The 57,671-nt window shown below is 69.5% G+C and carries 52 protein-coding genes (2 of these 52 running past the window's edge); 48 read left to right on the plus strand and 4 right to left on the minus strand.

Translation table 11 applies throughout. From position 1 onward, the window contains the following. From ruvB to ACFC3F_RS01925, 5 genes are all read left to right on the plus strand, one after another. Positions 1–737, plus strand: partial view of a Holliday junction branch migration DNA helicase RuvB gene (gene ruvB / locus ACFC3F_RS01905; protein ID WP_376125876.1) — the 3' portion only. Its footprint begins 292 nt before the window's first position; the window shows 737 of its 1,029 coding nt (coding positions 293–1,029); its start codon lies beyond the left edge, outside the window; it ends in the stop codon at positions 735–737. Between the two features lie 82 nt (positions 738–819). Continuing rightward, entirely contained in the window at positions 820–1,275 is a 456-nt protein-coding gene (yajC, locus tag ACFC3F_RS01910) for a preprotein translocase subunit YajC (RefSeq protein WP_376125879.1), read from the plus strand. Between the two features lie 41 nt (positions 1,276–1,316). After that, positions 1,317–3,068 (plus strand): protein translocase subunit SecD, encoded by a 1,752-nt coding sequence (secD, locus tag ACFC3F_RS01915; protein ID WP_376125882.1) that lies wholly within the window; start codon positions 1,317–1,319, stop codon positions 3,066–3,068. Beyond that, positions 3,068–4,057: a protein translocase subunit SecF gene (gene secF / locus ACFC3F_RS01920; RefSeq protein ID WP_376125885.1), complete on the plus strand. Its 990-nt coding sequence runs from the start codon at positions 3,068–3,070 to the stop codon at positions 4,055–4,057. The genes secD and secF overlap by 1 nt, the downstream gene beginning before the upstream one ends. A gap of 58 nt (positions 4,058–4,115) precedes the next feature. Continuing rightward, positions 4,116–6,365 (plus strand): RelA/SpoT family protein, encoded by a 2,250-nt coding sequence (locus tag ACFC3F_RS01925; RefSeq protein ID WP_376125888.1) that lies wholly within the window; start codon positions 4,116–4,118, stop codon positions 6,363–6,365. Here the strand turns inward: ACFC3F_RS01925 and ACFC3F_RS01930 are convergent. The 3 genes from ACFC3F_RS01930 to ACFC3F_RS01940 all read right to left on the minus strand — a co-directional run bounded on the left by ACFC3F_RS01930 (position 6,344) and on the right by ACFC3F_RS01940 (position 9,060). Next, positions 6,344–6,895, minus strand: a complete 552-nt coding sequence (locus ACFC3F_RS01930) for a hypothetical protein (RefSeq protein ID WP_376125891.1) — start codon at positions 6,893–6,895, stop codon at positions 6,344–6,346. The genes ACFC3F_RS01925 and ACFC3F_RS01930 overlap by 22 nt on opposite strands. Before the next feature lie 87 nt (positions 6,896–6,982). Then, positions 6,983–8,164 (minus strand): DUF349 domain-containing protein, encoded by a 1,182-nt coding sequence (locus ACFC3F_RS01935; RefSeq protein WP_376126122.1) that lies wholly within the window; start codon positions 8,162–8,164, stop codon positions 6,983–6,985. 554 nt (positions 8,165–8,718) lie between these two features. Further along, positions 8,719–9,060: a dioxygenase gene (locus ACFC3F_RS01940; RefSeq protein ID WP_376125893.1), complete on the minus strand. Its 342-nt coding sequence runs from the start codon at positions 9,058–9,060 to the stop codon at positions 8,719–8,721. A gap of 176 nt (positions 9,061–9,236) precedes the next feature. Here ACFC3F_RS01940 and ACFC3F_RS01945 point away from each other — a divergent pair, with 176 nt between their 5' ends. The 20 genes from ACFC3F_RS01945 to ACFC3F_RS02040 all read left to right on the plus strand — a co-directional run bounded on the left by ACFC3F_RS01945 (position 9,237) and on the right by ACFC3F_RS02040 (position 32,480). Then, positions 9,237–10,517, plus strand: a complete 1,281-nt coding sequence (locus tag ACFC3F_RS01945) for a replication-associated recombination protein A (protein ID WP_376126125.1) — start codon at positions 9,237–9,239, stop codon at positions 10,515–10,517. Positions 10,518–10,821: 304 nt separating this feature from the next. Then, positions 10,822–11,451 (plus strand): 30S ribosomal protein S4, encoded by a 630-nt coding sequence (gene rpsD, locus ACFC3F_RS01950; protein ID WP_376125895.1) that lies wholly within the window; start codon positions 10,822–10,824, stop codon positions 11,449–11,451. A 128-nt stretch (positions 11,452–11,579) separates the two neighbouring features. Then, positions 11,580–11,810 (plus strand): ATPase, encoded by a 231-nt coding sequence (locus ACFC3F_RS01955; RefSeq protein ID WP_376125898.1) that lies wholly within the window; start codon positions 11,580–11,582, stop codon positions 11,808–11,810. Positions 11,811–11,871: 61 nt separating this feature from the next. Continuing rightward, complete coding sequence (gene alaS / locus ACFC3F_RS01960) at positions 11,872–14,529, plus strand: alanine--tRNA ligase (protein WP_376125900.1); 2,658 nt, start codon at positions 11,872–11,874, stop codon at positions 14,527–14,529. Further along, complete coding sequence (gene ruvX / locus ACFC3F_RS01965) at positions 14,526–14,993, plus strand: Holliday junction resolvase RuvX (protein ID WP_376126128.1); 468 nt, start codon at positions 14,526–14,528, stop codon at positions 14,991–14,993. The genes alaS and ruvX overlap by 4 nt, the downstream gene beginning before the upstream one ends. Further along, on the plus strand, positions 14,994–16,760 hold the full coding sequence (gene mltG / locus ACFC3F_RS01970; protein WP_376125903.1) for an endolytic transglycosylase MltG: 1,767 nt from the start codon (positions 14,994–14,996) through the stop codon (positions 16,758–16,760). Next, positions 16,754–17,593, plus strand: a complete 840-nt coding sequence (locus ACFC3F_RS01975) for a shikimate dehydrogenase (RefSeq protein ID WP_376125905.1) — start codon at positions 16,754–16,756, stop codon at positions 17,591–17,593. Before mltG ends, ACFC3F_RS01975 begins: the two co-directional genes overlap by 7 nt. A 4-nt stretch (positions 17,594–17,597) precedes the next feature. Beyond that, the gene (gene aroC / locus ACFC3F_RS01980; protein ID WP_376125907.1) at positions 17,598–18,827 is read left to right on the plus strand and encodes a chorismate synthase; all 1,230 of its coding nucleotides are present in this window, start codon (positions 17,598–17,600) and stop codon (positions 18,825–18,827) included. Continuing rightward, a complete protein-coding gene (locus tag ACFC3F_RS01985) occupies positions 18,811–19,335 on the plus strand; it encodes a shikimate kinase (RefSeq protein ID WP_376125910.1) in 525 nt (174 codons plus the stop codon). The genes aroC and ACFC3F_RS01985 overlap by 17 nt, the downstream gene beginning before the upstream one ends. Continuing rightward, positions 19,332–20,408, plus strand: coding sequence for a 3-dehydroquinate synthase (gene aroB, locus ACFC3F_RS01990; protein ID WP_376125913.1), 1,077 nt, complete (start codon positions 19,332–19,334; stop codon positions 20,406–20,408). Before ACFC3F_RS01985 ends, aroB begins: the two co-directional genes overlap by 4 nt. Before the next feature lie 39 nt (positions 20,409–20,447). Then, on the plus strand, positions 20,448–21,347 hold the full coding sequence (locus ACFC3F_RS01995; protein ID WP_376125916.1) for a VOC family protein: 900 nt from the start codon (positions 20,448–20,450) through the stop codon (positions 21,345–21,347). Positions 21,348–21,379: 32 nt separating this feature from the next. Beyond that, a complete protein-coding gene (locus tag ACFC3F_RS02000) occupies positions 21,380–21,754 on the plus strand; it encodes a VOC family protein (RefSeq protein WP_376125919.1) in 375 nt (124 codons plus the stop codon). 64 nt (positions 21,755–21,818) lie between these two features. Continuing rightward, positions 21,819–22,457 carry an AFG1/ZapE family ATPase gene (zapE, locus tag ACFC3F_RS02005; protein WP_376125922.1) on the plus strand — a complete coding sequence of 213 codons (639 nt, stop codon included), beginning with the start codon at positions 21,819–21,821 and terminating at the stop codon, positions 22,455–22,457. Next, positions 22,454–23,971 carry a DUF222 domain-containing protein gene (locus tag ACFC3F_RS02010; protein ID WP_376125925.1) on the plus strand — a complete coding sequence of 506 codons (1,518 nt, stop codon included), beginning with the start codon at positions 22,454–22,456 and terminating at the stop codon, positions 23,969–23,971. The genes zapE and ACFC3F_RS02010 overlap by 4 nt, the downstream gene beginning before the upstream one ends. A gap of 252 nt (positions 23,972–24,223) precedes the next feature. After that, positions 24,224–24,679, plus strand: a complete 456-nt coding sequence (gene aroQ / locus ACFC3F_RS02015) for a type II 3-dehydroquinate dehydratase (protein ID WP_376125928.1) — start codon at positions 24,224–24,226, stop codon at positions 24,677–24,679. A gap of 92 nt (positions 24,680–24,771) precedes the next feature. Next, positions 24,772–26,580: an oleate hydratase gene (locus tag ACFC3F_RS02020; protein WP_376125931.1), complete on the plus strand. Its 1,809-nt coding sequence runs from the start codon at positions 24,772–24,774 to the stop codon at positions 26,578–26,580. A 71-nt stretch (positions 26,581–26,651) separates the two neighbouring features. Then, a complete protein-coding gene (efp, locus tag ACFC3F_RS02025) occupies positions 26,652–27,212 on the plus strand; it encodes an elongation factor P (protein WP_376125933.1) in 561 nt (186 codons plus the stop codon). Positions 27,213–27,215: 3 nt separating this feature from the next. Next, on the plus strand, positions 27,216–27,626 hold the full coding sequence (gene nusB, locus ACFC3F_RS02030) for a transcription antitermination factor NusB (protein ID WP_376125935.1): 411 nt from the start codon (positions 27,216–27,218) through the stop codon (positions 27,624–27,626). A gap of 6 nt (positions 27,627–27,632) precedes the next feature. After that, positions 27,633–30,875, plus strand: a complete 3,243-nt coding sequence (locus ACFC3F_RS02035) for an SNF2-related protein (protein WP_376125938.1) — start codon at positions 27,633–27,635, stop codon at positions 30,873–30,875. Between the two features lie 48 nt (positions 30,876–30,923). After that, positions 30,924–32,480, plus strand: a complete 1,557-nt coding sequence (locus ACFC3F_RS02040; RefSeq protein ID WP_376125941.1) for a Rieske 2Fe-2S domain-containing protein — start codon at positions 30,924–30,926, stop codon at positions 32,478–32,480. Here the strand turns inward: ACFC3F_RS02040 and ACFC3F_RS02045 are convergent. Further along, positions 32,447–33,130, minus strand: coding sequence for a TMEM175 family protein (locus tag ACFC3F_RS02045; RefSeq protein WP_376125944.1), 684 nt, complete (start codon positions 33,128–33,130; stop codon positions 32,447–32,449). The two genes, ACFC3F_RS02040 and ACFC3F_RS02045, sit on opposite strands and share 34 nt — an antisense overlap. Positions 33,131–33,226: 96 nt before the next feature. Here ACFC3F_RS02045 and pyrR point away from each other — a divergent pair, with 96 nt between their 5' ends. From pyrR to hisF, 23 genes are all read left to right on the plus strand, one after another. Further along, entirely contained in the window at positions 33,227–33,772 is a 546-nt protein-coding gene (gene pyrR, locus ACFC3F_RS02050) for a bifunctional pyr operon transcriptional regulator/uracil phosphoribosyltransferase PyrR (protein ID WP_376125947.1), read from the plus strand. Next, positions 33,769–34,734: an aspartate carbamoyltransferase catalytic subunit gene (locus ACFC3F_RS02055; protein ID WP_376125950.1), complete on the plus strand. Its 966-nt coding sequence runs from the start codon at positions 33,769–33,771 to the stop codon at positions 34,732–34,734. The genes pyrR and ACFC3F_RS02055 overlap by 4 nt, the downstream gene beginning before the upstream one ends. Further along, positions 34,731–36,041: a dihydroorotase gene (locus ACFC3F_RS02060; RefSeq protein WP_376125953.1), complete on the plus strand. Its 1,311-nt coding sequence runs from the start codon at positions 34,731–34,733 to the stop codon at positions 36,039–36,041. Before ACFC3F_RS02055 ends, ACFC3F_RS02060 begins: the two co-directional genes overlap by 4 nt. Then, positions 36,038–36,547, plus strand: coding sequence for a hypothetical protein (locus ACFC3F_RS02065; RefSeq protein WP_376125956.1), 510 nt, complete (start codon positions 36,038–36,040; stop codon positions 36,545–36,547). Before ACFC3F_RS02060 ends, ACFC3F_RS02065 begins: the two co-directional genes overlap by 4 nt. After that, a complete protein-coding gene (gene carA, locus ACFC3F_RS02070) occupies positions 36,544–37,782 on the plus strand; it encodes a glutamine-hydrolyzing carbamoyl-phosphate synthase small subunit (RefSeq protein ID WP_376125958.1) in 1,239 nt (412 codons plus the stop codon). The genes ACFC3F_RS02065 and carA overlap by 4 nt, the downstream gene beginning before the upstream one ends. Then, positions 37,775–41,062 carry a carbamoyl-phosphate synthase large subunit gene (gene carB / locus ACFC3F_RS02075; protein ID WP_376125961.1) on the plus strand — a complete coding sequence of 1,096 codons (3,288 nt, stop codon included), beginning with the start codon at positions 37,775–37,777 and terminating at the stop codon, positions 41,060–41,062. The genes carA and carB overlap by 8 nt, the downstream gene beginning before the upstream one ends. Continuing rightward, positions 41,059–41,919 carry an orotidine-5'-phosphate decarboxylase gene (pyrF, locus tag ACFC3F_RS02080; RefSeq protein ID WP_376125964.1) on the plus strand — a complete coding sequence of 287 codons (861 nt, stop codon included), beginning with the start codon at positions 41,059–41,061 and terminating at the stop codon, positions 41,917–41,919. Before carB ends, pyrF begins: the two co-directional genes overlap by 4 nt. Beyond that, on the plus strand, positions 41,912–42,811 hold the full coding sequence (gmk, locus tag ACFC3F_RS02085; RefSeq protein WP_376125967.1) for a guanylate kinase: 900 nt from the start codon (positions 41,912–41,914) through the stop codon (positions 42,809–42,811). Before pyrF ends, gmk begins: the two co-directional genes overlap by 8 nt. 111 nt (positions 42,812–42,922) lie before the next feature. Beyond that, on the plus strand, positions 42,923–43,747 hold the full coding sequence (locus ACFC3F_RS02090; RefSeq protein ID WP_376125969.1) for an ABC transporter ATP-binding protein: 825 nt from the start codon (positions 42,923–42,925) through the stop codon (positions 43,745–43,747). Continuing rightward, the gene (locus ACFC3F_RS02095) at positions 43,744–44,778 is read left to right on the plus strand and encodes an aliphatic sulfonate ABC transporter substrate-binding protein (RefSeq protein ID WP_376125972.1); all 1,035 of its coding nucleotides are present in this window, start codon (positions 43,744–43,746) and stop codon (positions 44,776–44,778) included. Before ACFC3F_RS02090 ends, ACFC3F_RS02095 begins: the two co-directional genes overlap by 4 nt. Further along, positions 44,775–45,587: an ABC transporter permease gene (locus tag ACFC3F_RS02100; protein WP_376125974.1), complete on the plus strand. Its 813-nt coding sequence runs from the start codon at positions 44,775–44,777 to the stop codon at positions 45,585–45,587. Before ACFC3F_RS02095 ends, ACFC3F_RS02100 begins: the two co-directional genes overlap by 4 nt. A 1-nt stretch (position 45,588) precedes the next feature. Further along, positions 45,589–47,592, plus strand: coding sequence for an acetate--CoA ligase (gene acs, locus ACFC3F_RS02105; RefSeq protein WP_376125977.1), 2,004 nt, complete (start codon positions 45,589–45,591; stop codon positions 47,590–47,592). Positions 47,593–47,623: 31 nt separating this feature from the next. Further along, positions 47,624–48,961 (plus strand): O-acetylhomoserine aminocarboxypropyltransferase/cysteine synthase family protein, encoded by a 1,338-nt coding sequence (locus ACFC3F_RS02110; protein WP_376125980.1) that lies wholly within the window; start codon positions 47,624–47,626, stop codon positions 48,959–48,961. Beyond that, positions 48,958–49,539 carry a CoA-binding protein gene (locus ACFC3F_RS02115; RefSeq protein WP_376125983.1) on the plus strand — a complete coding sequence of 194 codons (582 nt, stop codon included), beginning with the start codon at positions 48,958–48,960 and terminating at the stop codon, positions 49,537–49,539. Before ACFC3F_RS02110 ends, ACFC3F_RS02115 begins: the two co-directional genes overlap by 4 nt. Before the next feature lie 96 nt (positions 49,540–49,635). Beyond that, positions 49,636–49,893, plus strand: coding sequence for a DNA-directed RNA polymerase subunit omega (gene rpoZ, locus ACFC3F_RS02120; protein ID WP_376125986.1), 258 nt, complete (start codon positions 49,636–49,638; stop codon positions 49,891–49,893). 102 nt (positions 49,894–49,995) lie between these two features. Then, positions 49,996–51,189 carry a methionine adenosyltransferase gene (gene metK, locus ACFC3F_RS02125; protein ID WP_376125989.1) on the plus strand — a complete coding sequence of 398 codons (1,194 nt, stop codon included), beginning with the start codon at positions 49,996–49,998 and terminating at the stop codon, positions 51,187–51,189. 1 nt (position 51,190) lies between these two features. After that, positions 51,191–53,152: a primosomal protein N' gene (locus ACFC3F_RS02130; protein ID WP_376125992.1), complete on the plus strand. Its 1,962-nt coding sequence runs from the start codon at positions 51,191–51,193 to the stop codon at positions 53,150–53,152. Positions 53,153–53,159: 7 nt separating this feature from the next. Further along, positions 53,160–54,083 carry a methionyl-tRNA formyltransferase gene (gene fmt / locus ACFC3F_RS02135; RefSeq protein ID WP_376125995.1) on the plus strand — a complete coding sequence of 308 codons (924 nt, stop codon included), beginning with the start codon at positions 53,160–53,162 and terminating at the stop codon, positions 54,081–54,083. Next, positions 54,080–55,450, plus strand: a complete 1,371-nt coding sequence (locus ACFC3F_RS02140; protein WP_376125998.1) for an RsmB/NOP family class I SAM-dependent RNA methyltransferase — start codon at positions 54,080–54,082, stop codon at positions 55,448–55,450. Before fmt ends, ACFC3F_RS02140 begins: the two co-directional genes overlap by 4 nt. A 13-nt stretch (positions 55,451–55,463) precedes the next feature. Next, the gene (gene rpe, locus ACFC3F_RS02145) at positions 55,464–56,135 is read left to right on the plus strand and encodes a ribulose-phosphate 3-epimerase (protein WP_376126000.1); all 672 of its coding nucleotides are present in this window, start codon (positions 55,464–55,466) and stop codon (positions 56,133–56,135) included. Between the two features lie 16 nt (positions 56,136–56,151). Further along, the gene (locus ACFC3F_RS02150; protein ID WP_376126003.1) at positions 56,152–56,415 is read left to right on the plus strand and encodes a phosphoribosyl-ATP diphosphatase; all 264 of its coding nucleotides are present in this window, start codon (positions 56,152–56,154) and stop codon (positions 56,413–56,415) included. A 45-nt stretch (positions 56,416–56,460) separates the two neighbouring features. Continuing rightward, positions 56,461–57,303 (plus strand): ATP phosphoribosyltransferase, encoded by an 843-nt coding sequence (gene hisG / locus ACFC3F_RS02155; protein ID WP_376126006.1) that lies wholly within the window; start codon positions 56,461–56,463, stop codon positions 57,301–57,303. Next, positions 57,303–57,671: the start of an imidazole glycerol phosphate synthase subunit HisF gene (hisF, locus tag ACFC3F_RS02160; RefSeq protein WP_376126009.1), read on the plus strand. 453 nt of this gene lie beyond the right edge of the window; 369 of the gene's 822 nt are visible here — the first part of the coding sequence; the start codon lies at positions 57,303–57,305; the stop codon falls past the right edge of the window. Before hisG ends, hisF begins: the two co-directional genes overlap by 1 nt.

Raw genomic sequence — 57,671 nt, forward strand, 5'->3', positions numbered from 1 at the left:
CGCTGCTGTCGAGCCTCACGCCCGGCGAAGTCCTCTTCATCGATGAGATCCACCGCATGGCGCGCTCGGCCGAAGAGATGCTGTACCTCGCGATGGAGGACTTCCGCATCGACATCATGGTCGGCAAAGGCGCCGGTGCCACGAGCATCCCCCTCGATCTCGCCCCCTTCACGCTCGTCGGCGCGACGACCCGGTCGGGCCTCCTGCCCAATCCGCTGCGCGACCGGTTCGGCTTCACGGCCCACCTCGAGTTCTACGAGCCCCACGAACTCGAGCGTGTGCTCGAGAGGTCCGCTCCGATGCTCGGCATCGTCCTGCCCACCGGGCCACGCGCCGAGATCGCGCGCCGTTCGCGAGGCACCCCGCGCATCGCCAACCGCCTGCTGCGACGGGTGCGCGACTACACGATCGTGCACGGCGACGGCGCCGCAGCCGACGCTGCGACCGTAGACGCGGCGCTCGAGCTCTACGACGTCGACGCCTTGGGACTGGACCGGCTCGATCGCGCGGTCCTCGACGCCGTCGTGCACCGGTTCGGAGGGGGTCCCGTCGGGCTGAGCACACTGGCGGTCGCCGTCGGCGAAGAACCCGACACGATCGAGTCCGTCGTCGAGCCGTATCTGGTGCGCATCGGCTTCATGGGGCGCACTCCGCGCGGGCGCATCGCGACTCCTGCCGCCTATCAACACCTCGGCGCACCGCGTGACTCCGCGGTCCTGGGATTCGATGGCCTATAATCACTGAAGGCCTCTCGCCTATACCCTCCCTGCAAGGCATCGCCGCCGTGGCGCACGCCTGACCCGAAAGGCACCCCGCCCCATGGAATTCGGTCTCTTCTTCCAGCAGTACGGTCTCATCGTCCTGCTCATCCTGCTGCTCGTCTTCATGTTCTGGAGCTCGCGCCGCCGCATGCAGAAGCAGAAGACGGAGCAGGCAGAGAAGGCCCGCCAGACCGTCCCCGGCGCCGAGGTGCTGCTGCAAGGCGGCCTGTACGGCACCGTCGTCGAGTACGACGGTGAGAACCTCGACCAGCCCGCGATCGTGTCGATCGCCCCCGGCGTCGAGATCAAGGTGCACAGCCAGGCGATCCTGCGCGTCGTGAACCCCACCGAAGGCTTCGTCACCGAAGACGACTTCATCGAAGCTGAGGAGTCCGAGGCCGAGTACGACGCGGCCGTCACCGACGGAGACATCTCCTCGATCAGCGACGACCGCGCCCGTTGGGCCGGCGACGAGTCGCAGCCGGGCAGCGACGACAAAAAGCCCGAGGCCTGACCGGTCCTTCGCGGCCATCCCCCCGAGAGAAGCGAATCACCGTGGCGACATCCACCCCTGTCCGGCACGCCTGGCGCGCCCTCATCGCGCTTGTCGTGACGACGGCCGTCCTGTTCGGCATCAACGCGCTGGGCGTATACGTCTTCACCGACGAAGACGGCAACGGTCAGAGCTCCTGGAGCCCTGACCTGGCGCTCGACCTTCAAGGTGGCACGCAGATCGTCCTGCAGGCGCAGACGCCTGACGGCTCTGCGCCCAACGAAGAGCAGATGAACCAGGCGGTCACGATCATCCGCCAGCGCGTCGACGCGTCCGGCGTCGGCGAGGCCGAGGTCGGCACGCAGGCCGGCAACCAGATCGTCGTGCAGATCCCGGGCGAGGCCGACGACGAGACGCGTGCACGCATCGAGGCATCCGCCCAGCTTCAGCTGCGCGCCGTCCTCGTCGCCGGCGCACCCGTCAACACGTTCGTCGGCGAAGACGGCCAATCGACGCCGTACCCGACCCCGGATCCGACGCTCGGTGCGACGCCGACGGTGGAGCCGACCAACGGCAGCGACCTGAACTGGATCACGCCCAAGCTCGAGGCCGAGTTCATGGCGTACGACTGCGCGAATCCGACCAACGACCCGGCCAACGCGCCCAAGGACGAGCCGCTCATCACGTGCGACCCGTCAGGCTCGGCGAAGTACCTGCTCGGCCCCGTCGAGCTCGACGGCTCGTCGATCTCGGATGCGACGTTCGGCCTGCAGCAGACCGACGGCCGCTGGGCCGTCAACCTCGTCTTCAACGGCGAGGGCACCAAGACCTTCGGTCAGATCAGCCAGCGCCTTTACGGTGCGCAGCCGCCTCTGGACCAGTTCGCGTTCGTGCTCGACGGCTACATCCTCTCGGCGCCGTCGATGAACGGCGTCATCATGGACGGCAAGCCCAGCATCACGGGCAGCTTCACGCAGGAGACGTCCAAGACGCTCGCCGACCAACTCAAGTACGGTGCACTGCCGCTGAGCTTCGAGGTCGTCAGCTCGAACACGATCTCGGCGACGCTCGGTACGCAGCAGCTCGAGATCGGTCTCATCACGGGTCTCATCGGCCTCATCCTCGTGGCGCTGTACTCGCTCATCGTCTACCGGACGCTCGGCACCGTGATCATCGCATCCCTGCTGGTCATGGGTGTCCTGACGTACGTCATGCTCTGCATCCTGGCGTGGCGCATGGGCTTCCGTCTGTCGCTGGCCGGTGTCGCGGGTGTGATCGTCTCGATCGGCTTCACGGCGGACTCGTTCATCATCTACTTCGAACGAATACGAGATGAGCTGCGAGACGGCAAGTCGATCACGAGCGCCGTCGAGGACGGCTGGGCGCGCGCGAAGCGCACGATCTACATCTCGAAGTCGATCAACATCCTGGCCGCCGTCGTGCTGTACATCCTGGCGGACGCGACCGTGAAGGGCTTCGCGTTCACGCTGGGGCTCACGACGATCATCGACGTCTTCATCTTCATCCTCTTCACGCACCCCGTCATGCAGCTGCTGGCGCGCACGAAGTTCTTCGGTCAAGGGCACCCTCTCTCGGGCATGGATCCGAATGCACTCGGCGCGGTCTACCGCGGACGCGCGCAGTTCCGCGCGCCTGTTGCGGCAACGAGCACGACCCCCGCGGGAAGACGAGCCGTCAAGTCGCGAAGCGAGGCCGTGCGCCGCCAGACCATCGCAGAACGCAGACAAGCCGCAGAACTCGCCGCCGCCGACTCCTCGAAACCCGGCCCGAACGTCAAGGAAGCAGGCGACTGATGCGCACCATGAGCCAGCTCGGCAACGACCTCTACACCGGCAAGACGTCCTTCCCGTTCGTCGGGCGACGCAAGCTGTGGTTCATCATCGCGGCGGTCCTCGTGATCGGATCCGTGCTCGTGCCGTTCATCCGGCCCGTGCAGTTCTCGATCGAGTTCACGGGTGGATCGCAGTTCACCGTGTCGGGCCTGTCCAGCCCGGAACAGTCTCTGGCCACCGACGCGGTGCACTCGGTCGTACCCGGAGCGACGACCAAGGTCACCACGATCGGCGACACCGCGGTGCGCGTGCAGACCGACCAGATGACCGAGGCGGAGACGCGCGCGGTCACCGATGCTCTGGCCGACGAGTTCGGCGTGCCCGAGAGCGAAGTGACGGCGTCGTTCATCGGCCCCACATGGGGCGCCGATGTGACGCGGCAGTCCCTGTGGGGACTCGCGATCTTCCTCGCGCTGACCTTCATCATCCTCGCGCTGTACTTCCGCACGTGGAAGATGTCCGTCGCGGCGATCATCGGTGTCGTGGACGTGCTCGTCGTCACGGTCGGCATCTACGCCGCCTTCGGGTTCGAGATCTCGCCCGCCGCCGTCATCGGCTTCCTGACGATCCTCTCCTATGCGCTGTACGACACCGCCGTGGTGTTCGACAAGATCAAGGAGAATACGAACGAAGACGGGGAAGTGTCCGGTCGAACATTCGGCGAATCGGTCAACCTCGCCGTCAACCAGACCCTGGTGCGCTCGATCAACACGACGGTGGTCGCGATCCTGCCCACCGGTGCGATCCTGTTCATCGGTTCGCTGTGGCTCGGCGCTCAGACCCTCACCGACATCTCGCTGTCGATCTTCGTCGGAACCATCGTCGCGGCCTACTCGACGATCTTCGTCGCCTCGCCGCTGTACTCGTTCATGCGCGAAAAGGAGCCGGCGATCCAGGCGCGCGACGAGCGCGTCCTGGCGGCGCGCGAATTGGCGGGCGCTCCGGCCTGACCCTTCGACCCGCTCCGCGGGTTTAGGATGGCAGGCTCGGGGGAGGGAGGTCTATCGCATGGCGGAGACACTCCCTCCTGCCCACCCGTCGTCGCTGCGCCGGCTCGTTCCGCGCATCTTCTCGCGCGCCGCGCGACGCGATGACGTCGAGAAGCTGCTGCGGACGGTGCGCACGCACCACCCCAAGGGCGACCTCTCGATCATCGAGCGGGCCTACGGCGTCGCCGCAGACGCGCACCGCGACCAGAAGCGCCAGAGCGGCGAGCCGTACATCACCCATCCGCTAGCCGTCGCGCAGATCCTCGCCGACATGGGACTCGGGCCCAAGGCGATCGCCGCCGCGCTGCTGCACGACACGGTCGAAGACACCGGCTATGCGCTGGACACCCTGAGCGCGGAGTTCGGCGACGAGGTCGCGATGCTCGTCGACGGCGTGACGAAGCTCGACAAGGTGAAGTACGGCGACAGCGCGCAGGCAGAGACGGTCCGGAAGATGATCGTCGCGATGTCCAAGGACATCAGGGTGCTGCTCATCAAGCTCGCCGACCGGCTGCACAACGCCCGCACGTGGGGCTTCGTTCCGACGCACAAGGCCGCCAAGAAGGCGACCGAGACGCTCGAGATCTACTCACCGCTCGCGCACCGCCTCGGCATCCAGACGATCAAGTCCGAGCTCGAAGACCTCTCCTTCGCCGTCCTGCACCCCAAGATCTTCGCCGAGATCGACAGCCTCGTGCGACAGCGCACGCCCCAGCGCGAGCAGTACGTGCAGAACGTGATCGACGCCGTCGACGCGGATCTGCGCGACCTGCGCATCCGCGGCCGGGTCATGGGACGCCCCAAGCAGCTGTACTCGGTCTACCAGAAGATGATCGTCCGCGGTCGCGAGTTCGACGACATCTACGACCTCATCGGCATCCGCGTCCTGGTCGGCAGCGTGCGCGACTGCTACGCCGTCCTCGGCGCGATCCATGCGCGTTGGACTCCGCTGCCCGGCAGATTCAAGGACTACATCGCGACGCCGAAGTTCAACCTGTACCAATCGCTGCACACGACCGTGATCGGCCCCGGCGGACGAACGGTCGAGATCCAGATCCGCACCAACGAGATGCACCAGCAGGCCGAGTTCGGCGTCGCGGCGCATTGGAAGTACAAGGAGCGGATGAACGGCGGCAAGGCCGACGCGAAGTCGCTCGACACCGATATGGCCTGGCTCGCGCACATCTCGGATTGGCAGGCCGAGACCGCCGACCCGGGCGAGTTCCTGGACTCGCTGCGGTTCGAGATCGGCGCGAAGGAGGTCTACGTCTTCACGCCGAAGGGCCGCGTCATCGGACTGCCGGCCGGCGCCACACCCGTCGACTTCGCGTATGCCGTGCACACCGAGATCGGTCACCGCACGATGGGTGCGAAGGTGAACGGGCGTCTCGTGCCGCTGGAGACGACGCTGAAGAGCGGCGATGTCGTCGAGGCGTTCACGTCGAAGAACCCCGACGCCGGCCCCAGTCAGGACTGGCTCGGATTCGTCACGAGCACACGCGCGCGCAGCAAGATCCGGGGCTGGTTCACGAAGGAGCGGCGCGAAGAGGCGATCGAGCAGGGCAAGGAGTCGATCGCGCGCGCGATGCGGCGACAGAACCTGCCGCTGCAGCGCCTCATGAGCCAGGACTCCTTCACCGAAGTCGCCCAGCAGCTGCACTACGAAGACGTCTCCGCACTGTATGCGGCCGTCGGCGAAGGCCACGTGTCGACGCAATCGGTGATCGAGAAGGTCACGGCGCTCATCAATGCCAACGACACGGCGACCGGTCCCATCGACCTGCCGCAGCTCGGACGCTCCCGCGCGCCGCGCGGGGGAGACTCCGGCATCCTCGTCCGCGGTGCGCCCGACATCCTGGTGAAGCTCGCGAAGTGCTGCACGCCCGTGCCGGGGGACGACATCATGGGCTTCGTCACGCGGGGTACGGGCGTGTCTGTGCACCGCACCGACTGCACGAACGTCGTCTCGCTCCAGCAGGACACCGAGCGCCTGATCGACGTCGAATGGGCTCCGACCTCCAAGAGCGTCTTCCTCGTGCAGATCCAGGTCGAGGCGCTCGACCGCGCGGGTCTCCTCAGCGACGTCACGCGCGTCCTCAGCGAACACCACGTCAACATCCTGTCGGCGACCGTGACCACCTCGAACAACCGCCTCGCCCTGAGCAAGTTCGTGTTCGAGATGGGCGACATCGTGCACCTCGATCGCGTGCTCAACGCCGTGCGCCGCATCGATGCGGTCTATGACGTCTATCGCGTCACATCGTCCTGACCGAGCACGCGCAACCGCTGGAGCCCGACCTTCTTGTGCGGCACCCCCGAGTGCTCCACGAGCCATGTCTCGGCATCGCGGACGATGTCGGGCCGTGCGACGGCGAGGGCGCGGGCAGCATCCGCATGATCTTCGTCATCGACCCGAACCAGATCGGCGAGCGTGCGCGTGAGCGTCGTCACCCACACGCCACCGAGCAGCTGCAGGTCGTCCACGTCGATCGTCGTGTCGCGATAGACGAGCCGCACATCGAGGACGGCATGCAGCCGTCGCCGGATCGCGCGTTGCACGGTGTGCCGCCCCGGTGGGTCGAGCGTGACCCCGTGCACCCACGCCGCGCTCACGTGGGTCGCCGCGAGACTCTCGCCGAGGATGCCGCGCAGCGAGCCCGCCCGCAGAGCCGCGGTCTCGACGGCGTCGGCCGGAACGAAGGCGTCGCCCAGCTCCACGACATGCCCGTCGAGCCGCGCAGCGCACAGCTCGGCTTCGGACAGGCGTCCGCCGGGGAAGTACAGGAACGGCGTGCTCATGAGGGAAGTGTGCCCGAGCGGAGTCGTCCGCGAACGCAGATCGGACCGGTTGTGGAGAACCGGGCCGATCTGAAGACGGTGTGAACTCTAGCCGCCGAGCGCCTTGAGCCATCCGCGACGCGCTTCGAGCGCTTCGCTCGCCTGCGCGATCGAACGCTTGTCGCCCGATGCCTTCGCGGCGTCGAGCTCTTGCTCGAGCTTCTCGATCGCGTCGGTGAGCTGGCGCGTCATGTCGTTCGCGCGCGCCTTGGTCTCGGGGTTGTTGCGCTTCCAATCGGTCTCTTCGCGGGTGCGCAGCGCCTGCTCGATCTTCCGCAGGTCGTCGTCGAGGCCACGCTCCGCGTCGCGGGGGAACACACGACCGATGTCGTCCCAGCGCCGCTGGATACCGGTGAGAGCCGCACGAGCCTTCGCGAGCTCCGGCTCGTCGGCGATGGTCTTGGCTTCGACGAGCAGTTCGCGCTTCGCCTCGATCTTCTCGCGCGATGCTTCGATGTCAGCGGCTTCGCGCTCGACGCGCGCCGAATAGAGCGCATCTCCGGCCGCCTTGAACCGCGCCCACAGTGCGTCGTCGGTCTTCTTGCCGGCGCGGCCGGCGCCCTTCCACTGGTCGAGCAGGTCGCGGTAGGCCGGAATGCCGTCCTCACCCTTCGGCGCGAGGGCCTCGGCGCGTTCGACGAGCTTCGACTTGCGCTCGCGCACCTCTTTATGGGCGCCGTCCAGCTGGGCATAGAACTCGCGGCGGTGCTTGTCGACCGTCGAGCGCGCATCGCGGAAACGCTTCCACAGCTGCTGCGCCGTCGACTTCGGCAGACGCGGGCCGTTCTGCTGCTGCGACTGCCACTGATCGAACAGGTCGGCCATGTCGGCGGAAGCCTGCTTCCACTGCACCGTCTTGGGGTCGCGGGCCGCGAGCGTCTCGGCCTGCTCGACGAGGGTCGTGCGTGCGCGCACGGCCTCATCGACCGCCTCGCGCGCAGCGGCGGCTTCGGTCGCGGATGCCGCCGAGAGAGCTTCGGTGAGCGCGCCGAGGCGCGCCTCGAGGCCGGCGAGATCGCCGACGGCGGCCGCGTCGGTGGTGCGGCTCAGCAGCGCACGGGCGGCCGAACGCAGGTCGGAGGCTGATGCGCCGCCACGACGGTGGCGCGCTTCGAGCAGCGACACCTCGCCGGCGAGGTCGGAATACTTGCGCTCGAAGTACGCGAGTGCTTCGGCGGGCGTGCCGTCGGGGTACTGACCGACGACGCGCCATCCCGCGGCTTCTCGCACCGAGACGGTGCCGTCGTCGTCGACGCGCCCCCACGGCTCGCCGTCGGAGGCGGGCGTCGCGTCGTCTGCCTGCGACGACGAGGAGTCGGCAACGGGCTTGGGGCGGGCTGCCGCGGACGGCGGCGCCGGCACGGCGCGAGGGCGCGGCGTGGGCACGGGTGACGGGGCCGGCGTGGTGATTTCGGCCGCGGGCTCCGCGGTGGCGTCGGCGCCGGCGCCGGCGACCGGAGCGGTCTCGGCGACGGCGTCCGGCGCAGGAGCGGCCTCGGCGTCAGCGACCGGTGCGGCATCCGCGTCCGGGGCAGGAGCGGCCTCGGGGTCGGAGGCAGGAGTGGCCTCGGCGTCAGCGACGGGAGTCGCCTCGACGTCGGGGGTCGGAGTCGCCTCGACGTCGGAGACCGGCGTGGTGTCGTCTTCGGGGGACGGGGGAGTGGGCTCTGCGTCGGCAGTCACGGGTTGCACCTCATCGCGGCCTCGCCGCCTGTGGGGGATGGACGCGTCAAGCCTAGTACGCGAGCTTCATCGCACGACGTCTCGACAGCGGTGTTCTCGGGTCAGGGAGTGGAGGTCGGCTCGGGCTCGGGGAGCTCGGTGTCGACGGGCTCGGGGACGGGGCTCTCGGAGTCCACGGGATCGGGCACGGAGCTCGGCAGCGCCGGCGGCGTCGTGATCGATGTCGGCTCGGGTTCGGGCACCGGGGTGCCCGGTCCGACGGTGAAGTAGAGCGTCTGAACGACGACGATCGCGACGATGACGAGTCCGCCGCCGATGCCGGCGATCAGATTGTCGCGTGTGCGGCGACGCGTCTGACCCTGGTGAAACGCCTGACGCGCCTGGTATACCCGCGACCGTTCGCGCGTCTCACGCGCACCACGGTCCTTTCCCACGCTGGACACGGGACCTCCTTTTCCGGGTGAGCCCCGGGCCGGGACGATCCTATTCAGAACGCAGGCTCGCGGCAAAGGCGGCTGCATCGAACGGGCCCGGTGTCGGCCGACGCGATTAGCCTGGACGGGTGACTGCACCCACTCCCACCGCGCTCTTCCAGGGGCAGACGCCCCTCGCGGTGCGGATGCGGCCGACCTCGCTCGATGAGGTCGCCGGTCAAGGGCATCTGCTCGCACCGGGGTCGCCCTTGGTCACACTCGCCGATTCCGAGGCTTCGACGCGCGCCGCGACCTCGGTGATCCTCTGGGGCCCGCCCGGAACGGGCAAGACCACTCTCGCCCAGGCGATCGCCCGTTCTTCGGGTCGGCGGTTCGTCGAGCTCTCGGCCGTGACGGCGGGGGTCAAGGACGTCCGCGAGGTCATGCAGGATGCGCTCACGCAGCGCGATCTCTACGGCCAATCGACGATCCTCTTCCTCGATGAGATCCATCGATTCACGAAGGCCCAGCAGGACGCCCTGCTTCCGGGCGTCGAGAACGGCTGGGTCGTCCTGATCGCCGCGACGACCGAGAACCCGTCGTTCTCGGTGATCTCGCCGCTGCTGTCGCGGTCGCTTCTGTTGACGCTGCGCCCTCTCACCGACGACGACCTGAGGATGCTGCTGACCCGTGCGACGACCGACGCCCGAGGCCTCCACGACTCGATCGTGCTGCCCGACGAGGCGCGCGACGCCATCGTGCGACTCGCGTCGGGCGACGCGCGCCGCGCTCTCACGACGCTCGAGGCTGCGGCATCCCTCGCGATCGAGACGAATGCCGACGAGACGGCGCCGTCCGTCACGCCCGACCACATCGCGCAGGCCGTCGACCGCGCGCTGCTGCGCTACGACCGCCAGGGCGACGAGCACTACGACGTCATCAGCGCCTTCATCAAGTCGATCCGCGGCTCCGACGTCGACGCCGCGCTGCATTACCTCGCGCGCATGATCGAGGCGGGCGAAGACCCGCGCTTCATCGCCCGGCGCCTCATCATCTCGGCCGCCGAAGACATCGGCCTGGCCGACCCGCACGCACTGCCGCTCGCTGTCGCCGCCGCCGACGCCGTGCAGTTCATCGGGATGCCCGAGGGGCGCATCCCGCTCGCCGAGGCGACGGCGTACCTCGCGACGACAGCGAAGTCCAACGCGGCTTACCTCGCGATCGACAAGGCGATCGCCGATGTGCGTTCCGGAGGTTTCGGACGCGTCCCGACGCACCTGCGCGATGCGCACTATCCCGGCGCGAAGCGGCTCGGGCACGGCAAGGGCTACCGCTATCCCCATGACGCCGACATCGGGGTCGTGGCGCAGCAGTACCTGCCCGATGAGCTGCGCGGTCGCCGCTACTACGAGCCCAAGGCGCTCGGGACCGAACGCGACGTGCAGGCGCGTCTCGAGAAGATCCGCCGCATCCTCGACGGCGACTGACCCGCCTGAGCAGGCGGCACAGCCGCCGTGCATCCGCGGTCCCTGAGCAGGCGGCACAGCCGCCGTGCATCCGCGGTCCCTGAGCAGGCGGCACAGCCGCCGTGTATCCCCGGTCCCTGAGCAGGCGGCACAGCCGCCGTGTCGAAGGGCTGTTAGACTTGACCGGCTTGAAACCGAGTTTTCGGGCATCCCCACCCTCTTTACCGACCTTCCGGTGTGCCCCGACGTGCACACAGCCAGGGCGAGGAGCGGGAGATACGTCCGTGAGCCGTGAAAGACACGGCCACGTCTTCGGAAGGCAATCATGGCTTCGAAAGCCCAGGACCGCCGCAAGGTCCGCCTCTCGCGCGCTCTCGGCATCGCGCTGACCCCCAAGGCCGCCAAGTACCTCGAGAAGCGTCCGTACGCTCCGGGTGAGCACGGCCGCACCAAGCGCAAGCAGGACAGCGACTACGCCGTCCGCCTGCGTGAGAAGCAGCGTCTGCGCGAGCAGTACAACATCCGCGAGGCACAGCTGCGCATCCAGTTCGAAGAGGCTCGCCGCAAGGACGGCCTGACGGGTGAGAACCTCGTCGAGCAGCTCGAGATGCGTCTGGACGCGCTCGTCGTTCGTGCGGGCTTCGCCCGCACGATGGCCCAGGCCCGCCAGCTCGTCGTGCACCGCCACATCCTCGTCGACGGCCAGCTCGTCGACCGCCCGTCCTTCCGCGTGAAGCCGGGTCAGCTCATCCACGTCAAGCCGAAGAGCGAGGCGCTCGAGCCGTTCCAGGTCGCCGCCGCCGGTGGTCACGCCGAGGTTCTGCCTCCTGTCCCGCCGTACCTCCAGGTCGAGCTCGACAAGCTGCAGGCCCGTCTCGAGCGTCGCCCCAAGCGCGCTGAGGTTCCCGTCGTCTGCGACGTCCAGCTCGTCGTCGAGTACTACGCGGCGCGCTGACGTCAACGCGCGCTGACGTTCCGTCGTCAGTGCCGCAGGAAGGGCGTCGGGGAAACCCGGCGCCCTTCGTCGTTTCCGCCTACGATGGACCAAGCCGCGGCTCGCGGCATTCGCGAGGAAGTGGTGACATGAAGAACCTGCTGTGGTTTCTGCTCGGCATCGTGAGCGGCTTCGTCGCCGCGCACCTCGTCAACAAAGACCCCCGCGGCCACGAACTGCTCGCTGAGGTCGACACGCGCATCACGGAGTTCACCGAGCGCATGGGCGATGCCTACCGCGAGCAGGAGTCGCGCATGGCGGGACTCGTCGCCGACGCCGCATCGGCCGTCGCGGACTCCACCCGTTCGTCCTCCGACTGACCACCCACCACGATTCGTCGGCGGTCGCCCGGCCGCCGACGTGTCCGAGGAGCCATCACGCATGAAGACCGCCGAGATCGCCCAGCGCTTCCTCGACTATTTCGAGAAGCAGGACCACGTCATCGTGCCGTCCGCCTCTCTCGTCACCGACGACCCCGCCCTGCTGTTCACGGTCGCCGGAATGGTGCCGTTCATCCCGTACCTCTCCGGTGACGTGCCGGCTCCGTACAAGCGCGCCGCCGACGTGCAGAAGTGCCTGCGCACCCTCGACATCGAAGAGGTGGGGCACACGCCGCGACACGGCACGTTCTTCCAGATGCTCGGCAACTGGTCGTTCGGCGACTACTTCAAAGAGGGCGCCATCCGCTTCGCGTGGGAGCTTCTCACGACCCCCGACGCCGACGGCGGTCTCGGATTCGATCCGAAGGACCTCTGGGTCACGGTCTACGAAGAAGACGACGAGGCACACGACCTCTGGCTGCGGCTGACCGACCTGCCCGAAGAGCGCATCCAGCGCCTCGGCAAGGACACGAACTACTGGTCGACGGGTCTGCCCGGACCAGCGGGCCCCTGTTCCGAGATCTTCTTCGATCGCGGTCCCGCGTACGGAATCGACGGCGGACCCGCGACCGACGACGACCGCTACGTCGAGATCTGGAATCTCGTCTTCATGCAGTACGAGATCACCAACGTGCAGTCCAAGTACGTCTTCGACATCGTCGGCGAGCTGCCGAACAAGAACATCGACACCGGCATGGGGCTCGAACGCGTCGCGTTCATCAAGCAGGGCGTCGACAACATGTACGAGACCGACCAGGTGCGTCCCGTGCTCGACAAGGCCGTCGAACTGTCAGGGCGCGAGTACGGTGCCGTGCACGAAGACGACGTGCGGTTCCGTGTCGTCGCCGACCACGTGCGCTCCTCGCTCATGCTGCTCTCCGACGGCGTGACGCCCTCGAACGACGGCCGCGGATACATCCTGCGTCGTCTCATGCGCCGCGCCATCCGTTCCATGCGCCTGCTGGGCGTGGACGGACCGACGTTCCGCGACCTCTTCGCCGTCTCGCGTGACGCCATGAAGACGACCTATCCCGTCGTCGAGGCGGACTATCCGCGCATCGAGCAGTACGCGCTGGCCGAAGAGGCGACGTTCCTGCGCACCCTCGCCGCGGGCGAGGCGATCCTCGACGAGTCTCTCGTCGCGACGAAGGATGCCGGGGGCACGACGATCCCCGGTGCCGAGGCGTTCCTGCTGCACGACACGTACGGCTTCCCGATCGATCTGACGCTCGAGGTCGCCCAAGAGGCGGGCCTCACTGTCGACCGCGACGCGTTCGACGCGCTCATGCTCGAGCAGCGCACGCGTGCCAAGGCGGATGCGCGTTCGCGCAAACGCCAGCTCGCCGACACGAGCGTGTACCGCGATCTGCGCGCGCAGGGCGAGACGGTCTTCACGGGCTTCACCGATCTCGAGACCGAGTCGACCGTGCTCGGCATTCTCGTCGACGGCGTCTCGGTCGACCGCGCTCCGAGCGGGCAGATCGCCGAGGTCATCCTCGCCGAGACGGCGCTCTACGCCGAGTCGGGCGGTCAGGTCGCCGACAAGGGCATCATCGTCGGGCCCGGCTACGAGCTCGAGGTGCTCGACGTGCAGCGCCCGGTCGCGGGGCTGGTCAGCCACACCGTGCAGGTCACGACCGGTGAGGTGGGCGTCGGCCAGCCGGCGACGACCATCGTCGATGCGGCGAACCGCCGCTCGGCGCAGCAGGCGCACTCGGCGACGCACCTCATCCACGCCGCCCTGCGCGACACGCTCGGCTCGTCCGCGACGCAGTCGGGGTCGCTCAACCGCGCCGGCTACATGCGGTTCGACTTCTCGTGGGGCCAGGCGCTGTCTGACGCGACGAAGAGCGAGATCGAAGAGATCGCCAACAACGCCGTGCGCGACAACCTCGACGTCACGACGCGGGTGCTCCCGCTCGACGAGGCGAAGGCGCTCGGCGCGCAGGCGCTGTTCGGCGAGAAGTACGGCGATGTCGTGCGCATGGTCGACATCGGCGGCCCCTGGTCGCGTGAGCTCTGCGGCGGCACCCACGTCGGACGCAGTGCCGAGATCGGACTCATCAGCGTCGTGGGCGAATCCTCCGTGGGCGCGTCCAACCGCCGGGTCGAAGCCCTCGTGGGCCTCGACGCGTTCCGGTCCCTGGCCGCCGAGCGCGCGCTCGTCTCGCAGCTGACGACATCGCTCAAGACGCCCCGCGAGCAGCTTCCCGCGCGAATCGCCGAACTCACGGCGAGCCTCAAGTCCGCCGAGAAGAAGATCGCGGCGTACGAAGCCAAGGCCCTCGCCGAACGTGCCCCCGCGCTGGCGAACGACGCGGTCCGTGTCGGGGCGTACCGAGTCGTCGCGCACGCCGTCGGCACGGCGGCATCCGGTGATGACCTCCGCACCCTCGCCCTGCAGGTGCGCGACCGGCTCGGCTCAGAGCCCGCTGTCGTCGCGCTCGGCGCGACGGTGGGCGAGCGCCCCGTCGTCATCGTCGCGACGAACGACGCCGCGCGCACGGCCGGCGGCAAGGCGGGCGTGCTCGCCAAGCTCGCAGCCGGCGTCCTCGGCGGCGGCGGCGGCGGACGCGACGATGTCGCGCAGGGCGGCGGTGCGGATGCCGCGGCTCTGCCGGCGGCTCTGTCTGCCATCACGACGGCGCTCGAGGCCTGATGACCTTCCGTCGCGGAGTGCGACTCGGCGTCGACGTCGGCCGTGCCCGAGTGGGCGTCGCGCGGTGCGATCCGGACGGGCTGCTCGCAACGCCCGTCGAGACCGTGCCCCGCGACGATGCCGCCGTGGCGCGCATCGTCACCCTCGCGCAGGAGTACGACGCGGTCGAGGTGCTCGTCGGTCTGCCGCTCAACATGCGGGGCGAGGACACGCCCTCGACGACCGACGCGCGAGAGTTCGCGGCGGCCGTCGCGGCGGCCGCCGACCGGGCTGTGCGCCTCGTGGACGAACGCCTCTCGACGGTCTCGGCCCACGCCGCTCTGCGCGATTCCGGGCGTTCTCAGCGTTCTTCTCGTAACATTGTGGATCAGGTCGCGGCGGTCGTCCTTCTGCAGCAGGCTCTCGACGTTGAGAAGAGCACGGGACGCCCGGCCGGTACCCCCGTCGTCCAGGAGCCCGCCTGAATGCCCGATCCCACACCCGATGACCCCTTCGCGGACCTCTTCGGCAAACTTCCCGATCCCAATTCCCGCGTGCTCCGGGACGATGGCGCTGAGCGCCCCGCGCCCCCGGCGCCGGCGCCGGCAGATCCCGCGACGGGTGCGCCGCCGATGAGCCGCCGCGAAGCACGAGAGGCCGCGCTCCGCGCCGCCGCCGCGAAGGACCCCGGAGCTGCGCCTGACCCGGTCGAGCCTGGCACGGGCGAGTCCACGCCTGTCCGGACCACGCCCGCTTCCGACCGCCCTGCGCCCTCGCCGTCCGCGCCGACTCCCGCCGAGCCCACGCCGTCCGCGCCGACTCCGGCCGCACCCGCCCCGGCTCCCGCCGAGCCCACGCCTGCCGCCCCGGCTCCCGCCGAGCCCACGCCTGCCGCACCCGCTCCGTCGCTTCCCGCGCCGCGTGCCGCCGAGCAGCCCTCGCCCGTGCGTGCGACGGCTGGGCAGCCGAGCGACCCCGTCCCGGCGGCATCGGCCAGCGAGGTCCGCGCGCCCGCGTATGCGCGCGCGAGCGCGGCGTCGACGTCGGTGCTCGACGACGATCCGCCGACGCGCGCTCCGCGTTCGACGTCACCGGGGCTCGAGGACCTCTTCTCGGGCGAGAGCACGACCGACGACATCGGGACGCACCCGCGTCCTCGGGACAAGCGCCGCCGGCGCGTCGCGGGCTGGGTCGCCCTCGGGGTCATCGTCGCGATCCTCGGCGGGCTCTCGGCAGGTGGTTGGTACGTCTGGTCGACCTACGAGGACCGCATCCGCGCGTTCATGGGCTGGGAGGAGCCGAAGGACTACGAAGCAGGGCTCGCCAACGGCGAAGCGCTGCTCACGATCGTCTCGGGCGACACGGGCTACTCCATCTCACCGAAGCTGCACGAAGCCGGCATCACGAAGACGCCGGAGGCCTTCTACGACTACCTGATCGCCGAAGGGCTCAACCCTCCCTTCCAGCCGGGCGTGTTCCAGATGCAGCAGCAGATGACCTCGGCCGCGGCGCTCGAGGCGATCCTCGATCCCGCGAACAAGCTCGAGAACATGGCACAGCTGCGCGAAGGGCTCACGGTCGAGCAGTCGCTGCCGATCCTCGCCGACGTCATCGGGATCCCGCTCGAGGAGTTCCAGGCCGCCGTGGCCACCCCCGCCGACTACGGCGTGAGCGCATCGTCGCTGGAAGGCTGGCTCTTCCCCGCGACGTACCAGTTCGACCCCGGCGTGACGGCGACCGACGTCATCTCCACCCTCGTGGGCCGCACCGTACAGGCGCTCGACGGAGCAGGCGTCCCCGTCGACGACCGCCAGCGCGTGCTCACGGTCGCCTCGATCATCCAGCGCGAGGCCCGCTTCGAAGACGACATGCAGAAGGTCGCGACGGTCATCGACAACCGTATGGACCCGAACAATCAAGAGACGTTCGGCTACCTGCAGATGGACTCGACCGCGCAGTTCGGTTACGGCGAGATGCACTCCGGCTCGGCGAGCTCCAGCGCCGAAGCGCTCGCCGACGACAACCCCTGGAACACGTACACGCGCCAGGGGCTTCCGGCGGGGCCGATCTCGAACCCCGGCGACGCGGCGATCAACGCCGTCATGAACCCGGCACCCGGTGACTGGCTGTACTTCGTGACGGTGAACCTCGACACCGGTGAAACGGTGTTCACGTCGAACCTGAACGATCACAACCGCGCGGTCGAGCAGTGGATCTCGTGGTGCCGCGACAATCCCGATTCGGGATGCTGAACGCCCCTCGGCGCCTCGCGGTCTGGGGGGACCCGGTGTCTCAGAGCCGGTCCCCGCAGCTTCACGCGGCGGCGTACGCAGAGCTCGGCCGCGATTGGTCGTACGGGCGGCAGCAGGTCGACGCCGCGTCGTTCGACAGCGCTCTGGCCGCGCTGGACTCGACGTGGCACGGACTGTCGGTCACCTACCCCCTCAAGGGGGCCGCGTTCGCAGCATCCGTCGTGCGCGATGCGCGCGCCGAAGCGACCGGAGCCGTGAACACGCTGCTGCTGACCTCGGACGGCCCGCACGGGTTCAACACCGACATCGGCGGTCTGGTCGGCGCGCTGCGCGAAGAAGGGATCTCCGCGGTCACGCACGGACGGATCGTGGGTGCGGGCGCCACCGCGACGTCTGCCCTCGTCGCCCTGGCCGAGCTCGGCGCGACCTCGGTCGATGTCGTCGCCCGGCGTCCGGACGCAGTGCAGCCGCTGGTCGGGCTCGGCGAGCGGCTCGCCGTGACCGTCAGGCCCGCGGCGTTCGATGCCCCCTCGCACGCGCACGCCGACGTCACGATCGCGACGCTGCCCGGCGAGGCCGTGCTCGACGCCGACGCCGCTGATCGCCTCGCCTCCGCCGGAGGGCTCCTGCTCGACGTCGTCTACGGCCACTGGCCGACCGATCTCGCAGCCGCCTGGGAGCGGGCGGGCACTCCGGCGATCTCGGGACTCGGGATGCTGCTGCACCAAGCTCTCCTGCAGGTGCGGATCTTCGTCGCGGGCGACCCGGAAACCCCTCTCGCGGGGGAGTCCGACGTGCTGGCCGCAATGCGCCGGGCGGTCGTGGGAGACTAGAGCAATGCTCCGCGTGCTCACGGCCGGCGAATCCCACGGTCCCGAACTCGTCGCCATCATGGAGGGCCTGCCCTCCGGCATCCCGGTTTCGCGTGCCGCGATCCAGGCCGATCTGGCCCGTCGCAAGCTCGGCTACGGCCGCGGCTCGCGCATGAAGTTCGAAGAGGACGAGCTCTCGATCTCGTCGGGTGTCGTGCACGGGCTCACGCTCGGCAGCCCCATCGCGCTGCGCATCGGGAACACCGAGTGGCCCAAGTGGAGCGAGGTCATGAGCGCCGAGCCGGTCGAACTGACCGACCGCTCACGCGGACGCGGCGCCACCCTGACCCGCCCGCGCCCCGGCCACGCCGACCTCGTCGGCATGCAGAAGTACGGCTTCGACGAGGCCCGGCCCATTCTCGAGCGCGCGAGCGCCCGCGAGACGGCGGCACGCGTCGCGCTCGGCGCGCTCGCCCGCGCGTTCCTGTCCGAGCTCGGCATCCGGCTCGTCTCGCACACGCTGTCGATCGGCCCCGTGCAGGCGCCGGCGGATGCGGCACTGCCGACCCCCGACGACCTCGAGGCGCTCGACGCCGATCCGCTGCGCTGCTTCCACGCTGCGACGAGCGCCGCGATGGTCGCCGAAGTCGACGCCGCACGCAAGGACGGCGACACGCTCGGCGGAATCGTCGAGGTGCTCGCATACGGGCTTCCGCCCGGGCTCGGCTCGCACGTGCACTGGGACCGCCGCCTCGATGCGAAGCTCGCCGAGGCGCTCATGTCGATCCAGGCGATCAAGGGCGTCGAGATCGGCGACGGCTTCGAGACGACGCGGCGCCGCGGCTCGGCCGCGCACGATGAGCTCTTCGTGACCGACGACGGCATCACCCGCTCGTCCGACAAGGCCGGCGGCACCGAGGGCGGGATGTCGACGGGCACCGTGCTGCGCGTACGCGCCGGCATGAAGCCCATCGCGACGGTTCCGCGTGCCTTGCGCACGGTCGACATCGCCTCGGGAGAGGCAGCGTCGGCGCACCACCAGCGCTCGGATGTCTGCGCCGTGCCGGCCGCGGGAGTCGTCGCCGAGGCGATGACCGCGATCGTGCTCGCCGGTGTCGTGCTCGAGAAGTTCGGCGGCGACAGCGTCGCCGAGACCAGGCGCAATCTCGAGGGGTACCTCGCGGCGCTTCCGACGACGCTGCGCACGACCGACGCGAGCGACGCCGGCCTCGCTCAGCATGACCTCGCGCTCTGACGCGATCGTCTTGATCGGCCCGATGGGCGCCGGCAAGACGAGCATCGGACGCAAGGTGGCCAAGGCGACGGGGCGCGCGTTCTTCGACAGCGACATCGCCGTCGTGCGCGACCACGGTCCGATCGAGCGGATCTTCGCCGAACACGGCGAGTCGCATTTCCGCGCTCTCGAGCGGGATGCGGTGCTCGAGGGACTCGCGACGGGGGGCGTCGTGTCACTCGGCGGGGGAGCGGTGCTGGACCCCGCGACGCACGACGCGGTCGCTGCGCACCGCGTCGTGCTGCTCACGGTCGCGCCCCACGTCGTGGCCGGGCGGGTCAAGGACTCGCAGCGGCCTCTCCTGCAGAACGGCGACGCGCTCGAGCGGTGGACGACGATCTACCGGGAACGTCGCCCCGTGTACGAACAACTCGCGGACGTCACCTTCGACACGTCGCACGGCCCGTTGCAGCAGGTCGTCGACGCCGTCGTCGAGTGGGTGCGCCGCACCGACGAGGAGACGCCATGACCGACACGACCCGCATCACCGTCACAGGCCAGCACGATTACGCGATCACCGTGGGGCGCGGCATCCTGCGCAGCCTCGGCGAGCAGCTGCCCGAAGCGGCGCGCAAGGTGCTCATCGTGCACCCGCCGACGCTCGCGGCGCAGGCCGAGGCACTGCGCGATTCGCTTCTCGGGGACCGCGAGGTGCTGCTCGCCGAGATCCCCGACGCCGAAGCCGGCAAGCGCATCGAGGTCGCCGCCTTCTGCTGGCAGGTCATGGGCAAGGCGGACTTCACGCGCACCGACGTCGTCGTGGGCTTCGGCGGAGGCGCCGTCACCGACCTCGCAGGCTTCGTCGCCGCCACGTGGCTGCGCGGCATCGAGGTCGTTCAGGTGCCGACCACGGTGCTCGGGATGGTCGACGCCGCGGTCGGCGGCAAGACCGGCGTCAACACCGCGGAGGGCAAGAACCTCGTCGGTGCGTTCTGGCCCCCGGCATCCGTCGTCTGCGATCTCGACCTGCTCGACTCGCTCTCGCGCAACGAGACCGTCGCGGGGTACGCCGAGGTCGTCAAGGCGGGGTTCATCTGGGCGCCCGAGATCCTCGACCTCATCGAAGCCGACCCCGACAAGGCCGTCGACCCGCACAGCGATGCGTTCCGCCGCGCGATCGAACTCGCAATCGACATGAAGGCCCGCGTCGTGAGCGAGGACTTCCGCGAGGCGGGACTGCGCGAGATCCTCAATTACGGGCACACGCTCGGCCACGCGATCGAGCATGCCGAGCGCTACCGGTGGCGGCACGGCGCCGCGATCTCGGTCGGCATGGTCTTCGCCGCCGAGCTGTCGCGTCTGGCGGGGCGGCTCTCCGATGACGCGGCGCAGCGGCACCGCAGCATCCTGGATCTTCTGGGGCTTCCGACGACCTACCGCGCGGGCGCATGGCCGCAGCTGAAGGCATCGATGCAGCGCGACAAGAAGAGCCGGGGCGGGATGCTGCGCTTCATCGTCCTCGACGAGATCGGGCGTCCGACGGTGCTGCAGGCGCCCGACGAATCGCTGCTGTTCGCCGCGTACCAGGAGGTCGCGGGCTGACCTCTTGCGCCGCGCTTCGCGGAGGCGAAGAGTGGCGACATGCAGAAGATCGTCCCCAACATCTGGTGCAATCGGACGGCCGCTGAGGCCGCGGAGTTCTACACGCGGATCTTTCCGAAGGCGACGAGCGAAGTGACGCTGCGCTATCCGGCGGAGGACCTGCCGGATTTCCAGAAGGACTTCGCCGGCGACGTCCTCACGATCGACGTCGTGATCGATGGCTATCACCTGTCACTCATCAATTCCGACGGCACCTTCCGCCCGAACGCCTCGCTGTCGTTCATGGTCAACTTCGATCCGCTCATGTTCCGCGGCGACGAAGCGGCTGCGCGTGGGGCGCTGGATGCCCTCTGGATCGAACTCTGCGTCGGCGGCCGCGTGCTCATGGAGCTGGGGGAGTACCCGTTCAGCGCGCGATACGGGTGGGTCGAAGACCGCTACGGAGTCACGTGGCAGCTCATGCTCACAGACCCCGAAGGCGATCCCCGGCCGTTCCTGATCCCGTCGCTGCTGTTCGGTGCGACGGCGCAGAACCGGGCGGCCGAAGCCGTCGAGGCGTACACCTCGATCTTCGGCGGACGGCTCGGGACGATCGTGCCGTACCCGGAGGAGACGGGCCCTGCTGCCGCGGGTGCCGTCATGTTCAGCGAGTTCCAGCTCGCGGGGGAGTGGTTCACCGCGATGGATTCCGGCGCGCCGCAGGATTCGTCGTTCACGCCGGGTGTCTCGCTCGAGGTCCGCTGCCGCGACCAGGCCGAGATCGACCGGCTGTGGGATGCCCTGAGCGCGGTACCCGAGGCCGAGGCGTGCGGCTGGCTCGTCGACCGGTTCGGTCTCAGCTGGCAGATCACGCCCGCCGACATGGGCGACCGGGCCCAGGAACCGGGCGTCTATCAGGGGATGCTCGACATGAAGAAGATCATCATCGCCGACCTGTGATCGTGTCGGCGGTCTGTGCGAGTGTGTGCGGCATGGCAACGCACACACATTCGATTCCGCTCACGATCGACTACGTCGAGATCACCGTCACCGATATGCGCGCCGCGCGGGATTTCTACGGTGCCGCGTTCGGGTGGACCTTCACCGACTACGGCGATCAGTATTCGGGCATCCGGACTCCGGCCGAGGCCGAGGGCGACGAGGCCGGCGGGCTCCTGCTCGGCGATGAGGTGCAGCGCGGAGGGCCGCTCGTCCTGCTCTACAGCGACGATCTCGACGCGACGCGCGACGCCGTCGTCGCGGCGGGCGGCACGATCGTGCAGGAACCGTACGCCTTCCCCGGCGGGCGGCGCTTTCATTTCCTCGATCCGAGCGGCAACGAGCTCGGCGTGTGGGGTCCGGCCTGAGCGCGGGCGGCTACTCCAGCAGGTGGCGGAGGTAGCGTACGGGTGATCCGAGGTATGACTTCCCGTGCCCGATCCCATCTGGCACCACATCTTCGAGCCGGGCATCGCCCTCATCAAAACGCACCTGGATGTGTGGAATCTCGCCGGTCCGCTCGACTACCGAACCGTCAACGAGCAGCACTCCCGGGGGTTCGCCGCCGGCACCTGGATGAGGACGCCGGCCGGCGTCGCGCCGTCCCCTCAGCAGATCGTCACGGTCGGTGACCGGGCCTTCAGCGTCGTGTCGGCACGGGACGGCGAGTTGGTGGCGACGTTCGACCAGCTCTGCTCGGCAGCGACGTCGACGATCGAGCATCTGCACTGGTCACGGACATTTCGGCGGTGGACGATCACGGGGATACCTCCGCTCGCAGACGCCGATCCCGAAGCTCAGCAGCGCTTCATCAGCCTCATCGACGTGCTGGTCGATGCCGACGTCCCCGTGGCGTTTTCATCGCCCGTCGATCTGCCCGGCTTCCTCACGAACGCAGCCGCACGGCCCGACGCCTTTTCGTATGGCGAGCCGCCTCCACCTCCTCGTGGCGGACCGCTGAGGGCGCCGCAACCTCACCGCAACCGTTACCGTTTCGTTACCTCCGCAGACTCGAAAACAGTCCATTCGAGCCTGTCGATGTCGGAGGCCCTTCGTATCTTTGTTCTATGACGTCGAACCCCGCACTCACCGGCCGTCTGGTCGCAGCGGTCGCGCGCGTCGCCGAACGAGTGAGCACCGGTGCTGAAAGTGCGAGTGACGGCGAGGTCGATGTGACCCCGGGCGTGGCGGCGCTCGACGACGACGCACTGCTGGCGGTGCTCGCCGATGTGAGCGAAGCACGCAATGCGCTCGATCTGGTCAGCGCGTCCGCGGCCGCCGAGATCGCACGGCGGTCCTCACGCGAGCTCGGACACGCGGGGCTCGCGCAGCGCAAGGGGCACCGCAATGTCACGTCACTCGTGCAGAACATCACGGGGCAATCCCGCACCGATGTCGGGCGCACGCTGAAGACGGGTGAGGATCTCCTCGTCACGGTCGCCGACGTCACCAGCGATGACGAGCCGCGTCCCGACCGACCCAGCGCGCCGAGCGCACCGCGGTGGCGGATGCTACTGCGCGAGGCGCTGACGGGCGGAAAAATCGGACAAGCCCAGTTCCAGGCGATCCTGATCGGCATCGGCGAGCCGCCCGTCGAGCGATATCCCGAGCTGGATCCCGAGTTCTTGCCCGAAGCCTGGGCCAACGCCGTGGAGCTGCTGCTGCATGAGGCGGCGACGCTGCCCGTCGAAGAGCTGCGCGCGACGGCACGCATCGCCCGCGATCGGCTCGACCCCGTCGGTGTGACGCTTCGGTTCGAAGAACGGTTCGCCGCTCGGTCGTTCCGGATGTGGATCGACGAGCAGGGCAGGCATCACGCGAGGATCGCGTTCGATGACGAGGCGGCCGCGTGGGTGCAGTCGATGCTCCATGCCGCGCTGCGTCCACGACGAGGGCCGAGGTTCGTCGGCTCGGATGCCGCCGAGCGGGCGAAGGAGGCCACGGCAGACGAGCGCACGAACGAGCAGCTGCAGTACGACACCGTCGTGGCGGTGCTCCGCTCGGGAGCGAACGCCGACCCCCGACAGGCATTCGGCGACAGGCAGCCCGGCGTCCGGGTCGTCGTCGAGGCCAGCGCCATCGAGAGCCCGTCCGAGCGAGGCGGGATGCGTGTCGCCGGCGTCGGACACGTCGAGCACTCGGGGGCGGCGCTTCCCGGGGGAGTGATCGAGAAGCTCCTGTGCGACGCCGGCGCGATCGCGGTCACGATCGACCCCTTCGGCAGACCCCTCGATGTGGGCCGCGAAGAACGGCTCTTCACGAGAAAGCAGAGGATCGCGATCGCGATCCGAGACGGCGGGTGCATCTGGCCCGGATGCACGGCGCCGATCGACTGGTCGGAGTTCCATCACACCGACCATTGGTACGAAGACCACGGCAGAACCGATATCGATGACGGAGTACCACTCTGCCGAAACTGCCACCTGCGTCTGCACAATCAAGGGTGGCGGATCATCCGAAAACGCGACCAGCACACTCAGCTGGACACGTACTGGCTCCAGTCGCCGCCCGACCCCGTCACCGGCGCCATCGACGAACCCATCCGCCTCGAGTCGCGCTCGCCTCGACGCTTCCAGGCTGCATGAGACCGACTCGGATGCCGCCGACCGACCACCGTCTCGCCTTCGCTGCGCCGTCGCGGCCGGTGCCACGCGCGCCGTGCCGCGCCGTGTGCCGCGCCGTGCCGTGCCGTGCCGTGTGCCGTGCCGTGCCGTGTGTCGTGCGCCTCGTCACCGGCACACCCGACCACGCGAGAGTCCGAGCGACCGCCGGCCGATCAGCGCCCGGGAGCGCCGCGAGCGGCCGGTCGCGCATCCATCGATCGGTAGGGTGATCGCGTGACCGAACGTCGACTGCTGCTCGTGAACGGGCCCAATCTCAACCTGCTCGGCACACGCGAACCCGACGTCTACGGCACGAGTACGCTCGCCGACGTCGAGCGCATCACGACGGATGCCGCGGCCGTACGCGGCTTCGACGTGCGAGCCGTGCAGAGCAACCACGAAGGCGTCCTGCTCGACGCGATCCACGACGCCCGTGAGGACTGCGCCGGCATCGTGATCAACCCCGGCGGCCTCACGCACACCTCCATCGTGCTGCGGGATGCCCTGTCGGGAGTCGCGCTCCCCGTTGCCGAGGTCCACATCTCGAACGTGCTCGAGCGCGAGCCGTTCCGGCACCGCTCCTACGTCGCCGATGTCGCCGCCGTGCACGTGATCGGCGAAGGCGTGCAGGGCTACGCGAAAGCCGTCGAACTGCTGATCGACCTCATCACGGGACAGACCGACGGGTGACATCCGGCACGAAACCGACGCCGTAACGGGTGTGATCTCGCCGGCCACGCGGTAGACACGAGAAGCGAGCAGGTTCGACGACGGGGGAGTGCATGTACTACAGCAGCGGCAACTACGAAGCCTTCGCGCGTCCGCGCAAACCCGAGGGAGTCGACGACAAGACCGCCTGGTTCGTCGGCGCGGGCCTCGCATCGATGGCGGGCGCCGCGTTCATGATCCGCGACGGCCAGATGGACGGCTCCAAGATCACGATCCTCGAAGAGCTCGACCTGCCCGGCGGAGCACTCGACGGCATCAAGAAGCCGAAGAAGGGCTTCGTCATCCGCGGCGGGCGCGAGATGGAAGACCACATGGAGTGCCTGTGGGATCTCTTCCGGTCGGTCCCGTCCATCGAGATCGACGGCGCGAGCGTGCTCGACGAGTTCTACTGGCTCAACAAGGACGACCCGAACTTCTCGCTCTGCCGCGTCACCGAGAAGCAGGGGCAGGACGCCCACACCGACAAGCTCTTCACCCTCAGCAAGAAGGCGCAGAACGAGATCGTCAAGGTCATCATGGCCACGCGCGAGCAGATGGAGGGCAAGCGCATCACCGACGTCTTCGGCGAGGAGTTCCTGCAGAGCAACTTCTGGCTGTACTGGCGCACGATGTTCGCGTTCGAGGAGTGGCATTCCGCCCTCGAGATGAAGCTCTACCTGCACCGCTTCATCCACCACATCGGCGGCCTGCCCGACCTCTCCGCCCTCAAGTTCACGAAATACAACCAGTACGAATCGCTCGTCCTGCCGCTCTACCGCTGGCTGCTCGATCAGGGCGTCACGTTCCGGTTCTCGACGACCGTCACCGACATCGACTTCGACATCACGGGCGACCGGAAGGTGGCGACCCGCATCCACTGGACCGATGCCGACGGCGACGGCGGCATCGACCTCGGTGAGAACGACCTGGTGCTCACGACGATCGGCTCGCTGACCGAGAACTCCGATGAGGGCGACCACCACACCCCCGCCACGCTCGACACCGGTCCTGCCCCCGCGTGGGACCTGTGGCGTCGGATCGCCGCGAAGGACCCGTCCTTCGGCCACCCCGACGTCTTCGCGGGCGACATCGCCGAGACGAAGTGGGAATCGGCGACCATCACGACGCTCGACGAGCGCATCCCCGCCTACATCGAGAAGATCGCCCAGCGCGACCCGTTCAGCGGCAGAGTCGTGACGGGCGGCATCGTGACGGCAAAGGACTCCTCGTGGCTGCTGAGCTGGACGGTCAACCGGCAGCCGCACTTCAAGAACCAGTCGCCCGATGAGATCGTCGTCTGGTTCTACGCCCTGTTCGCCGACGTGCCCGGTGACTACGTCACCAAGCCGATGCAGGAGTGCACGGGCGAGGAGATCACCCGGGAGTGGCTCTATCACCTGGGTGTGCCCACCGACGACATCCCCGAACTGGCAGCGACCGGCGCGAGCGCCGTGCCCGTCATGATGCCGTACGTCGACGCGTTCTTCATGCCGCGCCGAGCGGGCGATCGCCCCGACGTCGTGCCCGAGGGCGCCGTCAACTTCGCCTTCATCGGGCAGTTCGCCGAGACCACGCGAGACACGATCTTCACGACCGAGTACTCCGTGCGCACCGGAATGGAATCCGCCTACCAGCTGCTCGGCGTCGAGCGGGGAGTGCCCGAGGTCTTCAACTCGACCTACGACATCCGCTGGCTGATGAAGGCGACGACGCGACTCGCCGACGGCGAAGCCGTGCACATTCCAGGACCGAACTTCGTCGAAGGACGCATCCTCGACAAACTCGACACGTCGCAGCTGGGCGAGCTGCTGACCGACTTCGGCCTGGTCGCCCCGCACGGCGACACGCAGCCGCGGCCTCGTCTGGACGACGCCGTGGAGTGAACGGGATGCCGCTTCCCGGCATCCCGTAGACTCGAGCGTCGGCTTCCCACACGATCGGACTGAATCACCTCATGGCATCGACCGCAGACATCAAGAACGGCATCGTCCTGAACATCGACGGCCAGCTCTGGAGCGTCGTCGAGTTCCAGCACGTCAAGCCGGGCAAGGGCGGCGCGTTCGTGCGGACGAAGATGAAGAACGTCGTCACCGGAAAGACGATCGACAAGACCTACAACGCCGGCACCAAGATCGACATCGAGAACGTCGACCGCCGCGACTTCACCTACCTGTACAACGACGGCGAAGGCTTCGTCTTCATGGATGCCACCGACTACGACCAGCTGACCGTTCAGGCTGCGACCGTCGGAGACGCCAAGAACTTCCTGCTCGAGAACCAGCAGGTCACGATCGCGCTCAACAACGGCAACCCGCTGTACATCGACCTGCCGGCATCCGTCGTTCTCGAAGTCACCTACACCGAACCGGGCCTGCAGGGCGACCGCTCATCGGCGGGCACGAAGCCCGCGACCGTCGAGACCGGCTACGAGGTGCAGGTGCCGCTGTTCCTCGAGACAGGCACGAAGATCAAGGTCGACACGCGCACCGGCGAGTACCTCGGTCGCGAGAAGTAAGGCGTGAGCGCTCGTTCCAAAGCGCGCAAACGCGCGCTCGACATCCTTTTCCAGTCCGATGTCCGCGGTGACGAACTGCGGACCGTCCTCGCCGCGGAAGCGAAGCGCGCCGCAAGCGAACCCGCACGCGAAGCGTCGTGGCTGTATGCCCGCGACATCATCGACGGCGTGATCGACAATCGCGACGCGATCGACGAGCAGATCACGACCTTCGCGAAGGACTGGAGTCTCGCCCGCATGCCCGCCGTCGACCGCGCCGTGCTGCGCATCGGCGTGTGGGAGCTCCTCTACAACGATGACGTGCCGCCCGCTGTCGCAATCGACGAGGCGGTCGAACTCGCGAAGGAATTCTCGACCGACGAATCGGGATCGTTCGTGCACGGCGTTCTCGGCCGGATCGCCCGCGCCACCTGATCCCACGTGACCCCTCCGTTCATCGACGCCGTCCACATCCGGAGGCTCGCCGGGCCGGGCGCGTACGAACGGGGAGTCGCCTACTTCGCCGACGGCGCCGTGCAGCGCGTGACGTGGGACGCCGTCGGATCCCTCATCGAATCCGTCGTCGCCGGAAGCGGCGCGCAGCACTACCGCTGCCGCATCCGCGTCGATGCGGATCGGCCACATGCGCCCATCGTCGCGACGACGTGCTCGTGCCCCATGCAGATCGACTGCAAGCACACGGTCGCCACGATCCTCGCGAGCAACCGCTCGGCCGAGGTCGCATCGCGCAGCGAGTCGTCGTGGCGCACCGTCCTGGCGTCCGCCCCGCCCGCGAGCCCCCGCCCCGCGACACCGCTCGCGCTCGGCGTCGAGCTGCGCCAGCGCGTCCGTCGCGGCGCATCCTCGTGGGCGCCGGCCCGCGTCGCGACCGCGACCGCGCGAGGTCTGCACCACAGTGCGGCCGATGTGCTCGTGGGTCTGCGTCCGCTCGAGCGCAGCCCGCGAACGCGCGCCTGGATCAAGGGGACGGTGTCGTGGGACACGCTGCGCCGTCCGATCAGCGCGCACGACCCCGCACAGGCCCGCTGGTTCGCGGAGCTGCACAGCATCGGCCGCGACGTGCGGTCCTTCGGTGCGTTCTCGGACGTCTCGGAGTGGCTCACGCTCGACGACATCGAGTCGAGCCTGCTCTGGGCGCACCTCGCCTCGGGTGTCGAGCACGGCATCCCGCTCGTGCCGACCAAGACCGGTCAGAGCGTCGACCTCGCCCAGACCGCTTCCGTCGTCGTGCGCGCCGAGCGCGTCTCCGGTGCGCTCGAGATCCGGCCGCGGGTCACGATCGACGAGACCGAGGCGGATGCCGCGACCCTTCGGCCGGTCGGACGCTCGGGCCTGTACCGGTTCACGGTGCACGGCGATCGCATCGCACTCACCCTCGCCGCCCTCCCGCTGCCCGATCCGGTGCCCGCGCTCCTCGCCGCGCGGTCGGCGGTGTCGATCCCGGCGCACGAGGCGGACGAGTTCGTGAGCGAGCACCTGGGCAGGATCGCACGTCGCGTCGCCGTCGAGGCGCCCGGCATCCCGATCCCTGCGGCGGTGCGACCGACCCTCGAGGTCGCCGTGCGCTTCGCGCCGTCGGACCGCCTGGACTACGACCTGACGTGGCGGTACGGCCGCGACACGACGCTGCCGTGGGATCCCGACACGAGCGAGGAGCGAGACCCGGTCGCCGAGAGCAGCATCCGCGCGCGCGTCGAACAGCTCTGGCAAGACGCGTCTCCCGTCGAGTTCGCACCGTCCGCGTCGCTGGCGGGCGTCGTCGCGGCGGAGTTCTCGTCGAGGCTGCTGCCGCTGCTCGAGGCGGCGGACGACGTCGATGTCGTGATCTCCGGCGAGCGCCCGCGCTACCGCGAACTGTCCGGCGATCCGCGGATCGAGATCACGACCGTGGAGACGACGGAGACCGACTGGTTCGACCTCGGCATCGTCGTGACGATCGACGGGCGGCGCATCCCGTTCGGCACCCTGTTCACCGCGATGTCGCGCGGCCGCAAGAAGCTGCTGCTGAGCGACGGTGCGTACTTCTCGCTGTCGCATCCGGCGCTGGACCGTCTGCGCGAGCTGATCGACGAAGCGGGCACGCTCGACGAATGGCAGACGGGGCCACGGATCAGCCGCTACCAGACGGATCTGTGGTCGGAGTTCGAAGACCTCGCCGACGAGACCGTTCCCGCCACGAGCTGGCGCGCCGCCGCCGAGGGCCTGCGCGACGCCGACGGCGTGCCGTCGGCCGCCCTGCCGCGCGGGCTGAACGCCGAGCTGCGCCCGTATCAGCGCGCCGGCTACGACTGGCTCGCGTTCCTGTGGCAGCACCGGCTGGGCGGCATCCTCGCCGATGACATGGGGCTCGGCAAGACGCTGCAGATGCTGGCACTGCTGGCCCACGCGCGCGAATCCGGTGAGACGCGCCCCTTCCTCGTCGTCGCACCGACCTCGGTGCTGTCGACGTGGCGTGACGAAGCGGCTCGGTTCACCCCCGGCCTGCGCGTGCACATCGTCAGCGCGCGGGGGACCGAGGTGGCCGATGCCGCATCCGAGGCCGACGTCATCGTGACCTCGTACACCCTGCTGCGACTCGACGCCGCCGCCTTCACGAGTGTCGATTGGGCGGGAGTCGTGCTCGACGAGGCGCAGTTCGTGAAGAACAGCCAGACGAAGACGCACCGCGTCGCGAAAGAGCTGCGCGCCGACGTCACGTTCGCGATCACGGGCACACCTCTGGAGAACAGCCTCACCGAGCTGTGGGCGCTCCTGTCTCTGACCGCACCCGGCCTTTTCGCCTCGGCGCGCCGATTCCGCGACGAGTACATCGCGCCGATCGAGAAGGGCAAGGTCCCCGACACGCAGGAGGGCGGCCAGTACCGCGCCCGCCGCCTCGCACGGCTGCGACGGCGCATCCGACCCCTCGTGCTGCGCCGCACGAAGGACCTCGTGGCCCCGGAGCTTCCGCCCAAGCAGGAGCAGGAGCTGCGGATCGAGCTCAATGCGGCGCACCGGGCCCTGTACGACACCGTGCTGCAGCGCGAACGGCAGAAGGTGCTCGGACTGCTCGACGACCTCGATCGCAACCGGTTCATCGTGTTCCGCTCGCTCACACTGCTGCGCATGCTGAGCCTGGCTCCCGGGCTCGTCGATCCGGCGCACGCGCACGTCGCGCCGAGCAAGCTCACGGCATTGTTCGAACGCCTCGACGAAGCGGTGGCCGAAGGTCATCGCATCCTGGTCTTCAGTCAGTTCACGTCGTTCCTGCGCCTCGTGGCGCAGCGGCTCGAAGAGCGCGGCATCCGCTTCGCGTATCTCGACGGGTCGACGCACGATCGAGACGCCGCCGTCGCGGAGTTCCGCCAGGGTGGCGCTGCGGTGTTCCTGATCAGCCTCAAGGCGGGCGGGTTCGGGCTGACACTCACCGAGGCAGACGATGTCTTCCTGCTCGATCCGTGGTGGAACCCTGCCGCCGAAGCGCAGGCGGTCGACCGCGCGCACCGGATCGGGCAGGAGCGCAAGGTCATGGTCTACCGCCTCATCGCCAACGGCACGATCGAAGAGAAGGTCATGGCCTTGCAGCAACGCAAAGCGCGCCTGTTCCGCTCCGTCATGGACGACGACGCCCTGTTCGGCCAGACGCTCGATGCCGACGACATCCGAGCCCTCTTCGACGCGTGAGCCGGTCGGCCCTCGCCTAGACTCGAGGGGTCACACGGGAGGGAATTCATGCGCATCACGGGCCTCGGACACGCCGGAATGTATATCGAGACGGCGGGTGGCAGCATCCTCTGCGATCCGGTCATCGGCCCGAGCTTCTTCGGCTCATGGTTCCCGTTCCCCGACAACCGCGCACTCGACTGGGAGCGCTTCGGCGCCGCGGACTTCCTCTACATCTCGCACCGGCACCGCGACCACTTCGACCCCGCCCTGCTCGAGCGCTACGTGCCGAAGGACATCAGGGTGCTTCTGCCGGAGTACCCGACCGATGACCTCGAGGTCGATCTGAAGAAGCTCGGCTACGACAACATCGTCTACACGCAGGCGGGTGTGCCGCTCGAGTTCGGCGACCTGAAGATCATGGTGACACCCCTGCGCGCCCCGAGCGATGGACCCATCGGCGACTCGTCGCTCTCGGTCGACGACGGCACGGCCAGCATCCTCAATCAGAACGACTCGCACCCCCTCGATCTCGACACGCTGCTGACGTTCTCGAAGCCCGACGCGTACTTCACGCAGGTGTCCGGCGCGATCTGGTGGCCCATGGTCTACGACCTGCCGCAGGATGCCAAGCAGAACTTCGCGAAGCTCAAGCGCGACGCGCAGAACAAGCGCGCGATGTACTACATCGAGAAGGTCGACGCGGCACACGTGTTCCCGATGGCCGGACCGCCCATGTTCTTGCGCGAAGAGCTGTTCCGCTACAACGGCTACGGCACAGAAGACGACTCGATCTTCACCGATCAGCGTCAGTTCCTCGCGCACATGCGCGAGTTGCGGCCCGAGCAGAAGGGCTATGAGTTCGTGCCCGGCACGCAGGTCGACCTGAACCACGGCGAGCTCGTCGTGACGCAGACGCTCTACACGGCTGCCGAGATCGACCGGATCTTCGATGACAAGTGGGCCTACCTCGCCGAACAGCGCGATACGCGTCAGAGCGAAGTCGCGGCCGAAGAGGCGACGCGCGCGGCCGTACTTCCCCCCGCCGAGATGCTCGCCGCGATCAAGGAGTGGTGGGAGCCGCTGCTGCGCCGCGCGCGCACGATCCGCAACGGTGTCGGCGGCAACGTGCGCTTCCGCATCGGCGAACTCGACATGGTGGTGGACTTCCCGAAGGCGAAGGTGCGCGAGTACGACGGCGAAGACTGCGTCTACTGGTACACGATTCCCGCCGACCTCGTCTCGACCAACATCGCCGACCACGAGATCGACTGGTCGAACTCGATCTTCCTCTCGATGCAGTTCGAGGTCGGTCGCAGCGGCAAGTTCAACGAGTTCCTCACCACGTTCCTGAAGTGTCTTTCTCGCGACCGCATCGAGTACGTCGAGAACTGGTACGCCGAGCAGAGCGATCAGACCGAGGATGCGCAGCTCGGCGACTGGATCGTGCAGCGCCGCTGCCCGCATCTGCGCGCCGACCTCACCAAGACCGGCAAGATCGAGGACGGCGTCCTCACGTGCTCGCTGCACGACTGGAAATGGGACCTCGCCACCGGCAAGTGCCTCACGACGCAGGGCCACCCGATACGTGCTCACGAAGCCGAGGGCGCGCTCGCCGCAGGCTGACGACGGGATGCCACTCGTACGAGGCGTCCCGAGACCGGGGCCACAACGATGAGACCGAGCCACGAAAGCCGTGCCGCATCGGCACTCACAACGAGCGCGACAGGCACGGACGCCAGGAAGTAGAGCGGCACGACCAATGCGTCGAGCAACTGGATCCGATTCAGCCGCGATGGGATCGGGTTTCGCTCGAGACCGCGCGAACGCGCCACCTGGAACATCGCCACCTGCGCAAGCGCGACGGCAGCGACGTTGACGGCGTAGATCGCGGTGGGCAGCGGCAGATCCGTCGTCGCCGCATCGCTGATGCCCTCGGTTGTGAACGGCAGCAGGATGACCAGGCCCGCCGCCGCGAGGTTGACGGCCGTCGTCGGCCCGTCGAGTCCGGACAGACGCCGCACGAGCGTGACATTCACCCGCCAGAACACGACGATCACGACGAAGCTGATCACGAAACCGAGCAGCTGGTCGACGACGTCATCGGTGAAAAGTGTGCGCAGGCTCTGCCAGGCCTCGGGCGCCGGCGCATCGACGTTCGCGACGAGCAGCGTCGCAGCGAACCCGTAGATCGCGTCATAGAACGACAGCCCCCGGTCGAACTCGCTCTCGCCGCGTTCAGCGACGCCCGGACGATCCTGCGCATCGGTGCCCATGACCCCAGCGTGCCAGAGCCCTGTCATCCCGCTAGACTGGCGCGAGTACCCAGCAACCTTTAACACCGTCCTGTGAGGCGGAGAAGGGAGCGGCGGATGAGCACGCGAATCGTGCTGCCTCGTGTCGTCCTGCACAGCGCCGACATCGCCCGCGCTCTGACTCGGATCTCGCACGAGATCCTCGAGTCCAACAAGGGTCCCGAAGACCTCGTCGTCCTCGGCATCCCGACCCGCGGCGTCACGCTCGCCAACCGGATCGGCGGTCTGCTGTCGGAGTTCAGCGGCACGCCGATCCCGATCGGCGCACTCGATGTCACGATGTACCGCGACGACCTGCACCGCAACCCGACGCGCGCCCCCCAGCCGACGCAGATCCCGGCGGGCGGCATCGACGGCAAGGTCGTCGTGCTCGTGGACGACGTGCTGTTCTCGGGCCGCAGCATCCGCGCCGCGCTCGATGCGCTGCAGGACATCGGCCGCCCGTCCGCCGTACGCCTGGCCACCCTCATCGACCGCGGCCATCGCGAACTGCCCATCCGCCCGGACTTCGTCGGCAAGAACCTGCCGAGCGCGCGCGACGAGCGCGTCAACGTGCGCCTGGCCGAGACCGACGGCGTCGAAGAGGTGACGATCGAATCATGAGGCACCTCCTCGACACCAAGACCCTCTCGCGGGAGAGTGCGCTGCGCATCCTGGACGTCGCCGAAGACATGTCGGACACGCAGCTCCGCGAAGTCAAGAAGCTGCCGACCCTGCGGGGCAAGACGGTCGTCAACCTCTTCTTCGAAGACTCCACCCGCACCCGCATCTCGTTCGAAGCCGCTGCGAAGCGGCTGTCGGCCGATGTCATCAACTTCGCGGCGAAGGGCTCCAGCGTCTCGAAGGGCGAGTCCCTGCAGGACACCGCGCAGACTCTGCAGGCCATGGGCGCGGACGCCGTCGTCATCCGGCACGGGGCCTCGGGCGCGCCGCGGACGCTCGCGACGAGCGGATGGATCACCGCGGGGGTCGTCAATGCCGGCGACGGCACCCACGAGCACCCGACGCAGGCGCTCCTCGATGCGTTCACGATCCGCAAGCGTCACTTCGGCGACGACAGCCGGGGACGCGATCTCGAAGGACTGTCGGTCACGATCGTCGGCGATGTGCTGCACTCGCGCGTCGCGCGGTCGAACGTGTGGCTGCTCGACACCCTCGGCGCCGATGTGACCCTCGTCGCCCCGCCGACACTCGTGCCGCAGGATTCCTCGCAGTGGCCGGCGACGATCCTCTACGACCTCGACGAGGCGATCGCCGCGGCTCCCGACGCGCTCATGATGCTGCGCATCCAGCTGGAGCGGATGAACGCCGCCTATTTTCCGACTGAACGGGAGTATTCACGCCGTTGGGGTCTGGACGCCCGACGGTTGACGGCGCTTCCGGCCGGTAGCATTGTCCTGCACCCCGGACCCATGAACCGGGGGCTGGAGATCTCCGCCGAAGCCGCCGACTCGCCGCGCTCGACGGTGCTCGAGCAGGTCACGAACGGCGTATCGGTCCGCATGGCCGCGCTCTACCTGCTGCTGGCGGGCGAGCGACCCGAACGAGAGCAGAACACGCGATGACTGAGACGTTCCTCATCCGGGGGGCCCGACTCGAAGGCGGGGCCGCCGCCGACATCCTCGTCGAGGATGGCCTTCTCACACAGGTGGGCTCGGACGTCTCGCGCGCCGGGGCCACCGTCGTCGACGCCGACGGCCTCATCGCGCTGCCGGGCCTGGTCGACCTGCACACGCACTTGCGCGAGCCCGGGTACGAAGCCTCCGAGACGATCCTCACCGGGTCGCGCGCCGCCGCGGCCGGCGGCTTCACGGCTGTCTTCGCGATGCCCAACACTTCACCCGTCGCCGACACCGCCGGAGTCGTCGAGCAGGAGCTCGCCCTCGGCGAGGCGGCCGGGTTCGTGACGGTGCAGCCCATCGGGGCGGTCACCGTCGGGCAGAAGGGCGAGCGCCTCGCCGAGCTGGGGGCGATGGCCGACTCCCGCGCTCAGGTGCGCGTCTTCAGCGACGACGGCTTCTGCGTGTGGGATCCGCTGATCATGCGCCGCGCCCTCGAATACGTCAAGGCCTTCGACGGTGTCATCGCGCAGCACGCGCAGGACCCCCGGCTGACCGAGGGCGCTCAGATGAACGAGGGCGTCGTCTCGGCCGAACTGGGCCTGGCCGGCTGGCCCGCCGTCGCCGAGGAGTCGATCATCGCGCGCGACGTGCTCCTCGCCGAGCACGTCGGTTCGCGGCTGCACGTGTGCCACCTGTCGACGGCCGGCTCGGTCGACATCATCCGGTGGGCCAAGAAGCGCGGCATCGACGTGACGGCCGAAGTGACGCCGCACCACCTGCTGCTGACCGACGAACTCGTCCGCGACTACGACGCCCGGTTCAAGGTGAACCCCCCGCTGCGGCGCGAAGAAGACGTCCGCGCCGTGCGCGAAGGACTCGCCGACGGCACGATCGACATCGTCGCGACCGACCACGCACCGCACCCCGCCGAAGCGAAGGCGTGCGAGTGGCAGGCCGCGGCGAACGGCATGGTCGGGCTCGAGAGCGCGCTGCGGGTCGTGCAGCAGACGATGATCGACACGGGGATGCTGGTGTGGAGCGACGTCGCGCGCATCATGTCGCGCGAACCGGCCCGCATCGGCCGGCTCGCGGGCCACGGGACTCCGCTGGCCCCCGGGCACGCGGCATCCCTCACGCTCATCGATCCCGCGCCGGTCCGCACCTTCTCGAAGGATGACCTGCGCGGACGCAGCGTCAACTCCCCGTACCTCGGGCGCGAGCTGCCCGGTGAGGTGCGCTGGACGCTGTATCGCGGCACGCCGACCGTCGTCGACGGTGTCGTGCTCGACCGGCCGGGGGAGCGCGCATGACCCGTGAGGGCGCCGTCGCCGTCATGATCGGCGTGGCGGTGTTGATCCTCGCTCTCGCGGCCTTCGCGTGGTGGCGACGCACGCGCCGCGATTCCGGGCTGTCCGCCCCCGTGGCCGAAGCCCCCGCCGGCGCCGAGACGATGAGCGAGTTCCGCTCGCTGTACGTCGCGACGACGAAGCACGGCGAGCCGCTGGAGCGCCTCGCGATCCGCGGTCTGGCGTTCCGCTCGCGCGTCGATGTCACGGTGACGAGCGCCGGCATCGCCCTCGACCTGACCGGCAAGCCCCGCGTGTTCGTGCGCGCCGACCGCATCGATCTCGTGGCGCAGGCCACGGTGACGATCGACCGCGTCGTCGAGCGCGACGGACTCGTCCGCCTCACCTGGCGCCTCGATGACGGCACGGTCGTCGACTCCTACCTCCGACCTCAGGATGCCTCGGCCAGAGCCCTCGCCGATGCGATCTCGAGCATCCTCACCCCGACCCAGACGGGAACCGACGCATGACCTTCTTCTCCACCGAACCCGCAGTGCTCGTCCTGGAGGACGGCACGCGCTACGTCGGCCGCGCCTACGGTGCGGTCGGCACGACCCTCGGCGAAGTCGTCTTCGCCACCGGCATGACCGGATACCAGGAGACCCTCACCGACCCGTCGTACGCCGGTCAGATCGTGCTGCAGACCGCGCCGCACATCGGCAACACGGGCGTCAACGCGGAAGACGTCGAGTCGCACCGCATCTGGGTGTCCGGCTACATCGTCCGCGACCCCTCGCGTGTCGTGTCGAACTGGCGCGCCGACGGCTCGCTCGACGACGCCCTCGTCCGCGAAGGCGTCGTCGGGATCAGCGGCGTCGACACGCGCGCCGTGACACGGCACATCCGCGGAGCGGGCAGCATGCGCGGCGGCATCTTCTCGGGGGATGCCGCATCCCTCGAGCCCGACGAGCATCTCCGGCTCATCCGCGAAGCCCCGCGCATGGCCGGGCGCAACCTGTCGGCCGATGTCTCGATCGACGCCGTTCGCGTCGTCGAGGCGACGGGAGAGCGGATCGGCAATCTCGCCGTGCTCGACCTCGGCGTCAAGCAGGCGACGATCCACAACCTCGTCTCGCGCGGCTTCGACGTGCACATCCTTCCGCACGACGTGTCGATCGACGACATCCGCGCCGTCGACCCCGTCGCCGTCTTCTACTCCAACGGGCCGGGCGACCCCGCGGCATCCGACGCGCACGTCGACCTGCTGCGCTCGATCCTCGACGACCGCCTGCCCTTCTTCGGGATCTGCTTCGGCAATCAGCTGCTCGGGCGGGCGCTGGGTCTGGGCACGTACAAGCTGCCGTTCGGCCACCGCGGCATCAACCAGCCCGTGAAGGACAAACTGACCGGGCGCGTCGAGATCACCTCCCACAACCACGGCTTCGCCGTCGACGCTCCCGTCGAGGGCGAGTTCGACAGCCCCCACGGGTACGGCCGCATCGAGGTCAGTCACGTCGGACTCAACGACAACGTCGTCGAGGGACTGCGCGCCCTCGACATCCCGGCCTTCTCGGTGCAGTACCACCCCGAGGCCGCTGCCGGCCCGCACGACGCGAACTACCTGTTCGACCGCTTCCGTGACCTCGTCGTCGCGACCCTTCGACAAGCTCAGGGACCGCGGGAGCAGGAGCAAGGTCAGGGACCGCAGGAGCAGGGCCGGGGACCGCAGGAGCAGACTCAGGGATCGAAGGAGAACAATGCCTAAGCGCGACGACATCACGAGCGTCCTCGTCATCGGCTCCGGGCCGATCGTCATCGGGCAGGCGTGCGAGTTCGACTACTCGGGCACGCAGGCCTGTCGCGTGCTGCGCGAAGAGGGAGTGCGGGTCATCCTCGTCAACTCCAACCCCGCGACGATCATGACCGACCCGGACTTCGCCGACGCGACCTACATCGAGCCGATCACGTGGCAGGTCATCGAGACGATCATCGCGAAGGAGCGCCCCGACGCGATCCTTCCGACCCTCGGAGGTCAGACGGCGCTCAACGCGGCGATCGAGCTGCACAACCACGGCATCCTCGAGAAGTACGACATCGAGCTCATCGGCGCGAACTTCGAGGCGATCAACAAGGGCGAGGATCGCCAGATCTTCAAGCAGCTCGTGATCGACGCGGGCGCGGATGTCGCGGCATCGGTCATCTGCCATTCGATGGACGATCTGATCGCCGGCGCCGAGAAGCTCGGCTACCCGCTCGTCGTGCGTCCGTCGTTCACGATGGGCGGCCTGGGATCGGGCTTCGCCTATGACGAAGAGGACCTCCGCCGCATCGGCGGCGCGGGCCTGCACGACTCGCCCACCAACGAGGTGCTCCTGGAGGAGTCGATCCTCGGGTGGAAGGAGTACGAGCTCGAGCTCATGCGCGACACGTCCGACAACACCGTCGTGGTGTGCTCGATCGAGAACGTCGACCCCGTCGGGGTGCACACGGGCGACTCGATCACCGTCGCCCCCGCGCTCACGCTGACCGACCGCGAGTTCCAGAAGCTGCGCGACATCGGCATCGACATCATCCGCGCCGTGGGCGTGGACACCGGCGGCTGCAACATCCAGTTCGCCATCGACCCGCAGACCGGGCGGATCATCGTCATCGAGATGAACCCGCGCGTCTCGCGCTCGTCGGCGCTGGCATCGAAGGCGACGGGCTTTCCGATCGCGAAGATCGCCGCGAAGCTCGCGATCGGCTACCGGCTCGACGAGATCCCCAACGACATCACGAAGGTGACGCCGTCGAGCTTCGAACCGACCCTCGACTACGTCGTGGTGAAGGTGCCGCGGTTCAACTTCGAGAAGTTCCCCGCCGCCGATACGACCTTGACGACCACCATGAAGTCCGTCGGCGAGGCGATGGCGATCGGGCGCAACTACGCCACGGCGCTGCAGAAGGCGCTGCGCTCGCTCGAGAAGCGCGGATCGAGCTTCCACTGGGGCGACGAAGAGCGTTCCGTCGATGAGCTGCTCGAGATCTCGAAGACGCCGACGGACGGTCGGATCGTCGTGCTGCAGCAGGCGCTGCGCAAGGGCGCGACGATCGAGCAGGCCTTCGAGGCGACGAAGATCGATCCGTGGTTCCTGGATCAGATGGTGCTCATCAACGAGGTCGCCGAGTTCGTTCGGCAGGCCCCCGAGCTCGACGTCGCCACGCTGCGTCTGGCGAAGGAGCACGGATTCAGCGATGCCCAGCTCGCGCAGCTGCGCGGCGGGTCCGAAGCCGAGATCCGCGGCATCCGGCACGCGCTGGATGTGCGTCCGGTCTACAAGACGGTCGACACGTGCGCGGGGGAGTTCCCCGCGCTCACGCCCTATCACTACTCGAGCTATGAGGTCGAGACCGAAGTCACGCCGTCTGACCGGCAGAAGGTCGTCATCATCGGCTCGGGTCCCAACCGCATCGGCCAGGGCGTCGAATTCGACTACTCGTGCGTGCATGCGTCCTTCGCCCTCTCCGGCGCGGGATACGAGACCGTCATGGTCAACTGCAACCCCGAGACCGTGTCGACCGACTACGACACGTCCGACCGGCTCTACTTCGAGCCGCTGACGCTCGAGGACGTGCTCGAGGTGCTGCACGCCGAGGCGCAGTCGGGTGAGATCCTCGGCGTCATCTGCCAGCTCGGCGGCCAGACGCCGCTCGGACTGGCGAAGGGCATCGAGGAGGCCGGCTACACGATCCTCGGCACGAGCCCCACCGCGATCGACCTCGCCGAAGAGCGCGAGCTGTTCTCGCGCCTCCTCGACGACGCGGGACTTCTCGCGCCGCGCAGCGGCACGGCGATCGACGCCGACGGCGCCGTGCGCATCGCGGAGGAGATCGGGTACCCCGTGCTCGTGCGCCCGAGCTTCGTGCTCGGCGGACGCGGCATGGAGATCGTCTACGACACCGCCGCCCTGCGGGAGTACTTCGTCCGCACGGCGGGCGAGGTCATCGTCGAGGCGGGCAAGCCCCTCCTCGTCGACCGCTTCCTCGACGACGCGATCGAGATCGACGTCGACGCGCTCTACGACGGCACCGAGCTGTACATCGGCGGCGTCATGGAGCACCTCGAAGAGGCCGGCATCCACTCCGGCGACTCATCGTGCACGCTGCCGCCCATCTCGCTCGGTCGCACCGACGTCGACCGCGTGCGTGAGGCGACGCTCGCGATCGCTCAGGGCGTGGGCGTGCGCGGGCTGCTCAACGTGCAGTTCGCGATCTCGGCAGGCGTGCTCTACGTCATCGAGGCCAACCCGCGTGCGAGCCGCACCGTGCCCTTCGTCTCGAAAGCGCTCGGCATCCCGCTGGCCAAGGCCGCCTCGCGCGTCATGGCGGGCACCTCGATCGCCGATCTCAAGGCGGAGGGCCTGCTGCCCGAAGCCGACGGATCGCGCATCCCGCTGGACGCTCCGGTCTCGGTGAAGGAGGCCGTGCTGCCGTTCAAGCGCTTCCGCACGAAGGACGGCAAGACGGTCGACTCCGTGCTGGGGCCCGAGATGCGCTCGACGGGCGAGGTCATGGGCATCGATCGCGATTTCCCGACGGCGTTCGCGAAGTCACAGGCCGCGGCATACGGCGGCATGCCGCTCGAGGGCACCGTCTTCATCTCGGTCGCCGACAGCGACAAGCGCGCGGTCATCCTGCCCGCGCACCGGCTGCAGGAGCTCGGCTACACACTCGTCGCGACCGAGGGAACCGCCGAGATCCTCGCCCGCAACGGCATCGCCGTGACGGTCGTCGCGAAGTACAGCGAGACGCACGACGGTGGAGAGACCAACATCGTCGACCTCATCAACGACGGCACCATCGACATCATCGTCAACACGCCCTCGGGCGGAACGGCCCGCGCCGACGGGTACGAGATCCGCGCGGCGGCGGTCGCCGGAGACAAGGCGCTCTTCACGACGATGGCCGTTCTCGGCGCAGCCGTGAGCGGGATGTCGACGCTGCGCAAGGGCTTCGACGTGAAGAGCCTGCAGGAGTACGCCGCGGACCGGGCAGCGCGCACGTGACATCCTTCGGCGCGCGGCTTCGCGCAGCGCTCGACGCGTACGGACCGCTGTGCGTCGGCATCGACCCCCACGAGCACCTGCTCGCCGAATGGGGGATGGATGCCGGCGCGCGCGGCCTGCGTGACTTCGGGCTGCGTGTCGTCGAGGCCGCGGCAGGACGCGTCGGCGTCGTGAAGCCCCAGGTCGCCTTCTTCGAGCGCTGGGGATCGGCGGGGTTCGCCGCTCTCGAAGACGTGCTGGCCGCCGCGCGCGCGGCGGGGCTGATCGTGATCGCCGACGCCAAGCGCGGCGACATCGGCTCGACGATGGCCGGCTACGCCGCCGCGTGGCTCACGCCGGGTGCTCCGCTGGAAGCGGATGCTGTCACGGTGAGCCCGTATCTCGGACCCGAGTCGCTGCGCGAGACGCTCGCGACGGCGGTCCGTGCGGGCAAGGGCGTCTTCGTCCTCGCCGCGACGAGCAACCCCGAAGCGGCGGCGCTGCAGACCGCACGCACGGTCGACGTCGCGTCGGCCGACGACCAGACCGTCGCAGCGCGCGTCGCACGCGACATCGCGTGGGTCAACGGATCGGCGGCGTTCGCCGGCGACCTCGGACCGGCCGGTCTCGTCATCGGGGCGACCGTCGACCGGCTCGAGTTCGGACTGACCGACGACGCGCTCACCGCATGCCCCATCCTCGCCCCGGGCTTCGGTGCACAGGGTGCGCAGCCGGCCGAGCTGACGTCGCTTTTCGGGGCGGTCGCGCGCAACGTCGTCGCGTCCGAGAGCCGCAGCATCCTCTCGGCGGGTCCCGATGTTCTGACGGCGCGCATCACAGAGCGCGCGGCGTTGTACCGTAGTGGTTCCGATGGCTGATTCACGTACCCCTCCCGAGGTCGACCGCGTCGCGGCATCCCGCCGCGCGGTCGCTGCGCGCCGCGAACGCGCCGCTCTCAAGCACGACGTCACGATGCGCGTCATCACCCCGCAAGAGCTGCTGCGCCGCGCGCTCGCGAAGCCCGAGACACCGGCGGGCGCGATGCGCGTGACCGAGTTCCTCACGTGCATCCCGGCGATCGGCGAGGGCAAGCGGGACCGCATCCTCGCCGAGCTCGGCATCTCGCCCGTCAAGCGTCTCGGCGGGCTCGGCGCGCGTCAGCGCGCTGTCCTGCTGCGCTTCCTCGACGAGAGGCGGCCCGAGCGCGCCCCCCGCGCCGGCCGCAGCCGGCTGCTCGTGCTCGCGGGTCCCACGGCGGTCGGCAAGGGAACCGTCGCGGCGCACATCAAGGAGCACCACCCCGAGATCATGCTCTCGGTCTCGGCGACGACGCGCGCACCGCGGCCCGGCGAGATCGAGGGCGAGCACTACTTCTTCGTCGACGACGCCGAATTCGATCGCATGATCGCCGCGGGCGACCTGCTCGAGCACGCGACCGTGCACAACCGGCACCGCTACGGCACGCCGCGTGCACCGATCGACGCGGCGCTGGCCGAAGGCCGGACGGTGCTGCTCGAGATCGATCTGCAGGGCGCGCGCCAGGTGCGCGCCGCCGAGCCCGCGGCGACCCTCGTGTTCCTGTTGCCGCCGAGCTGGGACGAACTGGTCGACAGGCTCGTCGGTCGCGGCACGGAGGGTCCCGAGGAGCGCGCCAGGCGACTCAAGACCGCCCGTGTCGAACTGGCCTCGCAGGACGAGTTCGATTACCGCGTCGTGAACGACGACGTCGCCCGTGCCGCCCGCGAAGTCGCGGCGCTCGCCCGGGACTGACCGCGCTCGACGGATCGCCTGTCCGGGGGGAACGCCTGTTCCGGATGCCCCTTCGTTGCAGAACATTACGCTCGGCTTCGTTCCGGGGGCCGCCTCAGAAACGATGAGTGCATGTCCAGCACTCTGCTCGCGCCTCCCGCAGCGTCCGCCCCGGCGGTGGACCGCCCCCCGGCCGTCCGTCTCGAGGGTGTGGGGCGAGCCTTCGCAGGACGCGGCGGGCAGCGCACCGTACTGCGCGACGTCGATCTCGAACTCGTCGACGGCGAGATCCTCGCGATCGTCGGTCCCTCCGGCTGCGGCAAGTCGACGCTGCTGCGCCTCATCGGCGCCCTCGACGCGCCGACCGCGGGCGGGGTCGACGTCGGCGGCACGACCGCCGTCGCCTTCCAGGAGCCGCGACTGCTGCCGTGGCGCACCCTCGCGCAGAACGTCGCACTCGGCCTGCCGCGCGGCATCGACAAGCGCGCCGGACGCGACCGCGTCGCCGAGCTGCTGACCCTCGTCGGCCTCGAGCACGCGGCGCACCAGCGCCCGCGCGAGGTCTCGGGCGGCATGGCGCAGCGCGCGTCGCTCGCCCGCGCTCTGGCCCGGGGTCCCGAAGTGCTGCTGCTGGATGAGCCGTTCGGCGCTCTGGACGCACTGACCCGCCTGCGCATGCAGGACCTGCTGCTCGACGTGCACGCCGCCGTGCCCACGACCGTCGTGCTCGTGACCCACGACGTCGAAGAAGCCCTGTATCTCGCCGACCGCGTGCTGCTGCTGCGCGCCGTCGACCCGAGTGCCGACGCCCGCGACGCTTCGATCGCCCGCACGATCACGGTCCCCGGACTTCGACCGCGAGACCGCTCCGAGCGAGCACTGACCGACCTGCGCGCCGAGCTGCTCGAGGGCCTCGGCGTCGACACGCACCACACCCGCACTCAGGAGACCCGATGAACCGTCCGCTGCGCCGCATCCTTCCCGTCCTCGCCGTCACCGGCGTCATCATGCTCGGTGCGGCGGGATGCGTCGCCGGTGAGAACGCCTCGGCGGCACCCGCGCCGGCGGGGGAGGGCGAGTGGTCGACCGACACGCTCACGATCGACTTCGCGACATATAACCCCCTGAGTCTCGTCATCAGGGAGCAGGGGCTCATCGAAGAGGCGCTCGGCGATTCGGTCGCCGTCGAGTGGGTGCAGTCCGCCGGCTCGAACAAGGCGAACGAGCTGCTGCGCGCCGGGTCGATCGACGTCGGCTCGACGGCGGGCTCCGCCGCGCTCCTCGCGAAGGCGAACGGTTCGCCGATCCAGGTCATCGACATCTACTCGCAGCCGGAGTGGGCCGCGATCGTCGTGCCGGAAGGCAGCGACATCACGTCGGTCGCCGACCTGAAGGGGCAGTCCGTCGCCGCGACGATCGGCACCGACCCGTACTTCTTCCTGCTGCAGGCGCTCGAGACCGAGGGTCTCACGGTCGAGGACGTCGAGGTGCAGCACCTGCAGCACGCCGACGGCTGGGCCGCTCTCGATGCCGGATCGGTCGCCGCGTGGTCGGGCCTGGATCCGATCATGGCGGCCGCCGAAGTCGATGCGGGGGCGCAGCTGGTCTACCGCAACGTCGACTTCAACACCTACGGGTTCCTCAACGCGACCGAGGACTTCATCACGAACCACCCCGACCTCGCGCAGGTCGTCGTGAACGCCTACGAAGAGGCGCGCGTGTGGGCACTGGCCAATCCTGACGAGACGGCGGCTCTGCTCGCCGAGGTCGCGGGCATCGACCTCGCCGTCGCCGAGACCGTCATCCAGGAGCGCTCGAACCTCGACGTGAGCGGCATCCCGGGCGCTGCCCAGCTCGCGGTCCTCGAGAAGATCGCGCCCGTGCTGGTGGACTCCGACGCCGTCCAGGGCGGCGAGCAGGCCGTCTCCGACGCCCTCGCGACGATCATCAACGCGACATTCGCCGAAGAAGCAGTGAACGCGCGATGACCACGCTCACCGCGGCGGACACCGACACGGGCACGCCCGCGGCGCGCTCGCTGTGGGATCGCCGCGCCGTGCGCATCGCGGGTGGCTTCGTCGTTCCGATCGCCCTGCTGGCGCTGTGGCAGGCGGTCACCGTGACGGGCATGCTTCCGCCGCACCGGCTGCCGGCCCCCGCGACGGTCTTCCAGGCCGCCGTCGAGATGCTCGACAGCGGCGTGCTCTGGCTGCACATCGCCATCTCGGTGCAGCGCGTGCTGATCGGCTTCGCGATCGGGTCCGTCGTCGGGCTCGTCGCGGCGGCGTTCGTCGGCCTGACGCGGGCGGGCGACGTGCTGCTGAGTCCGACGCTCGCGGCCTTCCGCGCGATCCCCTCGCTCGCCCTCGTTCCGCTGCTGCTGCTGTGGATGGGGATCGGCGAAGACTCCAAGGTCGCCCTCATCGCGATCGGCGCGTTCTTCCCCGTCTTCACGACCGTCGGCTCGGCCCTGCGCCACGTCGACCCGCACCTGGTCGAGATGGGTCGCTCGTTCGGTCTGCGCGGGTGGGACCTGCTGCGCCTCGTGCAGTTGCCCGCCGTCGTGCCCTCGATCATCTCCGGACTACGACTGGCGATGGCGCAGGCATGGCTCTTCCTCGTCGCCGCGGAGCTGATCGCCGCGTCGATGGGCCTGGGGTTCCTGCTGACCGAATCGCAGAGCACGGGCCGCGTCGACCGCATCCTGCTCGCGATCGTGCTGCTGGCGCTGCTGGGCACCCTCACCAACGGCATCCTCAGCCTCGTCCAGAAGCACCTGCTGAAGAAATGGGCGTGAGATGACCGCCGAGACCCGCCTGGTCGAACGGCGCACCTATCCGCCCGACGGCGCGTTCCGCGCGCAGGCCAACGTGGGCGACGAGGCCTACGCCCGCGCCGCCGCCGACCCCACCGCCTTCTGGGAGGATGCCGCGCGCCGGCTGACGTGGGAGCAGCAGTGGCACACGGCCCTCGAGTGGGAGCCACCGGTGACCCGCGCCGACGGCACCCTCTCGGTCCCCGCCGCCCGCTGGTTCTCCGGCGGGCGGCTCAACGTCGCCTACAACTGCGTCGACCGGCACGTCGAGGCCGGTCGCGGCGAGCGCGTCGCCCTGCATTTCGAAGGCGAGCCGGGCGACCGCACGAGCGTCACGTACGCCGATCTGCAGCGACGGGTCTCCCGCGCGGCCAACGCACTGCGGGACCTGGGCATCGAGCCGGGGGACCGGGTCGTGGTGTATCTGCCCGTCCTGATCGAGACCGTCGTGATCGCTCTCGCGTGCGCGCGCATCGGCGCCGTGCATTCGCTCGTCTTCGGCGGTTTCTCGTCAGAGGCCGTGCGCTTCCGCCTGCAGGACACCCGCGCGGCGCTCCTGGTCACATCCGACGGCCAGTTCCGCCGCGGATCCGCCGTCGAGGTGAAGTCCGCCGCCGACGCGGCCGCCGACGGTCTCGACCACGTGCGGCACGTCCTCACGGTTCGCCGCACGGGGCAGGACGTGCCGTGGACGGCCGGCCGCGACGTGTGGTGGCACGACGTCGTCGACACCGCGAGCGACCGCCACGACGCGGTGGCGTTCGATGCGGAGCATCCGCTGTTCATCATCTACACCTCCGGCACGACGGGGCGACCCAAGGGCCTCGTGCACACGTCGGGCGGATATCTCGCGCACGCGAGCTGGGCCCACTGGGCGCACTTCGACGCCAAGCCCGACGACGTGCACTGGTGCACCGCGGATCTCGCATGGGTCACGGCGCACACCTACGAGCTGTACGGGCCGCTGTCGAACGGTCTGACGCAGGTCATCTACGAGGGCACACCGGATGCACCGCACCGCGAGCGGCATCTCGAGATCATCCAGCGCCACGGGGTCACGGTCTACTACACCGCGCCCACGCTCATCCGCACCTTCATGACGTGGTTCGGCGATGATCTGCCGGCGGGGCACGACCTGTCGTCGCTGCGCCTGCTCGGCACGGTCGGCGAAGCGATCAACCCCGAGGCCTGGGTGTGGTTCCGGCGCACGTTCGGCCGTGACGAGGTGCCCGTCGTCGACACGTGGTGGCAGTCCGAGACGGGTGCCGCGATGATCGCCCCGCTGCCCGGCGCGACGACGCTCAAGCCGGGCTCGGCGACGGTGCCGCTGCCGGGGATCGACGCGGCCGTCGTCGACGACGCGGGAGAGCCGGTGACGCCGGGCGCGTCGGGCACGCTCGTCGTGCGACGGCCGTGGCCCGGTATGGCGCGCACCGTGTGGGGCGATCCCGAGCGGTATCGCGACTCGTACTGGGCGCGCTTCGCGGGACACGGCGCGCACGGCGGCTACTACGTCGCCGGTGACGGCGCGACGGTCGACGACGACGGGCACGTCTGGATCCTCGGTCGCCTCGACGACGTCGTGAACGTGTCGGGACACCGTCTGTCCACGATCGAGATCGAGTCCGCCCTCGTCGCGCAGCGCGCGGTCGGCGAAGCGGGCGCGACGGCCGTCGACGATCCCGTCACCGGTCACGCCGTGGCCGCCTTCGTCGTGCCGTCCGGCAGTGGCGGTCTCGACGCCGCAGAGCTGCGCGACGGCGTCGCACGACGGATCGGACCGGTCGCGAAGCCACGCCACGTCTACGTCGTCGCCGAACTGCCCAAGACGCGCTCGGGCAAGATCCTGCGCCGCCTCCTCGCCCAGCTGTGGCAGGCTGAGCGAGACCGCCGGGCCGGGCGTGCCCCCGCCTCCCTCGGCGACACCACCTCGTTGCAGAACCCCTGGACCGTCGAGCAGATCGCCGACGTGCTCGCCTCTGCGTGACCGCCGTCGCGCCCGCACACCGAGAGAAGACATGACCGATGACCACCGCTTCGGCTTCCGCACGCGCGCCCTGCACGCCGGCGGCACCCCGGATGCCACGACCGGCGCGCGCGCCGTGCCGATCTACCAGACCACGTCGTTCGTGTTCGACGATGCGACGGATGCCGCGAACCTGTTCGCGCTGCAGAAGTACGGCAACATCTACTCCCGCATCGGCAACCCCACCGTCGCCGCTCTCGAAGAGCGGCTCGCTTCGCTCGAAGGGGGCATCGGCGCCGTCGCGACGGCATCGGGCATGAGCGCGGAGTTCATCACCTTCGCCGCCCTCGTCGGCGCGGGCGACCACGTCGTCGCCTCGGCGCAGCTGTACGGCGGCACTGTGACGCAGCTCGACGTGACGCTGCGCCGCTTCGGGGTCGAGACGACCTTCGTCGCCTCCGACGACCCCGCCGACTTCGCCGCCGCGATCCGGCCGGAGACGAAGGTGCTGTACGTCGAGATCATCGGCAACCCGTCGGGGGAGATCGCCGACATCGCCGGTCTCGCCGAGGTCGCGCACGCGGCATCCATCCCGCTCGTCGTCGACGCGACGCTCGCGACGCCGTATCTGGCGCGCCCGCTCGAGCACGGGGCGGACATCGTCATCCACTCGGTCACCAAGTTCCTGGGCGGTCACGGCACGACGCTCGGCGGCGTCGTGATCGAGAAGGGCACGTTCGACTGGGGCAACGGCAAGTTCCCGCAGATGACCGAGCCCGTGCCGTCTTACGGCGGCATCCGATGGTGGGACAACTTCGGCGAGTACGGCTTCCTCACGAAGCTGCGCACCGAGCAGCTGCGCGACATCGGCCCCGCCCTCAGTCCGCAGTCGGCGTTCCTGCTGCTGCAGGGCGTCGAGACGCTGCCGCAGCGCATGGACGCGCACCTCGCGAACGCCCGCGTCGTGGCGGAGTGGCTCGATTCCGACCCGCGCGTCGAATACGTCACGTGGGCGGGGCTTCCCGATCATCCTCATCACGATCGAGCGCGCACGTATCTGCCGCTGGGGCCGGGCTCGGTGTTCGCCTTCGGGGTGAAGCCCACGGGCGAGTTCCCGACGGACGAGGAGCGCCTGAGCGCCGCCCGCCGCACCGGCGAGCGCGTCATCGAGGCGCTGCAGCTCGCGTCGCACCTGGCCAATATCGGCGATGCCCGCACCCTGGTCATCCATCCGGCGTCGACGACCCACCAGCAGCTCGCACCCGCGCAGCTGGCCGACGCGGGCGTTCCCGCCGACCTCATCCGCATCTCGGTCGGCCTCGAGGACGCCGAAGACATCGTCTGGGACCTCGATCAGGCCCTCACCCGAGCGACAGGACTGCCGCGATGAGCTTCGGATCCGATCAGACCTGCGCACTGCCTGCCCCCGCCTGCGCGCTGCCCGGCGCGCTCGCCGAGACGACCCCGGCCGAGGCGACGGCCCCGCGCACGTGGCGGGCCCCGTCCGCGCCGGAGCGCTATGCGCTGCTGCGCGAGGCCCGCTCGATCGCGATCGTCGGGGCATCCGACAACCGCGCGCGGGCGAGCTACTTCGTCGCGTCGTACCTGCTGGGCGGCTCCGACCTCGACGTGTACTTCGTCAATCCGCGCGCGACGGAGATCCTCGGCCGGCCCGTCTACGCCTCGCTCGCCGACCTGCCCGTCGCGCCCGACATCGTCGACGTGTTCCGCAGACACGACGACCTGCCGGACGTCGCACGCGAATCGGTCGCCGTCGGCGCGAAGACGCTGTGGCTGCAGCTGGGGTCGTGGAACGAAGAGGCCGCCGCGATCGCCGCCGAGGCCGGCCTCAGCGTCGTGATGGACCGCTGCGTCAAGATCGAGCACGCGCGCTTCCATGGCGGACTGCGTCTGGCGGGCTTCGACACGGGCGTCATCTCGTCGAAACGCCAGGTGACGGCGCGCTGACCCGCACGTCGGATAGAATGGACGGATGCGTCCGCGCTCGGCGCGCGCCTTCAGACATCCACCGCTGACATCCACCCGCTTCGAAAGGATTCCGCCATGGCCGGAACGAAGAACCAGGGGATCATCGATCCCCCCATCGATTCCCTGCTCGGCAAGGTCGACTCGAAGTACCAGCTCGTGATCTACGCATCCAAGCGCGCGCGTCAGATCAACGACTACTACTCCGACCTGCACGAGGGCAACCTGTTCGACAACGTGGGGCCGCTCGTCGACTCCAACGTCGAGGACAAGCCGCTCACGATCGCCCTGCACGAGATCCACGAGGACAAGCTCCGCCTGCGCCACGAAGAGTAAATCGCTCTTGCGCCGTCTGTGTGACGGCCCGATGCCCCCGATGATGCGATGTCCGCACCCGGGGGCATACTGGTTTCCGCCCCGCCCCGATCTGGAGGATCGATGACCGAGTTGCGCCTGTTCACGTCCGAGTCCGTGACCGAGGGCCACCCCGACAAGATCTGCGACCAGATCTCCGACAGCATCCTCGACGCGATCCTCACCGACGATCCGCACGGCCGCGTCGCCGTCGAGACGCTCGTCACGACGGGTCTCGTGCACGTCGCGGGCGAAGTGTCCACGTCGGCGTACGTCGAGATCCCGGCGATCGTGCGCGACGTCGTCAACCGCATCGGCTACACCTCGAGCGAGACGGGCTTCGACGGAGATTCGTGCGGCGTCAGCGTGTCGATCGGCGCGCAGTCCTCCGACATCGCGGCCGGCGTCGACAAGGCGTTCGAACGGCGCGAGGGCGGGTCGGAAGACCCGCACGACCTGCAGGGCGCGGGCGACCAGGGCATCATGTTCGGCTACGCGACGAACGAGACGCCCGAGTTCATGCCCATGGCGGCGTGGACGGCGCACCGCATGGCCGAGCGCCTCGCCGAAGTGCGGCGTTCGGGCGAGCTGCCGTTCCTGCGCCCCGACGGCAAGACCCAGGTCACGCTCGGCTACGAGGGCAGCACCCCGCGCACGGTGCAGTCGGTCGTCCTGTCGACGCAGCACAATCCCGACATCTCGCAGAAGGCGCTGCGCGCCGCCGTGCGAGCCGAGGTCATCGATCCCGTGCTCGAGGCGACGGGGCTCGACATCTCCGACGTCAAGTTCTACATCAACCCCGCGGGCCCGTTCGTGATCGGCGGTCCGAAGGGCGACGCGGGTCTCACGGGCCGCAAGATCATCATCGACACCTACGGGGGAGCATCACGCCACGGCGGCGGCGCCTTCAGCGGCAAGGACCCGTCCAAGGTCGACCGCTCGGCGGCCTACGCCATGCGCTGGGTCGCCAAGAACGCCGTCGCGGCAGGCCTGGCCGAGCGTCTCGAGGTGCAGATCGCCTACGCGATCGGCAAGGCCAAGCCCGTCGGACTCTATGTCGAGTCGTTCGGCACCGCTCAGGTGTCGGATGAGACCATCACCCGCGCCATCCTCGACGTGTTCGACCTGCGCCCGCGGGCGATCGTCGAGCAGCTCGACCTGCTGCGTCCGATCTACGCGCAGACCGCCTCCTACGGGCACTTCGGGCGCGAACTGCCCGATTTCACGTGGGAGCGCACCGACCGCGTCGACGATCTCCGGCGCGCCGCCGGGCTCTGACGTGACGCGGCGCATCGCGCGGGTGCTGCTGGATTCGCCGCTGCCGCAGCTGGACAGGCTCTTCGACTACGAGATCCCGCGCGAGCTCACCGCTGACGCCGTCGCCGGTGTGCGCGTGCGGGTGCCGCTGCGCACGGCCGGTCGCCTGGTCGACGGCTACCTCGTCGAGGTGACGGAATCCGACGACCCCGAGCGCCCGCTCTCCGAACTCGACGCCGTCGTGTCCGGTGTGCCGGTGCTGCCGACGCGGCTCTATGAGCTCGCCCGCCGCGCCGCCGACCGCGCGGCGGGATCGGCGAGCGACATCCTGCGTCTGGCGATTCCCAAGCGCATGGTGCGCGCCGAGAAGGCGTGGCTCGCCGGCGAGCACCCCGCGCCGCCCGAGGTCACCGCCGGCGGGCTCCCGGCGCTGGAGGCCTACCCCGGACTCGCCGACGCGCTCGATGCGGGGGAGCGCCTCGCCCTCGACGCGCCGCCACACCCCGCCCAGCTCGCGGACGGCACCACCGTGGGGTCGTGGGCCGTGCTGCTGGCATCCACCGCGGCGCACACGCTCGCGACCGGTCGCAGCGCCGTGCTCGTCGTGCCCGACCACCGCGATCAGGACCAGCTCGCCGCCGCCCTCGCCGACCTCGTCGCGCCCGACGCCGTCGTCGCCGTCGACGCGCGGCAATCCTCGCCCGCGAGGTATGCGGCGTTCCTGCGCACGCTGACCGAAGTCCCGTGCATCGTGCTCGGCAATCGCTCGGCCGTCTACGCCCCCGTGCACGACATCGGCCTCATCGCGATCTGGGACGACGGCGACCCGCTGCTCGGCGAGCCGCTCAGTCCCGGCGTCAGCGCGCGCGACGCGGCCCTGGTCCGCCAAGAGCTCGAAGGTCCCGCGCTCCTGTTCGCGGGCCACACCCGCACGACCGACGTCGAGCGGCTCGTGTCACTGGGCTGGGTGCGCGAGATCGCACCCGCCCGCAAGAGCAGTCCGCGCGTCGTGCTCAGTGCGACGCGCGAGGGCGAGTCGCGCGGTGCGCGCGTTCCCTCGTCGGCCTTCGCCGCGGCACGCGAGGCGCTCGAGGACGGACCCGTGCTCGTTCAGGTCGCCCGCCCCGGCTATGCGCCCGTGCTCGTGTGCGCGGGGTGTCGCCACGCCGCGCGGTGCGCGCACTGCGGCGGACCTCTGCACGCGAAGTCCCACGGCGCCGTTCCCGTGTGCGGCTGGTGCGGTCGTCGGGCGCAGGCGTGGACATGCCCCGACTGCGCCGGCACGACCGTGCGGATGGTCTCGTCGGGCAGCGAGCGCACGGCCGACGAACTGGGTCGTGCGTTCCCCGGCGTGCGCGTCATCGTCGCCGACGGGGAGCACCCCGTGCTGCGCGTCGACGCGCGCCCCGCCCTCGTCATCGCGACGCGCGGGGCCGAGCCGATCGCCGACGGCGGATACCGCTCGGTCATCCTGCTCGACGGCGATCGCATGCTGCAGGCCGAGGCCCTGCGGATCGGCGAGTCGTGCCTGCGCTGGTGGTCCAACGCCGCCGCGCTCGCTGTGCCGAAGGCGCCGGTTCACCTCGTCGGCGTCGCCGGACCCGTCGCACGAGCCCTCGCGACGTGGTCCCAACCGGCGTACGCGCGCGCCGAGCTCGCCGACCGGGCAGCGTTGCGGATGCCGCCGACCGTCCGCGTCGCGGCGCTCGAGGGCCCCCGGGCGGCCGTCGAGACGGCCATCTCGTCTGTGCGGGTCGCCGTGCCGACGCTCGACGAGACGTCGGTGCTCGGCCCCGTCCCGCGTGACGAGGGCGTGCGGGCTCTCGTGCGCTTCGACTACAGCAGCGGCGCGCGCGTCACCGAGGCCCTGCGCGCGGCCGTCGTCGCGAACGCCCTGAGCGCCCGCAAGGCCGCGAAGGGACGCAACCCCGCTGCCCGCAATACACTCAGAGTTCGGGTCGACGTGCCCGATCTCGATCTGTGAGGAGACCATGCGCCTCGTCTTCGCCGGCACGCCCGCACCCGCCGTGCCGTCCCTGCGCGCCCTCGCGGCATCCGATCACGACATCGCCCTCGTCGTCAGCCGCACCGACGCGCCGCTCGGACGCAAGCGCACGCTCACCCCGTCGCCCGTCACGGCGGTCGCCGGGGAGCTCGGTCTCGAGGTGCTGCGCACCGACCGGCTCGACGACGCGGCGACCGAGCGGATCGCGGCGCTCGAGCCCGACCTCGGCGTCATCGTCGCCTACGGCGGCCTCGTGCGCGAGCCGCTGCTGTCGACGCCTCGGTACGGGTGGATCAATCTGCACTTCTCGCTCCTGCCGCGCTGGCGCGGCGCCGCACCCGTGCAGCGCGCCCTCATCGCGGGCGACGATCGCACGGGGGCGAGCGTGTTCCAGCTCGTCGCCGCGCTCGACGCGGGCGATGTCTTCGCCGAGCGGATGCACCCCATCGGCCCCGACGCGACGGCGGGGTCGCTCCTCGACGAGCTCGCGCACGACGGCGCCGACCTGCTGCGTGACGTCGTCGACGCGATCGAGGCCGGAACCGCCGTCGCGACGCGGCAGACCGGCGATTCCACCTACGCGCCGAAGCTCACCGACGACGACGGCAGAATCCGCTGGGATGAGACGCGCGACGCCGTCGTGAACCGCATCCGCGGCGTGACCCCCGAGCCCGGCGCGCACACGACGATCGGCGGTGCACGACTGAAGATCCTCGCCGCCGCCCCCGCGCCCGACGACGCGCCCGAGCTCGCTCCCGGCGTCTTCGGCGCGCACGGCAAGGACGTCGTCGTGGGCACGGGCTCGCAGCCCGTCCGGCTCGAGACGATCCAGCCGGCGGGCAAGGGCGCGATGCGCGCGGCCGACTGGTGGCGGGGCCTGCGCGGCGAGCAGCCGGTGGCCGGCTCATGAGTCGCGTGCAGAGCGCGCGACGCGTCGCCTTCGAGACCATCCGCGCCGTCCACGAATCCGACGCCTACGCCAACCTGCTCCTGCCGAAATCGATCGATCGCGCCGGACTGTCGACCGCCGACGCGGGGCTCGCGACCGAATTGACCTACGGCACGCTGCGCCGCGAGGGCACCTACGATGCCGTCATCGCGCTCGCCGCCGACCGGCCCGTACACGAGATCGACCCCACTGTCCTCGACGCCCTGCGGCTCGGGGTGCACCAGCTGCTGTCGACCCGCGTCGCCTCGCACGCAGCCGTCAACGAATCGGTCGAGCTCGCACGCGGCGCGGCGGGACGCGGTGCCGCGGGATTCACGAACGCTGTCCTGCGTCGCGTGTCCCGCGACACGCCGGGCGACTGGATGATGCGGGTCGCCGATTCCGCGCGGTCCGACGACGAACGCCTGGGCCTGCTGTTCTCGCACCCCGTCTGGGTCGTGCGCGCCCTGCGCCGCGCTCTGGCGGCAGAAGGGCGCGCCGCCGAGCTCGAGGCGCTGCTGACGGCCGACAACGTCTCGCCCCACGTCACGATGACGGCCCTGCCCGGTCTCGCCGAGGTTCCCGACGACGCGCGTCGCACACCGTACTCGCCGTACGGTTTCCGGCTGCCCGGCGGCGATCCCGAGGGCATGATCCGCGCGGCCGAGGGCCGCATCCGCGTGCAGGACGAAGGGTCCCAGCTCGCGGCCCTCGCGCTGACCCACGCGTCCCCGATCGCGCCGGGGGAGCGGTGGCTCGACCTCTGCGCGGGCCCCGGCGGCAAGACGGCGCTGCTGGCGGCCGAGGCGCTCGCGCACGGCGCACGGCTCGAGGCCAACGAGATCGCGCCCGCGCGGGCGGGTCTGGTCCGTCAGGCCGTCGCCGGTGTCCCCCTCGAGGTGCCGGTGTCGGAGCAGGACGGCCGCGTCCGCGCCGCCGATACGCCCGACACGTATGACCGCATCCTCGTCGACGCGCCCTGCACGGGCCTCGGCGCGCTGCGTCGGCGCCCGGAAGCACGGTGGCGCAAGGCGCCGTCCGACGTGCCGGATCTGTCCGAGCTGCAGCGCGGACTCCTCTCCGCCGCGATCGGTGCCCTCGCTCCCGGAGGAGTCGTCGCATACGTGACATGCTCGCCGCACCTCGCCGAGACGGCCGGCGTCGTCGGCGAGGTCAGACGCGAGTGGGGCGACGCCGTCGAAGAGATCTCGGCGCGTGACGCTGTGACCGCGGCATCCGTCGGAGATCCGGGCCTGCTCCCGCAGGCCGACGGAAGCCTGCGCGCGCAACTGTGGCCCCATCGGCACAACACCGACGCGATGTCGATCTCGCTGCTGCGACGGGTCTGACCATAATGGAGCCGTGCCCGACATCCGTGTGAACCCCAGCATCCTCGCCGCCGACTTCGTCAACATGCAGTCCGAGCTGGCGCGCATCCACGCGGCCGACTTCGTGCACGTCGACGTCATGGACAACCACTTCGTGCCGAATCTGACGTTCGGTCCGCAGATGGTCGAACGCATCCAGGCGACGAGCCCCGTGCCGCTGGACGTGCACCTCATGATCACCGACCCCGAACGATGGGCTCCGGAATACGCCGAGCTCGGCGCCGCGTCGGTCACGTTCCATCTCGAGGCCGCCGCTGATCCGGTCGCGCTCGCACGACGCCTGCGCGACATCGGCGCGCGAGCGGGTGTCGCCGTCAAGCCCGCGACCCCCGTCGAGGGGCTCTTCGACCTGCTCGACGAGTTCGACCAGATCCTCGTCATGACCGTCGAGCCGGGCTTCGGCGGCCAGTCGTTCATGCCCGAGACGATGCCCAAACTGCGCAGCCTCGCCGACGAAGCGCACCGCCGCGGATCGAACGTGTGGCTGCAGGTCGACGGCGGCATCGGCGACGCGACGATCGCGCAGGCCGCCGAAGCGGGGGCCGACACGTTCGTCGCCGGATCCGCCGTGTTCGGCGCGTCGGATCCGGATGCCGCGATCGTGGGCCTGCGTGCGGCCGCGGCGGCGGCGACCCACCGCCACTGACCGGTACCCTGGCATAGTGAAGACGTTCGACGCCCTGTTCGCTGAGCTCGAGGCGAAGGCCGCCGAGCGACCCGAGGGATCGGGCACGGTCGCGCAGCTCGACGCGGGTGTGCACGCGATCGGCAAGAAGATCGTCGAAGAGGCCGCCGAAGTGTGGATGGCCGCCGAGTACGAATCGGCCGACGCCGCCGCCGAGGAGATCTCGCAGCTGCTCTACCACCTGCAGGTGCTCATGCTCGCGAAGGGACTGACGCTCGAGGACGTCTACCGACATCTGTGAGCCTGCGCCCATCCGTCATCTGCGACATGAGAAAGCTCCTCTGAAATGCTGCGAATCGCCGTGCCGAACAAGGGCTCGCTCGCCGAGACCGCGACCGAGATGCTCAACGAGGCCGGGTACACCGGCCGCCGCGACCCGAAAGACCTGCACGTCATCGACCCCGCTAACGAGGTCGAGTTCTTCTATCTGCGCCCCAAGGACATCGCCACCTACGTCGGCTCGGGCGCCCTCGATGTCGGCGTCACGGGTCGCGACCTGCTGCTCGATGCCCGCATGCCGGGCGTTCTCGAGGTCGAAGCCCTCGGCTTCGGAGGCTCCACCTTCCGTTTCGCCGGCCCGCCCGGACGCTACTCGAGCGTGCAGGACCTCGAAGGCGCGCGCGTCGCGACGGCCTACCCCGGCCTCGTCGACGGCTTCCTCGACGAGCACGGCATCGCCGTGGACCTCGTGCCGCTGGACGGCGCGGTCGAGTCCGCCGTCGCGCTGGGCGTCGCCGACGCCGTCGCCGACGTCGTCTCGACCGGCACGACGCTGCGTCAAGCCGGACTGGAGATCTTCGGGCCCGTCATCCTCGAGTCCGAGGCGGTCCTCATCACCTCGCCCGTCGAGGCGTCCGGCACGCAGACCCTGCTGCGACGTCTGCGCGGCGTCATGGTCGCCCGCCGTTTCGTCATGGTCGACTACGACCTGCCGGCCCACCTCGTCGATGAAGCCGTCAAGGTCGCCGGCGGTGTCGAGTCGCCCACGATCTCACCGCTGCGCGACCCCGAGTGGGTCGCCGTGCGCGTCATGGTCGCGCGACACGGCGTCAACCAGGTGATGGATGCTCTGTATGCGATCGGCGCGCGGGCGATCCTCGTGACCGCGATCCACAACGCGAGGCTGTGATGAGCGTCGTCTGCCGCGTCATCCCGTGCCTCGACGTGGCCGCGGGACGCGTCGTGAAGGGCGTCAACTTCCAGAACCTGCGCGACATGGGCGATCCCGTCGAGCTCGCGCGCGAGTACTACCGTCAGGGCGCTGACGAGTTGACGTTCCTCGACGTCACGGCGACGATCGACGAGCGCGCGACGACCTACGACGTCGTCCGCCGGACGGCCGAAGAGGTGTTCATCCCGCTCACGGTCGGCGGGGGAGTGCGGCAGGCCGACGACGTCGCACGGCTCCTCGCCGTCGGCGCCGACAAGATCGGCGTCAACTCCGCCGCGATCGCCCGCCCCGACCTCGTCGGCGAGATCGCCGACCGGTTCGGCGCG

Origin of the sequence: Microbacterium sp. NPDC055910, assembly GCF_042271185.1 — a bacterium.
In the GTDB taxonomy this organism is placed as follows: domain Bacteria; phylum Actinomycetota; class Actinomycetes; order Actinomycetales; family Microbacteriaceae; genus Microbacterium.

Bases quoted from the DNA above. Each gene is read 5' to 3' on its own strand.
- yajC (WP_376125879.1), top strand. From the start codon at position 820: ATGGAATTCGGTCTCTTCTTCCAGCAGTACGGTCTCATCGTCCTGCTC.
- secF (WP_376125885.1), top strand. From the start codon at position 3,068: ATGCGCACCATGAGCCAGCTCGGCAACGACCTCTACACCGGCAAGACG.
- ACFC3F_RS01925 (WP_376125888.1), top strand. From the start codon at position 4,116: ATGGCGGAGACACTCCCTCCTGCCCACCCGTCGTCGCTGCGCCGGCTC.
- ACFC3F_RS01930 (WP_376125891.1), bottom strand. From the start codon at position 6,895: ATGAGCACGCCGTTCCTGTACTTCCCCGGCGGACGCCTGTCCGAAGCC.
- ACFC3F_RS01945 (WP_376126125.1), top strand. From the start codon at position 9,237: ATGCGGCCGACCTCGCTCGATGAGGTCGCCGGTCAAGGGCATCTGCTC.
- rpsD (WP_376125895.1), top strand. From the start codon at position 10,822: ATGGCTTCGAAAGCCCAGGACCGCCGCAAGGTCCGCCTCTCGCGCGCT.
- ACFC3F_RS01955 (WP_376125898.1), top strand. From the start codon at position 11,580: ATGAAGAACCTGCTGTGGTTTCTGCTCGGCATCGTGAGCGGCTTCGTC.
- alaS (WP_376125900.1), top strand. From the start codon at position 11,872: ATGAAGACCGCCGAGATCGCCCAGCGCTTCCTCGACTATTTCGAGAAG.
- mltG (WP_376125903.1), top strand. From the start codon at position 14,994: ATGCCCGATCCCACACCCGATGACCCCTTCGCGGACCTCTTCGGCAAA.
- ACFC3F_RS01975 (WP_376125905.1), top strand. From the start codon at position 16,754: ATGCTGAACGCCCCTCGGCGCCTCGCGGTCTGGGGGGACCCGGTGTCT.
- aroC (WP_376125907.1), top strand. From the start codon at position 17,598: ATGCTCCGCGTGCTCACGGCCGGCGAATCCCACGGTCCCGAACTCGTC.
- ACFC3F_RS01985 (WP_376125910.1), top strand. From the start codon at position 18,811: ATGACCTCGCGCTCTGACGCGATCGTCTTGATCGGCCCGATGGGCGCC.
- aroB (WP_376125913.1), top strand. From the start codon at position 19,332: ATGACCGACACGACCCGCATCACCGTCACAGGCCAGCACGATTACGCG.
- ACFC3F_RS01995 (WP_376125916.1), top strand. From the start codon at position 20,448: ATGCAGAAGATCGTCCCCAACATCTGGTGCAATCGGACGGCCGCTGAG.
- ACFC3F_RS02000 (WP_376125919.1), top strand. From the start codon at position 21,380: ATGGCAACGCACACACATTCGATTCCGCTCACGATCGACTACGTCGAG.
- ACFC3F_RS02010 (WP_376125925.1), top strand. From the start codon at position 22,454: ATGACGTCGAACCCCGCACTCACCGGCCGTCTGGTCGCAGCGGTCGCG.
- ACFC3F_RS02020 (WP_376125931.1), top strand. From the start codon at position 24,772: ATGTACTACAGCAGCGGCAACTACGAAGCCTTCGCGCGTCCGCGCAAA.
- efp (WP_376125933.1), top strand. From the start codon at position 26,652: ATGGCATCGACCGCAGACATCAAGAACGGCATCGTCCTGAACATCGAC.
- ACFC3F_RS02040 (WP_376125941.1), top strand. From the start codon at position 30,924: ATGCGCATCACGGGCCTCGGACACGCCGGAATGTATATCGAGACGGCG.
- ACFC3F_RS02045 (WP_376125944.1), bottom strand. From the start codon at position 33,130: ATGGGCACCGATGCGCAGGATCGTCCGGGCGTCGCTGAACGCGGCGAG.
- pyrR (WP_376125947.1), top strand. From the start codon at position 33,227: ATGAGCACGCGAATCGTGCTGCCTCGTGTCGTCCTGCACAGCGCCGAC.
- ACFC3F_RS02055 (WP_376125950.1), top strand. From the start codon at position 33,769: ATGAGGCACCTCCTCGACACCAAGACCCTCTCGCGGGAGAGTGCGCTG.
- ACFC3F_RS02060 (WP_376125953.1), top strand. From the start codon at position 34,731: ATGACTGAGACGTTCCTCATCCGGGGGGCCCGACTCGAAGGCGGGGCC.
- ACFC3F_RS02065 (WP_376125956.1), top strand. From the start codon at position 36,038: ATGACCCGTGAGGGCGCCGTCGCCGTCATGATCGGCGTGGCGGTGTTG.
- carA (WP_376125958.1), top strand. From the start codon at position 36,544: ATGACCTTCTTCTCCACCGAACCCGCAGTGCTCGTCCTGGAGGACGGC.
- carB (WP_376125961.1), top strand. From the start codon at position 37,775: ATGCCTAAGCGCGACGACATCACGAGCGTCCTCGTCATCGGCTCCGGG.
- gmk (WP_376125967.1), top strand. From the start codon at position 41,912: ATGGCTGATTCACGTACCCCTCCCGAGGTCGACCGCGTCGCGGCATCC.
- ACFC3F_RS02090 (WP_376125969.1), top strand. From the start codon at position 42,923: ATGTCCAGCACTCTGCTCGCGCCTCCCGCAGCGTCCGCCCCGGCGGTG.
- ACFC3F_RS02095 (WP_376125972.1), top strand. From the start codon at position 43,744: ATGAACCGTCCGCTGCGCCGCATCCTTCCCGTCCTCGCCGTCACCGGC.
- ACFC3F_RS02100 (WP_376125974.1), top strand. From the start codon at position 44,775: ATGACCACGCTCACCGCGGCGGACACCGACACGGGCACGCCCGCGGCG.
- acs (WP_376125977.1), top strand. From the start codon at position 45,589: ATGACCGCCGAGACCCGCCTGGTCGAACGGCGCACCTATCCGCCCGAC.
- ACFC3F_RS02110 (WP_376125980.1), top strand. From the start codon at position 47,624: ATGACCGATGACCACCGCTTCGGCTTCCGCACGCGCGCCCTGCACGCC.
- ACFC3F_RS02115 (WP_376125983.1), top strand. From the start codon at position 48,958: ATGAGCTTCGGATCCGATCAGACCTGCGCACTGCCTGCCCCCGCCTGC.
- rpoZ (WP_376125986.1), top strand. From the start codon at position 49,636: ATGGCCGGAACGAAGAACCAGGGGATCATCGATCCCCCCATCGATTCC.
- metK (WP_376125989.1), top strand. From the start codon at position 49,996: ATGACCGAGTTGCGCCTGTTCACGTCCGAGTCCGTGACCGAGGGCCAC.
- fmt (WP_376125995.1), top strand. From the start codon at position 53,160: ATGCGCCTCGTCTTCGCCGGCACGCCCGCACCCGCCGTGCCGTCCCTG.
- ACFC3F_RS02140 (WP_376125998.1), top strand. From the start codon at position 54,080: ATGAGTCGCGTGCAGAGCGCGCGACGCGTCGCCTTCGAGACCATCCGC.
- hisG (WP_376126006.1), top strand. From the start codon at position 56,461: ATGCTGCGAATCGCCGTGCCGAACAAGGGCTCGCTCGCCGAGACCGCG.